46 protein-coding genes are annotated in these 44333 nt (G+C 57.8%); 15 read left to right on the forward strand and 31 right to left on the reverse strand.

Annotated features, from left to right (window positions below; all coding sequences use genetic code 11):
- The first annotated feature begins 649 nt into the window (after positions 1–649).
- Complete coding sequence (locus LEPTO7104_RS40050) at positions 650–856, forward strand: hypothetical protein (RefSeq protein ID WP_196358105.1); 207 nt, start codon at positions 650–652, stop codon at positions 854–856.
- 30 nt (positions 857–886) lie between these two features.
- On the opposite strand, the gene LEPTO7104_RS0112015 is transcribed toward LEPTO7104_RS40050, so the two are convergent.
- The 3 genes from LEPTO7104_RS0112015 to LEPTO7104_RS0112025 form a co-directional block, all read right to left on the reverse strand.
- Positions 887–1897, reverse strand: coding sequence for a hypothetical protein (locus tag LEPTO7104_RS0112015; protein WP_155523609.1), 1011 nt, complete (start codon positions 1895–1897; stop codon positions 887–889).
- Positions 1898–2099: 202 nt separating this feature from the next.
- A complete protein-coding gene (locus tag LEPTO7104_RS0112020) occupies positions 2100–2711 on the reverse strand; it encodes a toll/interleukin-1 receptor domain-containing protein (RefSeq protein WP_017298825.1) in 612 nt (203 codons plus the stop codon).
- A 161-nt stretch (positions 2712–2872) separates the two neighbouring features.
- A complete protein-coding gene (locus tag LEPTO7104_RS0112025) occupies positions 2873–3277 on the reverse strand; it encodes a GNAT family N-acetyltransferase (RefSeq protein WP_017298826.1) in 405 nt (134 codons plus the stop codon).
- A gap of 295 nt (positions 3278–3572) precedes the next feature.
- Between LEPTO7104_RS0112025 and LEPTO7104_RS0112030 the strand changes: the two genes are divergently transcribed.
- Entirely contained in the window at positions 3573–4004 is a 432-nt protein-coding gene (locus tag LEPTO7104_RS0112030) for a pentapeptide repeat-containing protein (RefSeq protein ID WP_026072626.1), read from the forward strand.
- 69 nt (positions 4005–4073) lie between these two features.
- On the opposite strand, the gene modB is transcribed toward LEPTO7104_RS0112030, so the two are convergent.
- Positions 4074–6101 (reverse strand): molybdate ABC transporter permease subunit, encoded by a 2028-nt coding sequence (modB, locus tag LEPTO7104_RS0112035; protein ID WP_017298828.1) that lies wholly within the window; start codon positions 6099–6101, stop codon positions 4074–4076.
- Between the two features lie 121 nt (positions 6102–6222).
- Positions 6223–7029, reverse strand: a complete 807-nt coding sequence (modA, locus tag LEPTO7104_RS0112040; protein WP_017298829.1) for a molybdate ABC transporter substrate-binding protein — start codon at positions 7027–7029, stop codon at positions 6223–6225.
- A 573-nt stretch (positions 7030–7602) separates the two neighbouring features.
- On the opposite strand from modA, the gene LEPTO7104_RS0112045 reads away from it, so the two are divergent.
- Entirely contained in the window at positions 7603–7812 is a 210-nt protein-coding gene (locus tag LEPTO7104_RS0112045; protein ID WP_017298830.1) for a TOBE domain-containing protein, read from the forward strand.
- Here the strand turns inward: LEPTO7104_RS0112045 and LEPTO7104_RS0112050 are convergent.
- The 21 genes from LEPTO7104_RS0112050 to nifB all read right to left on the reverse strand — a co-directional run bounded on the left by LEPTO7104_RS0112050 (position 7809) and on the right by nifB (position 26320).
- Positions 7809–8459, reverse strand: coding sequence for a class I SAM-dependent methyltransferase (locus LEPTO7104_RS0112050; protein WP_017298831.1), 651 nt, complete (start codon positions 8457–8459; stop codon positions 7809–7811). The genes LEPTO7104_RS0112045 and LEPTO7104_RS0112050 overlap by 4 nt on opposite strands.
- 127 nt (positions 8460–8586) lie before the next feature.
- Positions 8587–9117, reverse strand: a complete 531-nt coding sequence (locus tag LEPTO7104_RS0112055) for a flavodoxin (RefSeq protein WP_017298832.1) — start codon at positions 9115–9117, stop codon at positions 8587–8589.
- A gap of 71 nt (positions 9118–9188) precedes the next feature.
- Positions 9189–9485, reverse strand: a complete 297-nt coding sequence (fdxB, locus tag LEPTO7104_RS0112060) for a ferredoxin III, nif-specific (RefSeq protein ID WP_017298833.1) — start codon at positions 9483–9485, stop codon at positions 9189–9191.
- A 161-nt stretch (positions 9486–9646) separates the two neighbouring features.
- Entirely contained in the window at positions 9647–9946 is a 300-nt protein-coding gene (locus tag LEPTO7104_RS0112070; protein ID WP_017298835.1) for a 2Fe-2S iron-sulfur cluster-binding protein, read from the reverse strand.
- 92 nt (positions 9947–10038) lie between these two features.
- The gene (locus tag LEPTO7104_RS0112075; RefSeq protein WP_017298836.1) at positions 10039–10407 is read right to left on the reverse strand and encodes a HesB/IscA family protein; all 369 of its coding nucleotides are present in this window, start codon (positions 10405–10407) and stop codon (positions 10039–10041) included.
- Between the two features lie 149 nt (positions 10408–10556).
- Complete coding sequence (locus LEPTO7104_RS0112080) at positions 10557–10826, reverse strand: hypothetical protein (RefSeq protein ID WP_017298837.1); 270 nt, start codon at positions 10824–10826, stop codon at positions 10557–10559.
- On the reverse strand, positions 10823–11635 hold the full coding sequence (locus tag LEPTO7104_RS0112085) for a HesA/MoeB/ThiF family protein (RefSeq protein WP_017298838.1): 813 nt from the start codon (positions 11633–11635) through the stop codon (positions 10823–10825). Before LEPTO7104_RS0112085 ends, LEPTO7104_RS0112080 begins: the two co-directional genes overlap by 4 nt.
- Before the next feature lie 162 nt (positions 11636–11797).
- On the reverse strand, positions 11798–12115 hold the full coding sequence (gene nifW, locus LEPTO7104_RS0112090) for a nitrogenase-stabilizing/protective protein NifW (RefSeq protein ID WP_017298839.1): 318 nt from the start codon (positions 12113–12115) through the stop codon (positions 11798–11800).
- Positions 12112–12333 carry a CCE_0567 family metalloprotein gene (locus LEPTO7104_RS0112095; protein WP_026072627.1) on the reverse strand — a complete coding sequence of 74 codons (222 nt, stop codon included), beginning with the start codon at positions 12331–12333 and terminating at the stop codon, positions 12112–12114. The genes nifW and LEPTO7104_RS0112095 overlap by 4 nt, the downstream gene beginning before the upstream one ends.
- Before the next feature lie 89 nt (positions 12334–12422).
- The gene (locus LEPTO7104_RS0112100) at positions 12423–12914 is read right to left on the reverse strand and encodes a NifX-associated nitrogen fixation protein (protein WP_017298841.1); all 492 of its coding nucleotides are present in this window, start codon (positions 12912–12914) and stop codon (positions 12423–12425) included.
- Entirely contained in the window at positions 12911–13348 is a 438-nt protein-coding gene (gene nifX, locus LEPTO7104_RS0112105; protein ID WP_017298842.1) for a nitrogen fixation protein NifX, read from the reverse strand. Before nifX ends, LEPTO7104_RS0112100 begins: the two co-directional genes overlap by 4 nt.
- 98 nt (positions 13349–13446) lie before the next feature.
- Positions 13447–16311: a bifunctional nitrogenase iron-molybdenum cofactor biosynthesis protein NifEN gene (locus tag LEPTO7104_RS38205; protein ID WP_017298843.1), complete on the reverse strand. Its 2865-nt coding sequence runs from the start codon at positions 16309–16311 to the stop codon at positions 13447–13449.
- Positions 16312–16470: 159 nt separating this feature from the next.
- Positions 16471–16797 (reverse strand): Mo-dependent nitrogenase C-terminal domain-containing protein, encoded by a 327-nt coding sequence (locus LEPTO7104_RS0112120; protein ID WP_017298845.1) that lies wholly within the window; start codon positions 16795–16797, stop codon positions 16471–16473.
- Positions 16798–16928: 131 nt separating this feature from the next.
- Positions 16929–17225 carry a nitrogen fixation protein NifZ gene (locus tag LEPTO7104_RS0112125; protein WP_017298846.1) on the reverse strand — a complete coding sequence of 99 codons (297 nt, stop codon included), beginning with the start codon at positions 17223–17225 and terminating at the stop codon, positions 16929–16931.
- A 115-nt stretch (positions 17226–17340) separates the two neighbouring features.
- Positions 17341–18915, reverse strand: coding sequence for a nitrogenase molybdenum-iron protein subunit beta (gene nifK, locus LEPTO7104_RS0112130; protein WP_017298847.1), 1575 nt, complete (start codon positions 18913–18915; stop codon positions 17341–17343).
- A gap of 142 nt (positions 18916–19057) precedes the next feature.
- Positions 19058–20503 carry a nitrogenase molybdenum-iron protein alpha chain gene (nifD, locus tag LEPTO7104_RS0112135; RefSeq protein WP_017298848.1) on the reverse strand — a complete coding sequence of 482 codons (1446 nt, stop codon included), beginning with the start codon at positions 20501–20503 and terminating at the stop codon, positions 19058–19060.
- A gap of 126 nt (positions 20504–20629) precedes the next feature.
- Positions 20630–21502, reverse strand: coding sequence for a nitrogenase iron protein (gene nifH, locus LEPTO7104_RS0112140; RefSeq protein WP_017298849.1), 873 nt, complete (start codon positions 21500–21502; stop codon positions 20630–20632).
- Between the two features lie 243 nt (positions 21503–21745).
- A complete protein-coding gene (nifU, locus tag LEPTO7104_RS0112145; protein ID WP_017298850.1) occupies positions 21746–22708 on the reverse strand; it encodes a Fe-S cluster assembly protein NifU in 963 nt (320 codons plus the stop codon).
- A 173-nt stretch (positions 22709–22881) separates the two neighbouring features.
- The gene (gene nifS, locus LEPTO7104_RS0112150) at positions 22882–24075 is read right to left on the reverse strand and encodes a cysteine desulfurase NifS (RefSeq protein WP_017298851.1); all 1194 of its coding nucleotides are present in this window, start codon (positions 24073–24075) and stop codon (positions 22882–22884) included.
- A 259-nt stretch (positions 24076–24334) separates the two neighbouring features.
- A complete protein-coding gene (locus LEPTO7104_RS0112155) occupies positions 24335–24730 on the reverse strand; it encodes a 4Fe-4S binding protein (RefSeq protein ID WP_017298852.1) in 396 nt (131 codons plus the stop codon).
- 111 nt (positions 24731–24841) lie between these two features.
- Positions 24842–26320, reverse strand: coding sequence for a nitrogenase cofactor biosynthesis protein NifB (nifB, locus tag LEPTO7104_RS0112160; protein ID WP_017298853.1), 1479 nt, complete (start codon positions 26318–26320; stop codon positions 24842–24844).
- Positions 26321–27758: 1438 nt separating this feature from the next.
- Between nifB and cysE the strand changes: the two genes are divergently transcribed.
- The 6 genes from cysE to LEPTO7104_RS36900 all read left to right on the forward strand — a co-directional run bounded on the left by cysE (position 27759) and on the right by LEPTO7104_RS36900 (position 32486).
- Complete coding sequence (cysE, locus tag LEPTO7104_RS0112170; RefSeq protein WP_017298855.1) at positions 27759–28490, forward strand: serine O-acetyltransferase; 732 nt, start codon at positions 27759–27761, stop codon at positions 28488–28490.
- A 199-nt stretch (positions 28491–28689) separates the two neighbouring features.
- Positions 28690–28854 (forward strand): hypothetical protein, encoded by a 165-nt coding sequence (locus LEPTO7104_RS40055; protein WP_155523611.1) that lies wholly within the window; start codon positions 28690–28692, stop codon positions 28852–28854.
- Positions 28855–28948: 94 nt separating this feature from the next.
- The gene (nifV, locus tag LEPTO7104_RS0112180; protein ID WP_017298857.1) at positions 28949–30088 is read left to right on the forward strand and encodes a homocitrate synthase; all 1140 of its coding nucleotides are present in this window, start codon (positions 28949–28951) and stop codon (positions 30086–30088) included.
- A 421-nt stretch (positions 30089–30509) separates the two neighbouring features.
- Complete coding sequence (locus LEPTO7104_RS0112185; protein WP_017298187.1) at positions 30510–31508, forward strand: IS110 family transposase; 999 nt, start codon at positions 30510–30512, stop codon at positions 31506–31508.
- 129 nt (positions 31509–31637) lie between these two features.
- A complete protein-coding gene (gene nifT, locus LEPTO7104_RS0112190; protein ID WP_017298858.1) occupies positions 31638–31841 on the forward strand; it encodes a putative nitrogen fixation protein NifT in 204 nt (67 codons plus the stop codon).
- A 264-nt stretch (positions 31842–32105) separates the two neighbouring features.
- Positions 32106–32486, forward strand: coding sequence for a hypothetical protein (locus LEPTO7104_RS36900; RefSeq protein WP_017298859.1), 381 nt, complete (start codon positions 32106–32108; stop codon positions 32484–32486).
- 15 nt (positions 32487–32501) lie between these two features.
- Here LEPTO7104_RS36900 and LEPTO7104_RS0112200 read toward each other — a convergent pair whose 3' ends face one another.
- Together LEPTO7104_RS0112200 and LEPTO7104_RS0112205 are read right to left on the reverse strand one after the other, a co-directional pair.
- Positions 32502–32849 carry a hypothetical protein gene (locus LEPTO7104_RS0112200; protein WP_017298860.1) on the reverse strand — a complete coding sequence of 116 codons (348 nt, stop codon included), beginning with the start codon at positions 32847–32849 and terminating at the stop codon, positions 32502–32504.
- A 23-nt stretch (positions 32850–32872) separates the two neighbouring features.
- Complete coding sequence (locus LEPTO7104_RS0112205) at positions 32873–33190, reverse strand: hypothetical protein (protein ID WP_017298861.1); 318 nt, start codon at positions 33188–33190, stop codon at positions 32873–32875.
- A 746-nt stretch (positions 33191–33936) separates the two neighbouring features.
- On the opposite strand from LEPTO7104_RS0112205, the gene LEPTO7104_RS0112210 reads away from it, so the two are divergent.
- Positions 33937–35532, forward strand: a complete 1596-nt coding sequence (locus tag LEPTO7104_RS0112210) for a helix-turn-helix domain-containing protein (protein ID WP_017298862.1) — start codon at positions 33937–33939, stop codon at positions 35530–35532.
- 354 nt (positions 35533–35886) lie between these two features.
- On the forward strand, positions 35887–36531 hold the full coding sequence (locus tag LEPTO7104_RS33620; RefSeq protein ID WP_040696579.1) for an HAD hydrolase-like protein: 645 nt from the start codon (positions 35887–35889) through the stop codon (positions 36529–36531).
- A 13-nt stretch (positions 36532–36544) separates the two neighbouring features.
- Here the strand turns inward: LEPTO7104_RS33620 and LEPTO7104_RS0112220 are convergent, their stop codons facing one another.
- Together LEPTO7104_RS0112220 and LEPTO7104_RS0112225 are read right to left on the reverse strand one after the other, a co-directional pair.
- Positions 36545–38377 carry a mechanosensitive ion channel family protein gene (locus tag LEPTO7104_RS0112220; RefSeq protein WP_017298864.1) on the reverse strand — a complete coding sequence of 611 codons (1833 nt, stop codon included), beginning with the start codon at positions 38375–38377 and terminating at the stop codon, positions 36545–36547.
- Between the two features lie 194 nt (positions 38378–38571).
- Positions 38572–39705, reverse strand: coding sequence for a TPM domain-containing protein (locus tag LEPTO7104_RS0112225; RefSeq protein ID WP_017298865.1), 1134 nt, complete (start codon positions 39703–39705; stop codon positions 38572–38574).
- 254 nt (positions 39706–39959) lie between these two features.
- Between LEPTO7104_RS0112225 and LEPTO7104_RS0112230 the strand changes: the two genes are divergently transcribed.
- From LEPTO7104_RS0112230 to LEPTO7104_RS0112245, 4 genes are all read left to right on the forward strand, one after another.
- On the forward strand, positions 39960–41051 hold the full coding sequence (locus LEPTO7104_RS0112230; protein WP_017298866.1) for a hypothetical protein: 1092 nt from the start codon (positions 39960–39962) through the stop codon (positions 41049–41051).
- Between the two features lie 161 nt (positions 41052–41212).
- A complete protein-coding gene (gene arfB, locus LEPTO7104_RS0112235; RefSeq protein WP_017298867.1) occupies positions 41213–41626 on the forward strand; it encodes an alternative ribosome rescue aminoacyl-tRNA hydrolase ArfB in 414 nt (137 codons plus the stop codon).
- 206 nt (positions 41627–41832) lie between these two features.
- Positions 41833–42450 carry a DUF3177 family protein gene (locus tag LEPTO7104_RS0112240; RefSeq protein ID WP_017298868.1) on the forward strand — a complete coding sequence of 206 codons (618 nt, stop codon included), beginning with the start codon at positions 41833–41835 and terminating at the stop codon, positions 42448–42450.
- 96 nt (positions 42451–42546) lie between these two features.
- Positions 42547–42840, forward strand: coding sequence for a DUF7734 family protein (locus tag LEPTO7104_RS0112245; protein ID WP_017298869.1), 294 nt, complete (start codon positions 42547–42549; stop codon positions 42838–42840).
- A gap of 50 nt (positions 42841–42890) precedes the next feature.
- Here LEPTO7104_RS0112245 and glmU read toward each other — a convergent pair whose 3' ends face one another.
- Positions 42891–44264 (reverse strand): bifunctional UDP-N-acetylglucosamine diphosphorylase/glucosamine-1-phosphate N-acetyltransferase GlmU, encoded by a 1374-nt coding sequence (glmU, locus tag LEPTO7104_RS0112250; RefSeq protein WP_017298870.1) that lies wholly within the window; start codon positions 44262–44264, stop codon positions 42891–42893.
- Positions 44265–44333 lie beyond the last annotated feature (69 nt).

Below are 44333 nucleotides of genomic sequence, written 5' to 3' on the forward strand. Positions count from 1 at the left end.
GTCAACACTTAGATCTTCATTGGATGCCTTGAATCTGTAATCGTACTTAGCCAGGGCCTTGCCAAAGAATAGGTTCAAATGTACCATTATTTTATAGTTCAATTGAACTATAGGGTGTGTCGCCATATTTCCCTTTACTTCATCTCCTATCACAAGGAAAAGTGCATTATGACCCCCTATACAAGATTTAAAGATGCTTCAGAGGATAATCAGGGCCGCGGCTGTAGTACCGATTCTTCGGTTACTAAGGCAAAAGAGTCATACGATCGACGAGCCGAGGATGCTGAAGCTACTTTACGAGACAAGCAAGCTAGCGAGCGAGCGTCTTACAGAAATGCTTGATCTTCTAAGAAGTTAGCTAGTGACTCACGGTTCGCTTATTTTTTCTTAGTGTTCCATGAGTTAACCAAACACTATATGTATAGCCCAAAGGTATGTTTGCCAGTTACCTCAATTAGGTGATTAAAGATCCACAAGGTGTGCGTTTAGCAATACCCTTGATTAAGGGCTAACAACCATATTCCACCATAATCTGAAAAGTCGTTTCAAAACGAGCGAACCGAGAGTTTTAAATAGTCTGGTTAAAGATTCAATAAAGATAGTCGATAAGGCTATAAAAGTGTCCTGATTTATTATTTTTATTGTGTATATGGAATCGGCAGTTAGTTTTGGAGCCGATACCATGTCCTTTGATGATTGTCTTGACAAGGCTAGAGAGCTCAAAAGGCAAGGATGCAATAATGAGGATATACTACAAATATTGATGCAGTACTGTAAGGCTGCTAGCGAAGCTGAGCGTGCATTAAAGGAACTGCAGGCAGAAGAACGCAGAAGATTTAATTCCAACGAGTTTTAGCTTACCTTTCTATGAGCAAGAATGATCGTACTATTCTTGCTCATAGAAAGGCAGCTGAGAAATCAAATAATCAATGCAATCACTTGCGAGTTTTCTGCTAGCGGCATCAAAACGTCCAGACATATCTCTATCAATAGCATCCTTGATTAAGGAAAATGCTGCCGCATAAACTCGGTGATCAAAAACCAAAGGAATTTCAGGAGAATCCAATATATCATGCCTTCCCCATTTCAGGCAATGAGAAATTTGCTCTAAAAACTGATATATGGAAAAGCAAAAATAACTAACCTTCTCAGGATTTGTGCTGCTTTCAATGTCTGGGAAAGCCTTCAACGCCTCGCGGCCAAAGCGCTTTGCTAAAGCCTTTCGAGTTCTGTCAATCCAAACGGCAATTCCGGCTGACTCTTCGAGGTCTTGAATGAAATCTTCAAGAATTTTTAACTCGCTTTGCTTGCATCTTCTTTCCTGAACAAGCTTCTCTATAGCGCTAGGATTTAGCAATTTTTCGCTCTCAATCCTAAGGCTTTCAATCTTCTTGACTAGATTTTCTTTGCCCTCTTCTAAAAGACTTTTTGCAGCGGAGTGAAGCTTATCTAATCTGTAGTTGAAATCATTTAAAGAATGGATTTCCTGTTTTAATATTGTAAATGCATTCTGCTGGGTGGTGCTCAAATATCCTTTTTTGTCGAAATTTTCTATTAGTCTTAAGTCAGAATTAACTTGCTTGATTTGTTCGGAATCCACCTTTAGGATTTCTAGTGGTCGCCTCTCTAGATGCCTGAATATCGCACCACCTGATAAATCATTGGCACTCTTAATTGCAGACACCAGCATGTCAATAGAATTTTGGTCTAAATTATGGTTGATAATATCCCCGATATGGATTTCGGAAGCCTGTCCTACGGTAACGCCATATTTTCCAAGCTGGATAGCTGCGTTATGAGGGTTTTCAATCAAATCACATCTAAGCTTCTGAATAGTCTCCTCATCTAAACTACTATCTAAATAATTGGAGTCATCATAGGATTCTGAACTTTTCATGCTGCACCACTGAAGCATTACAGAAGTACGGATATAGTCAACGCCGAACTTCTATTATCATTTTGCTTTTAAGCAGGGAACTTGAGGATTATCCTAATCCTTATTTTTGATTACCTGTAATCAAATTTTCGCAGACAGGTTGGTTGTCAATGAAAACAAATTAAGCTCTGGCAGGATTTTGTGCGCCGCAACAGCTAGGCAGTCAGTCATTATAGTTATCACCAATACGAATATTTTTGGCTTTATCAATCTTGGTATTATTTTTTCCAAATTGATAAGTTACGTTGTTACTTGATCCCGCTATGTTGCCATCCCCCGAGATCAAAATGCTTCTTTCTGAATTGCCGCCGACTGAAATACTTCGATCACTATTTTCTTTGTTTTGCTGAGGATTCTCAAAGGGTTCCCGATTGCTTCCATCATTAGCTAGAACTGAGTTCAAATCCCGAATGAGAGAGATGATACCCATAACGTAATCTTGCTCTGTAGTCAAATTCCTGTAGTGCAACTGCTTGAGTTCTGCTGGAACTTCACAGGGTGAAATTAGCAGAGGAATTATAAGCTTTTCGAGTGTTAGAGCAGTCTCCCATTCCCATTCCACATATTCAGACACCACGGCAGCAGGAGTTAGTAAAACTACCACTGCGTCTACGGCGCGCAGCGCTGCTCGAAGCTGTGTCTTTAAAACCTTGCCACCTTCCATGGCTTCAATGTCGCGCCAAATCTGAAATCCTGCTTGTTCTAGCTCTGTTTTCAGGCGGGCGGCAGCGGCTTGACCGTCTTTGAGCGCATAAGACAGAAAAATGGTACCCATAGGGACTAGCCTATAGAAAGATCATTGGTTCGTTCTACTTATTCCAAGATCTCAGGGAAAACACGGGTTAACGTTAAAGTAACACGTAACCTAAGCAAAGGTTGCTCAGGTCAGGATTTTTTGATCTTTAGTCAAAAAGTTACAGTGGTTCTGGCTTTTCTTCAGCGCGATCGCACCATCAGCAGTTGATTGGACTGGGTAAAGCCGTACTTTTCGTAGAAAGGCTGCATTTCGGGTGTGCAAAAAAGCTGAATGCACTCCACCTCAGCAAGCTGAGGATGGGTGGTGATGTGCTCAATGAGTTTGGCGCCTAGTCCCTGGCCGCGATAGTCTGCCGCCACAATCACATCGAACACGATCGCCCGGTACACCCAATCCGTCAGCACCCGGCAAAAGGCCGCTAGCCGCTGCGCCTCGTCATTCCACAGGCCAAAGAGCAGGTCGCTGTTGCTCAGCAGAGTGGGCACATCGTCCAGGGCACGTTCTTTGCTCCACCACTCCTGCAAGTACATCTGGTGAAGCTGCTCCACCTGAGTTGGGGTGAGCTGATGAATAAGGGTAAGCATAGGTAGATATCGTTTCTTTAACAGTACGGTTATCCTGACCCAAAGGCTAAATCAAAAGGCTACGATCGGGGTATAGCCGAGCAAAAGACCTATCTTACTGCCGATGGCAAGGGTCAGGGCTATCGATACAGTTTATGCATAGCTACATTGCAGCCCCGTCACTTAGCTGGTGAAGCACGCGAGATTTGGGGGCAATTGGCTACTACCGCCAGCAACGGCTCAGGGGCAATGGCTCTCTGCGGCCCACTTTTGAGCATTGTCCTGGCACTGATCATCTATACCGGAGGATACCTCCATGAAACGCACTTTGCTCGCTGGAGCGGCAGTTGCTATTCCTTTAATTTTTACTATGCCTGTCCAGGCCGAAAACCCGGCCCATGTGCAGCAGCTGCTAGAAACTAATCTCTGCCAGGGCTGCGATCTCTCTGGCGCAGACCTGGCTCAGGCCCACCTGATTGGGGCCGACCTGCGCGACTCCAATTTGCAGGGCACCAACCTTGCAGAGGCCAATTTAGAGGGGGCCGACCTCAGCCGCGCCGACCTCACCGGGGCCAACCTCAGCCGCGCTTTTTTGACCAATGCGCTGCTGCAAGATGCCACCCTCGACTGGGCCAACCTGACCGACGCCCGCGTCTACTTTGCCGACGTCACCGGGGCATCGCTACTGAACGCTGATCTAACCGGAGCCGAAATTGTCGGCACTCCCATCAGCATTGGTGGAGATTAGCCTGGGGCTATAGCTGCGACTGGTTTCCTTTCAGGCCTTTTAGGATTGATCTCTCCCAAGCCAACAGCCCTAAGCCAGCAGCATTAGCCGCTCTGGCGGTAGCACGACCGACCAGGGCAGAGGCATAGTCTTTAGAACAGTCCACTTGTCCTTAAAAACTTCTACCTGCACCTCGTAGTCGCCCGGGTGGCCGGGGGGATTGTGCAGCTTGAGGAATAGAGTCATGCGGTGAGGGGTTTCGCTGGTCATGGCTAGCCAGCAGGGAAATGTGTTCGGCAGGGCTGTGCCGCAGGCAGAGGGCGATTCAGCCATGAGAGCACCCGGAGATAGGGGGATGGCGCTGTGGTCTGGCGACAGCTCATGTCTGCGATCCAGCGAACTGGGGTGATTGGCTTTTGGGCGACCTTGCGGCTGGTTTGGGGCTGAAGGGATGAAGGTGTCTTCGCGGCCAAGGGCTTCTAAAAAGCCAAACTGGTGCGCGCGCATGCCGATATGGGTCAGGGCAGGGGGAATAGGATCGCTCACCTGCAGGGTGCAACCCCAATCCAGGGCATGGATGGTAGATGCATTGACGGCTACTGCCCGTGAAATATTTTTACAGCCAGTGAGTTTAGCGGCACTGACGGTTTGGGGATATTCCAGCACCCGATGCTTGGTGTCGCAGGTGCTGATGCGTCCCTGATCCATGACCAGAAGATGGCTGCAAACCCGATAGGCTTCTTCGATATTGTGGGTCACCAGGAGGGTGACGCCGGGATATTGCTCCAGCCACAGCCGCAGGTCTCGCTCGATGAGGTAGCGCAGGTGGGTATCGAGGGCCGAGAACGGCTCATCCAGCAGCAGCACCTCGGGCTGGCTGGCCAGCACCCGCGCCATGGCCACCCGCTGCTGCTGGCCACCGGAAAGCTGGCTGGGGTAGCGATGCTCTAACCCTTCAAGCTGCACGGCCCCTAGCTGGGCCTCAACAATCTGCCGCTGCCGCTGGGCCGAAAGGTTGGGGGGCAGGCCAAAGGCAATATTTTCGGCCACCGTGAGGTGGGGGAACAGGGCATAGTTTTGGAACAGAACGCCGACGCTGCGATCGCGGCAGGGCAAGTTAACTCCCGTTTCTGAGTCAAACAGCACGCGCCCGTTCAGCACAATCCGCCCGGTGTCGGGCATTTCTGTGCCCGCAATGCACCGCAAAATCAGGCTCTTGCCCGCCCCGGAGGCCCCGAGCAGGCCCAGGGGCTGGCGATCGCTGCAAAAAGATACGTCGAGGGTGAAGCCAGGCAGGCGTTTGGTGAGGGTGACTGAGAGGTGGGGGGAGGTGGGCAGGGGAGATGGAGGAGATGGGGAAAATGGGGGAGTGGGGAAGGTTCTTTGGCGGGCGGCGGTACCAGTGTGCTTGGCCTGGCTGGCGTTCTGGCTGCGCGTCTGGCTGGATTTTCTGTCTCTGTTGCTCTGTCGCCCTCGCTGCCAGCGGTTTAACCAGACCAGCCCCCCTAAAGTAATCGCCAGAATAACGCCGGTCCAGGCGGCGGCTTCCCAAAAGGCTCCGGCCTCGACGGCAAAGTAGATGGCCATGGGAATGGTCTGGGTTTTGCCGGGAATATTGCCGGCCAGCATCAAGGTGGCACCAAATTCGCCCAGGGCGCGGGCAAAGGCAAGGGTGGTGCCGGCCAGCACGCCCGGCAGGGCCAGGGGTAGGGTAATACGCCAGAACAGCCGCAGTTCAGAGGCGCCCAGGGTGCGGGCCGCAGCTTGCAGGTTGTCGTCTATTTGCTCCAGCGACCCCAGCACGGTTTTGTACATCAGCGGAAAGGCAACAACCGTGGCGGTGAGAACGGCGGCGTACCAGGTGAAGACAACGCTGCCCCCGGCGGCCTCCAGCAGGGCACCAATGGGGCCATGTTTGCCCACCAGCAGCAGCAGCAAAAACCCCAGCACCGTGGGCGGCAGCACCAGGGGGGCCAGGAAGCACCCGTCTAGCAGCGATTGCCAGCGCCCCCGATAGTGGTGCATAAACTCGGCGGCGGCCAGGCCCAGGCCAACGGTGAGCAAGGTGGCAATGACGGCAATGCGCAGGGAGATCCAGAGCGGGGAGAGATCGAGCATGGCATGGGTATTGATGGTGGAGCAGAGGTGGGGGAAGAGGGCAAAAGATGGGTCTGAAGTCTGTCTCGCACGTCGCCGCATCCCCCCGACGCCGCGTCTACCGCCTTCACTCTAGAGCTAACTAAGACTGCGCCTGGCCAAAGCCGAACTCTGCAAAGGTCTTTTGGGCCTCATCTCCGGCCAGAAAGTCAATCAGGGTTTGGGCCGCCTCTGGATGGGGGCTGGCCTTTACCACCGCAATGGGATACACAATTGGCTGGTGAGAGCCAGCGGGGACAGTGGTCAGCACCTTGACGCGATCGGACAGGGCGGCGTCGGTGGCGTAGACCATGCCCAGTTCGGCGCTGCCGCTTTCGACGGCGCTCAGCACGCTGCGGACGTTGCTGCCGAAGACGAACTTGGGCCGCAGGGTTTCCAGCAGGTCCAGTTTGGTGAGCACTTGCTCGGCGTACTGCCCGGCGGGCACACTGCGAAACTCACCCACGGCAAAGTGGGTAACGGCGGCATCCTTGAGCTGGGCGATGTCGGTAATGTCTAAGGTTGAAGCTTTGGGGGCAATCAGCACCAGGCTGTTGGTCACCAAGTTTCGCCGCGAGTCAGGCACAATTAACCCCTTGTCGGCCAGGGCATCCATCTGCTTGGCGGCGGCGGAGAAGAACAGGTCCGCCGGGGCACCCTGCTCAATCTGCTGCTGTAGGGTGCCAGAAGAGCCAAAGTTGTAGTCCACGGCAATATTGGGATGGGCCTCGCGGAACTGGGGGGCGATCGCCTCCAGCACATCCTGCAAACTGGCGGCGGCGGACAGGGTAAGGGTAACGGTCTGGTCGGAACTCGGCCTGGAATTTAAGGGTGCTCCAGCACAGCTAATGGTCAGAAAACAGGCGATCAGCCCGCTGAGGAAAGGAATTAAGAAGCGGCGGCGTTTCATGGTGCTAAACCCAAGGGAGATAAATTGAGCAAAAAGGAGATGGCATTCTAGTCGGGGCGGCCAATGCAAAGATAATCCGGGGAAGCGCAGAGCGGTTTGCCAACGCCGGGGTTTTCCTTCGGCTTCACCGTGACGTTAGTCACCCCCTGGTTGCCTGCGGCTATCTAATAGGATATTTGGCGAAAGCCCAATCTAGCTAAGTCCGGGGATTTACACCCTCCAGCCAGGCATTAGAGCAGATTCGCCGACAAAAACTTTTTAGCCTAGAGAAATGGGCGTTTATAAGCATTCACACTCTCTACAGTTATTGGACCAGACCAGAATCGAAAAAGCTGTATTAATTGAAACAATTAACGGGCAGAAAAGGTTTTTTACGCACAGAACTAATGGCGGCTTGGTAAGCATAAGAAATTCAAAATCAAATTCGTGAATCATCTTCAGATTTCGCCTCTGCCAGGTATATACTATTATTGTTCAATAGCCTGAAGCGAATCAGTTTCATGGCATTGAATTAGAGCAACCAAATGCCCAACTCATTTAAAACTAAAACCAAATCTAAAACTGGAGTTTTGCATGAAAATTAGCGCAAGAAATACCTTAAAAGGCACCGTTAAATCGGTCACGATGGGGGCCGTCAATGCAGAAATTGTCATTGAGGTAGCTGCTGGGTTAAGTATTACTTCAATTATTACCAAGGCCTCTGCAGAGCAGCTGGGCCTGGCCGTGGGAAGTGAAGCCTATGCCGTCATCAAAGCCTCCGATGTATTGATGGCGGTAGACTAGCGCCTGCGGGCCACAATATTGAACAAGTGCCAGTGTTTTTCTTCTCCCAGGGCGGTTCTGCCCGGATGCTCTTCTTCATCCAAAAGCTCAACTTCAAAGGGATGAAGAAGGGCCTCAACCTGCTGACGGGTGTGGTGGGTGACATCGGTATAGGCAGCCCAGGAATCGCGATCGCCAAACAAATGCCCGCAAAACCGACCGCCGGGCTTTAGCGCCACAGTAATTTCTTCCCACAGGTCAGCAAAGTGGTTGGGAAGGCAAAAGGGCAGGCTAAAGCTGGCGTTGATCAGGTCAACGTCTGGCGGCAAAACAATATTTTCAAAGGCCTGCACCCGCGTTTCCAGATAGCGGCGGTTGATGTCTTGCCGCTGGCGCAGCCGCGCGATCGCCTCAGGCTCTCCATCAATGACCAGCACGCGCCAGTTGCGGCGAAGGAGCTCAACGGTGTCGCGCCCGTCACCGCAGCCCAGGTCAACGGCATTTCTAATCGCCAGCGGCCCCTTTTCCTGGGATGATTCTGCCTCGAAGCGATCGAGCGCATTGAGCAACGTTTCGCGGGGAGGTCGGCCTTCTACGGCCCTATAATAGTCAGACCATCGACGCTGAAAAGAGCACCCATCGGCAGCAGTTGAGGGCGAAAAATGCATAGGCCAACGCTTCAAAAAATCACACATGATTAGGTTACGAGGTCGCCCTCGCGTTGAACAATTGCGTAGAGACACCGTTAAGCTATGCCCCTACAGCGACGCCGCTATGCGGCTACAGCATCATGACCTAGGCCGTTAGCGCCGGGAAATCGGCCTTCAAAAGCTCTAGCCAGTCGGCAATACGCCGATCGGTTTTGTCGCTCTCGTTCACCTCATCCAGGGGCAGTCCTACAAATTTGCCGTCTCGAATAGAGGTAGACTTTTCAAAAGAATAGTCTGCGGCAGAAACGGCTCCCACGACCTTGGCCCCCAGCGCCTTAAACTGGTCGTGCAAAATCCCCAGGGCGCCTACAAAGTGCTTGCTGTGTCCTTCGCAGTCACCGGGGCCAAAAATCGCAATGGTTTTGCCAGAAAAGTCGGGCTTTTCTACTTCCATATCAAAGAGGGGTTCGCGCCAGGAATTTTGCACTTCCCCAGCTCCCCAGGTAGAGCATCCCAGGATCAGGTAGTCGTATTTCAGCAGGTCTTCAGCATCATCAAAGTCGTCTTCCATGTTGTACAAATCGCAGACATCTGCACCGATAGCCCGCTGAATTTTCTCGGCAAGTTCTTCAGTGGTGCCGGATGTGCTGCCGTAGAAGAGTCCGATTTTAGTCATGGGTAGGCTCCTTGCATAGGAAAAGGGAGAGGTGAATGCATGAAGAATGTCAGTCGCGCCCGGGTTCGCCGTCAGGCAAGGGCGGGCTCGTAGGTGTGGCACGCCTTGGGGCAGACGCGATCGCAGGCCTGGCAGCCGATGCAGTTCTCGGCTTTGACGATGGCCATCACCTTGCGTTCGACTTCGTCGTCATCGTCGTCTTCATCAACAATGGCGCCCTCGTCGTTGAGGGCAATGAGCGCCATAACGCCTCGACCGCAAGCCTTAAAGCAGCGGCCACAGCCCAGGCAGGTGGCCCAGTTAATAGTTTTGAGAAATTGGGGCGTCCAGGGGTCGCCGCCCAGGGTAAGGCCAGTTAGAAAAGCCATAGAGTTAGTCCTTTTGCGCAGGCAGGCATAAAAGAGTAAAAAAGAGGGCACAAGCGGGGTCGTAGGCTGGGTGAAATGCAGAGGCCCAGCGGCCAGAAAGCTTTGCTGGAGCGAAGCTTGCACTTTGCCCAGCCCACAGATTTTGCCGCGCCCATCGCCCCCTAGACCAGGTAGGCTTCCATGTGGGTTTTGATGGTGCAGTCGGAGCGGGGGTAGGTGGAACACAGCACAATAAAACCCTTAGCGATCTGGTCGTCATCTAAAAAGGACTGATCGCTTTGATCAATTTCCCCTTCGACTAGCTTGCCGACGCAGCTAGAGCAGGCCCCAGATCGGCAGGAAAAGGGCAGTTCAATATCGTTTTCTTCGGCGGCATCGATGATGTAGGTGTCGTCATCCACGGGAATGGTGACGTCGAGGTTGCGCTTTTTGTTGATCAGGCGGACTTGGAAGGTGGTCATGGGGGGTCTCCTTGGTGGGGAAGGGTTTTGGGCAGGGAGTGCGTGGGAGCGGGGGGGCGTGGGAGCGGGGGGGCGTGGGAGCGGGGGGCTCTTTATGTGCAGGGCACCCCTGATGGCGTACAGTCTCCTGCGGCCTGGAATGACTTACCGCAGCCGCAGGTGTCGGTGGCGTTGGGGTTGGTGAACTTGAAGCCGCTTTCCAGCAGGCTGTCGATGTAGTCCACCACAATGCCGTTGAGCAGGGGGGCGCTTTTGGGGTCAATAAAGACTCTCAGGCTGCCAGACTCGACAATTTCGTCATCGGGCTGGGGAGCGTTGGCGATTTTAATGTCGTACTCGTAGCCGTTGCAGCCGCCGTCTTTAACGGCCAGGCGTACGCCCCGCTCGGGGGTGTAGTCGGGGGTGCTGCGGAGGAAGGTGCGGAGGCGGAGTTCAGCGAGTTCGGTGAGGGTGACGGTCATGGTGGTTAGGGGGGGTAGGGGGTGGATGGGTGGATGGGTGGATGGGGGAGATGGGAGAGAGGCTGTAGGGTGGGTTAGGCCAGAGTTAAATCAGGTAGTTGTCAAATCCATCAGGCGTTGGCCGTAACCCACCGGGGAGCATTTCGCCTTCAGGGAGGGTTTCGGCACTGGTGGCGCAGCAAACAAAACTTGGGGCAGCTGGGTTTGAGGACGCGATCGCTCGGCAGGCAACTTGGATAAACGATCAGCGCCGTGAGAACGACCATTTTCAGGGCCATAGGGGCGGCCACCAGACCGGCCAGAACGCAAACTAGGGCCAGCGTGAAGCCAAACAGACGATTGAAGTCATCGGTGTGGCGTTGGCCATAGCGCCAGAGGGCAAAGGCCAGGGCTATCCAGGTCAGGGCCAGCCAGGTCATAGGGCACCGCAGAGCTCGGCGGTGGGAAAGGGGAGGTCGATCAGGCGATCGGACAGCGGGTGCTGCGAGATGGAGCCACATACAGCACAGTGGGGGTCGTGGTAGGGGCGGCGCTTGGCAAATTCGGCCTGGGCCAAATCCATGGTCAGCAGCTGCCCCAATAGCGGCTCGCCCAATCCGGTAATTAGCTTGATTGCCTCCAGGGCGGCCAGGCAGGCCAGGGTGCCAGAGACGGCCCCCAGTACCCCAAAACCCCAGCGATCCCAATCGGGCTTTTCTGGGAAAATGCAGCTGAGGCAGGGGGTGCGCCCCGGCACGATGGTGGTGAGGTAGGCTTCCATGCCGTTCATGGCGGCCTCGACCATGGGCTTGCCCCAGCGCACGCAGGCGGCGTTGAGCAGGTCGCGCTCGTTGAAGTCAAAGGCGCAGTCGAGGGCAATATCGGCCCGCTGCACCAGGGCATCGATGTTGTCGGCGGTGACGTATTCGCACACCGCTTCAACCTCGATGTCGGGGTTGAGGGCTTGCAGGGTTGCCTGGGCCTTGAACACCCTGGGTTTACCGACCCAGTCATCGGTCATCAGCACCTGGCGGTTGAGGTCATCTCGCTGGAGGTTGCCGCCGCGCACCAGGATCAGTTTGCCGACCCCAGCAACGGCCAGATACAGGGCGGCAGTGCCCCCCAGCCCACCCACCCCGGTGACCAGGGCCGTGGTGTTTTTGAGCTTGAGCTGACCCGTTTCACCTAAACCGGGCAGCATGATTTGGCGACGGTAGCGATCGATTTCGGTGGGCGTTAGCTGAGCCACGGCATCCTCACAAGATAGTTGGGCGTTGGCAGCATCCCCTCCTGGGAGGGGTGCCCGCAGGGCGGGGTGGGCTGGTCTAGCGCAAAGAGCAATTTTCGAAGCCGGGTGGGTTTTACCTGGATCGGTTGACCCACCCCTGCCCCTCCCAGGAGGGGATTAGGATCACTCCACCTCAATGTCGGAGAGCAGAACGACGTTTTTGGGCTTGTCTTGGAAGACTTTGAACAGCTTTTGTTCAACGGAGCTAGAGGTGACAAACAGGTCGTAGGCATTGCGCAGTTCACGGCTGTAGGCCGCCAGCACTTCGGCTTCGCTCTGGCTTTTATCAACCGCCTGCACCAGCTGAGAGAACTTGCGCAGAATGTGCAGGCGGTTGATATTTACAACCTGGGGGTCGTAGCTGAGGCCAAAGAATTCGAGATACTCTTCGGCATCTTTGAGCTGGTTGAACTGGGCTAGGGATAGAGTTGCGGTCGTCATTGGGCGGCCTCCAGGGTTTTGAGTTGTTGTTTCAGGTCACGGAGCTGGATGTAGATGTCGTAGGTTTTAGCGGCGGCTTCGGGCAGCTGGTCCAGGTCGTGGGGAAGGCCTTCGGCAATGTCGTGAAGGTCCATCTTCATTTGACCGGCTTTGCTGTTGAGCTTTTTGATCTGCTGCTTGAGCGCTTCGATGTCGGGGGGTGTGGTGATTGTGGTCATAGGCGAATGGGGAGCAGGGGAGAGGGGGAGCAGGGGAGGGGGGGAGCAGGGGGGCAGGGGGACAGGGGAAATTTTGAAGTCAAACATCTCTACACATCAGCGACGTCGGGAAATCGCTGCGCCAGTTCGATGCCTTTTTGCACTAGCTTTTCGCCGTCTTCGTTGAGTTTTTCGAGGGAGGCAAAGCCGAAGCGCTGGGCATCGCGCAGGGTTTTGGAGACGAGCAGGAGGCGACCGGAGAAGATTAAGGCCCAGCCAAAGCCTTCGTGGCTGAGGTCGATGACGACCTGAGACAACAGGCCCGATTCTTCTTCGATGCGGTAGGCGATCGCCCGATAAAATGCCATAATCCGGCTTTGGGTAATCGGGTCGACGTCGCCATCGACAGAAATTTCACGCTTTTGGGCTTTACTGAGCACGTAGGGCTTGAGCAGCAGCTCATCGGCCCAGTTGCGGTAGGTGCCGTAGGGGTCGTTGGCGCGAATCTGCTGCACGATCGCCTTCAGAAACGGCGCATTGTCGATGATGAGGGCGTTTTCAAAGGTATTTTGCAGGGCGGGGGCGGCTTGAGCGGGGCTCATACGAGTAATTCCTCTTCGATGGTTTCTAGTTCGTCGTCAAAGCTGCTATCTGGCTGAGGGGGCTGGCTCTTTTGCAGGGCCTTACGCAACCAGGGGGGCGGGCTGCCGTTGAGGGTCTGCACCAGCCGGGTCAGCACATCTCGAATCTCGTCGGCCTCGGTCTGGGCCTTGATCGGGGTCACGTTTTTGCGAATCAGCCGGGCGGCGGCACTGCCCCCAATCGCCGAAACGTAGACAATGGTGCAGTCTTCCAGGGCTTTGACCTTGGGCTCTAGCTTGTCTTCGTTGCCGTCTTCCTTGAGATCACCAGCGAATTCCAGGGTTTCTAAAAAGCGGTAGCCTTTGGTGTCAACGTCGTAGACATCGATACGCTTAGACCAGCCAAAGTGAGCGTTGATGTGTTTGGAATCTCTGGTGGTGAATGCAACTTTCATGGGTAGTCTCCTTTTGTAAGTGCAAGGGGGGCCAATGGGCCAGGGAGCAGGGGAGTGTAGAAGTCAGAGCAACGTCTCGAAGAGTGGAAGCAGAGACATTAATCGCCCCCCCTCTCCTCATCTCCCCATCCCCCCATCTCTTCCTGCCGCCAGCTATGCACCAGCGCGTGGGCCTTCTCTTCGTCGGCCGCCATAAACAGGTTGCCGATGTCGAACAGCAGCTGGGTGGTGCCGTCGTAGCCCACGGTGCAGCGGCGACCGTTGCCGAGGCGATCGAACACCGGAAAGCCCAGGCGGTAGAGGGGAATGTCTAGCTTTTTCGCCAGGGCTTTGAGGTTGGAGTTGCCAATCAGCAGGTCGGCCCCCTGGGCGAGTTCGGCGAAGTCCTCCAGGTCGCCGAGGGTAACGGTGTCAATGGGCAGGTCTTTCAGCAGCTGGGATTTGGTGGTGGTGACGGCGGCGTGGACCTCGGCCCCGGTGGTTTTGAGCCACCAGGCGATCGCATAGAGCAGATCCGGCTCCAGGGCCAGGGCCACCCGCTTGCGGCCAAAGAAAAAGTGGGTATCTAGAATGGCATCCTGAAGCTGCTGGCGCTGGTGCTGATATTTTTCGGGCACGGGCTGGCCGCTGATCACGGCGAGCTGATGCACAAAGCGATCGACCTCGGCTAGCCCGGTGAGGCTGTTAAACACGGCAAACTCAGTGCCGAAACGCTGCTGCAAAATCTCGGCGGCGGTGGTCATGGTGTGGCCGATCGCCAGGGTAAAGCTGGAATGGTGCAGCGATCGCAGTTCATCTACGCTCGTGCCGCCGCTGGTCACGGCGCTGTAGTCGTCGGCCAGGTGGCCATCCAGCGAGGCCGACAGGTCGGGCAGCACCACCGGCTTGAGGTTAAAGGCGCGGACCATGTCCTTCACCGCCTGCACATCGGCCGGTGCCAGGGATGGCCCCGCCAGCACCGTCACCTGAAACCGCGCGGTAGGAGCTGGGTGAGGATAGAACGGGTCAGCCTCCAGGGAATCAAGATCCAGATCATTCAGGTCATTTGCAGAGCCGATGGGAATATCTCGCACCAGGGCTTCCACGGCGGCGGCGTAGCCGTCCTGGAGCGCGCCTTTGAAATCGGGGGTGGAGGCGAAGGCGATCGGCAGGTTGGCCAACTCGGGTTGACGCTGGCGCAGGGTGCGCAAAATGCCTTCCATGTCGTCGCCGCGGGTTTCGGTCAGGCCCGTGGTGCAGAGGCCGATGATCTCGGGCTTGGCCTTCTCCAGCAGCGTCAGCATCGCTGTTTCAACGTTGTCTTCACCGCCCAGGATCGTCGTCACCTCGGTCATGGCAGTGGTGGAGAGGGGAATGGCTTCGCGGAAGTGGCGCACCAGCATCACCTTGGCGAAGGCGGTGCAGCCCTGGGAACCGTGGAACAGCGGCATAATGCCCTTGATGCCCAGGTAGGCGAGGGCGGCACCGAGGGGCTGGCTTTGTTTGAGGGGGTTGACGGCGATGGCCTTGCGGCGAGAGAGAACCTTTGTGGGAGCTGGGGGGCCAGGGGGCAGGGAGGCGGTTGGGGCTGTTTGTTCCCCTGCTCCTTCGCTCCTCTGCTCCCACGGCGCAACCTGCCGCACCTGCTGCCAAATCGGGCTATGCAGCGCTTCATCCAGCTCTTTCGCCATCTCGATCATGCCGAGGTAGCCGGCGTAGGGGTGGTGGCGCTCCTGGTTGATGTCGAGGAAGGGGATGCGGGCTTTGAGGGCGGTGTACTGGTTGCGGCCCCCGGCGATCAGCATGTCGGCGTTGGTTTTGGCGATTACTTTCAGCAGCTCCTGGGCGTTGCCTTTTTGCAGCATGATGCCGTCTTTGCCCAGCAGGGTTTTGATCCGGGCTTTGTCTTCTTCGGTGCTCTTTTTGGTGCTGGTGGCCACGACTTCGATGCCCAGGTCATTGGCGGCGGAGATGATTGACCAGCTCTTGACTCCGCCCGTGTAGAGCACCACCCGCTTGCCCTGGAGGCGCTGGCGGTAGGGGGCCAGCTGGGCCTGGAGGGTGGCGGTCTCTTGGGCAATCAGGGCTTCGACCCGGGCCATCAGGCTCCCATCGGCAAAGTGGGAGGCGATCGCCCGCAGCAGATTGTTCATATCCTCCACGCCGTAGATCGACGCTTCGATGTAGGGAATGCCGTAGCGCTCCTGCATCTTGTGGGCCATGTTGATCAGCGCCTTGGAGCAGATCATCACGTTGAGCCTGGCGCGGTGGGCGTAGGTGATCTCCCGGTAGCGGGCATCGCCGGTAATCTTGGCCAGCACCCGAATGCCCAGCTTCTCCAGCAGCGGCGTTACGCCCCACATTTCCCCGGCGATGTTGTACTCGCCGATCAGGTTGATGTCATAGGGGGTGGTGTAGTCGGGCTCGCCCGTGCCGACGACGTACTCCAGCAGAGCCTCGCCGCCGATGCGGTTGCCCAGGTTTTTGCTGCCCACAAAGCCGGGGGAACTGACCGGAATGACGGGAATCTCGAATTTCTCGCTGGCGGCTCTGCACACCACCTCCAGATCGTCGCCAATCAGCGCCGTGACGCAGGTGAGGTAGACGAACACGGCGGCGGGGCTGTAGCGCTCCTTGACTTCGTGGATCGCCTTGTAGAGCTTCTTTTCTCCGCCAAAGATAATGTCGTTTTCGCTCAGGTCGGTGGTGAACCCCATTTTGTAGATCATCGGTCCCGACGAAAGGCTGCCCCGGCTGCCCCAGGAGTTGCCCGCACAGGCGATCGGGCCGTGCACCAGGTGGGCCACATCGGTGATCGGCACCAGAGCAATGCTGGCTCCGTCGAAGGCGCATCCTCCCTGGGCCGCACCGGGCTGGGCCTGCTGCTGGCAGGCTTTGTTTTTGCCCTTCTCGCCTTTTTTGTGATTGTGCTCACAGCCCGGCTGGGTTAGGAGTTCGTTGATTTTGCCAGAGGTCATTTTCATGGCGATGTGGGGAGGGAGGGGGCAGGGGAGCGGAGGGGCGTGGGGGCGTGGATGGGTGGGGGCGTGGATGGGTGGGCGGGTGGATGGGTGGGCGGGTGGATGGGGAGATGAGGGAGAAACGGTAGGGTGCATTCGCGAAGCAATGCACCATTTCCGAGGTCAGCAGATGTAGCGAGTCACGTCCTCGCCGCAGTCGTCGGCCAGGTGGCTCAGCGACCGAAACCGCAGACCCACCAGCTCGTTGTAAACCGGGTTGAGTTCGCACAGGGCGGGGATTTGCACCGTGCGGCCCAAGAGAGAAATGTCGCGCTCAAAGGGGCAGCAGCAGGGGATGACGCGGCAGAGCAGGTGGGCAAGGCGGCGATCGCTCACCTCAATCTGATCGATCCAGCGCCGCAGGGGATTCCAGATATCGGAGCCAGTCTGCTGCCGAGGGACAGGTAGCGAGTGAATATGCGGATGGGAGGAGTCGGTGAGGAGTGCCATGGGTCGGCCTCAAATTTCAGGATGTCGGGGCTGTTGAGATGGGGATGCTTTCTGCGTTATGAGCCTGGTGCATCGCTGTGCGGATGCACCCTACGGGTTGGGGGAGCGGGATTGAACAATCCAAAATCGCCTCACCAGTCTTCTTGCTCAATTAGGGGTTTGTAGTCTTCGTCGATTAGCTCCAGCTCGCGGCTCAGGCAGCCGACCACAAAATTGCTTTCGAGAAAATGGACTGAGTAAATGTAGGCCCGCTGCAGGTAAGTGCCAATGCCGACGACGTAGCCAATATCGCCCTTCTTAGCCAGGTGGAAGCCGATGTCTTTGCCGGGAAAGGTGCCATCGTTGCGGAGCACTTTGCGGGTGCGAACGCGGCTGCCCATATCGAATAGGGGGGGACTGTCGAGTTCAATCTCTTCAGAGAGTTTCATGGCGAGAGGAAAAGTGAAGGGTGAAGAGCGGAATGCTGGGGGGCTGGGGAGAAGGGGGGCTGGGGAGAAGGCAGACTTGCTCCCTCGCTCCCCTTCTCCCTCGCTTCCTTTCCTCCTAGCGGATCAGGTCAAAGGAGATGTCCGTCTTGGCGGGCACGATGGTCTTGCGATCGAGTTCATCCAGAATGGTGTTAATAATCCAGTTGAACTGATTGATCGCGCCCTGGTAGCCCAGGGTGGGGTAGCGGTGCATGTGGTGGCGATCGAAGATCGGGTAGCCGATTCGCACCAGGGGAGTGTGGGTGTCGCGCCACAGGTACTTGCCGTAGGAGTTGCCGATCAGCAGATCGACGGGCTCGGTGAACATCAGCGATCGCAGATGCCACAGATCCTTTTTGCCCCAGATGGTGGCCGCCTGGCCGTAGGGGCTGTTGGTCAGCACTTCGCGCAGCTCGGCCTCAAAGTCGGCGTTGCTGTTGGTGACCACGATGTGGACGGGCTCGGCTCCCATTTCCAGCAAGAACTGGGTAATGCCAAACACGTGGTCGGGGTCGCCGTAGAGGGCAATGCGCTTGCCGTGAATCCAGGCCTGGGAGTCGGTCAGAGCATCTACGGCGCGGCCCCGCTCGGCTTGCAGTTCCTGGGGAATGGCTTTGCCGGTGATGGCGGAAAGGGCCATCAAAAACTCGTCGGTGCCCTTGATGCCAAAGGGGCGGAAGTTGTAGGTCTTTTGGCCCCACTCCTTGGCGATGTACTCCTGGGTTTTGGGGGTGGTGTACTTCTGCAAGAAAATGCTGCCTTCGGCATTGATCGAGTCGGCGGCTTCCTCCAGGGTGGTGAGGCCGTTATACATCTTGAATTCGCCCGTGTTGGGAGAGTCAAAGGTGTCGGAGTTGTCCGACAGGATGGTGTAGTCGATGCCGAACAGGCCCAAAATCCGCTTCAGCTCGCGGATATTGCCCACGTAGGGGTCAAAGCCCAGGTTGAAGTTGAACTTGCCGTTGGTGGTGGCGGCCTTTTTGCCTTCGGTCAGCGTCTTGAGGATGCTGATCAGCATGTTGTCGTAGCCGGTAATGTGGGAGCCGACAAAACTGGGGGTGTGAGCGGCAGGAACCGGCAATTCCTGCGGAATCAGCGCTTCGTTCTTGGCGGTTTGAATAAACGCACCAATGTCATCGCCAATTACCTCGGCCATGCAGGTGGTGCAGAGGGCAATCATCTTGGGCTTGTATAGCTCGTAGGCGTTTTCCAGGCCCTGCTTCAGGTTGCTGAGGCCGCCAAACACCGCCGCATCTTCCGTCATCGAAGAAGACACCGCCTGGAAGGGCTCTTTGTAGTTGCGGGTCAGGTGGGTGCGGAAGTAGGCGACGCAGCCCTGGGACCCGTGGCTGTAGGGCAGAGTGCCCTCAAAGCCCGAGGCCACAAACAGCGAACCGAGCGGCTGGCAGGCCTTGGCCGGGTTAATGGTGAGGGCTTCGCGGGCGAAGTTCTTTTCCCGGTAGTCCCAGCCTTTGGTCCATTCAGCGGTCTCGGCCACTACATCGCGATCGTGGGCACCTTCAAACTGGCGCTTGTACTCAAATAGGGCCTGGTACTGGTCTGTGTGGAACAGGTCAAAGTGGTCTTGAATCTTTTGGGGATTCTCCGCCCCACAGGGGGTCGGGATGGTGTTTTCGTCGTTCTGAGTCATGACTGTCTCCTTGGGAGAGGATGAGGGGTAGGGTTTGAGTAGAGGGTGGAGGGCGGCGGGGCTGGGGGGCTGGGGGGCGACAGGGCTGGGGGATGCACTACCCTTGCTCCCTCTCTCCCTAGCTCCCCCTCTCCCGTGCTTTCTAGCTATTCCACGGTGCGTTGACCAAGCCCCAGGTGGGGTTATTCACGGCCATGTCCATGTCGCGGGCGAAGACTTCAAAGCCTTCGTAGCCGTGGTAGGGGCCGGAGTAATCCCAGGAGTGCATCTGGCGGAAGGGCAGGGCCATTTTCTGGAAGACGTACTTCTCTTTGATGCCAGCGGCGATCAGGTCTGGCTTCAGCTGCTTGGCCAGTTCTTCAAACTCAAAACCGCTGACGTCGTCGTAGATGACGGTGCCTTCGTCGACATACTCGGCGGTGCGCTTGTAGTCGTCGCCGTGGCCGAACTCGTAGCCGGTGCCGATCACCTTCATACCCAGGTCTTCGAAGGCGGGAATGACGTGGCGGGGGCGCAGACCGCCGACCATCATCATCACTTGCTTGCCCTCCAGGCGGGAGCGATATTTCTCGACGATCGCATCCATGCGGGGCTGGAAGCTGGCGATTACCGCTTCTGCTTTGGCCTGAATGGTCTCGTCAAACTGGGCCGCAATCTTGCGCAGCGACTTGGCGATCTGGGTGGGGCCAAAGAAGTTGTACTCTAGCCAGCCAATACCGTACTTCTCTTCCATGAAGCGGCAGATGTAGTTCATGGAGCGGTAGCAGTGGATCAGGTTAAGCTTGGCCAGGGGGGTCATCACCACTTCGTTGAAGGTGCCATCGCCAGAGAACTGGCAGATGACGCGGAGGCCGATCGCCTCCAGCAGCATGCGGCTGGGCCAGGCGTCGCCGCCGATGTTGTAGTCGCCGATGATGTTGACATCGTAGGGGCCGGGCTCGTAGCCTTCGGGCAGCTGGCGGTACTCATCGGCCTTGGGCAGCACCCAGTCGCGCACGGTGTCGTTGGCGATGTGGTGACCGAGGGATTGAGACACGCCCCGGAAGCCTTCGCAGCGCACGGGCACCACGGGCTTGCCGTATTCCTTGGCTTTCTTCTTGGCGACGGCTTCAATGTCGTCGCCAATCAGACCCACCGGACATTCCGACTCAATCGTGGTGCCTTTGCTGAGGGGGAAAAGCACTTCCAGTTCGTCGATCAGCTTGTCGAGTTTTTTGTCGCCGCCAAAGACAATGTCGCGCTCCTGGAAGTCGGAGGTGAACTGCATGGTGCCAAAGGTGTCGACCCCGGTGGTGCCGATGTAGTAGTTGCGGCGGCCCGACCAGGAGTAGTAGCCGCAGCCGACGGGGCCGTGGCTGATGTGGATCATGTCTTTGACCGGGCCCCAGACTACACCCTTGGCCCCTGCATAGGCACAGCCACGGGTGGTCATTACGCCGGGAACAGACTTTTTGTTGGATTTGACACCGCAGTCGGAAGCGCCTTCTTCGGTCACATTCAGGTGCTTGGAGCGGCTCTTTTTAGCTTTGTCGGGGTACGCCTCCAGGACCTCCTGGACGAGCGCTTTTCTGTCTTCTACGGTAGTCATGGTGCCCTCTTGGGTAGGGTGGATGGGGGGATGGAGAGATGGGGAGATGGGGAGAGACCGGGTTTCTGCTGGGTTAGGCGATCGCCTAGGGTAATGACCTAGAAACCCGGTTTTGAGCGCGAGGGGTTAGACGGCAACTACGGCTTTATCCGCAGCCAGGGCCTTCTCGTACTCTTCGTCACCATTCAGCAGGCCGAACTCAACCAGCAGATCTTCCAGTTCGTCCATGGAGATGGGCGTGGGAATGACCAGGTTCTTGTTGTCTTCGATCTTGCGGGCCAGGGTGCGATATTCCTCGGCCTGCTTGCTGTCGGGGGCGTACTCAATCACCGTCATGCGGCGCAGTTCGGCGTGCTGCACGATGTTGTCGCGGGGCACGTAGTGGATCATCTGAGTGCCCAGACGGGCGGCCAGGGTTTCGATCAGGTCGATTTCCCGGTCTACGTTGCGGCTGTTGCAGATCAGGCCGCCCAGGCGCACCCCGCCGGAGTGGGCGTACTTGAGAATGCCTCGGGCGATGTTGTTGGCCGCGTACATGGCCATCATTTCGCCGGAGCAGACGATGTAGATTTCCTGGGCTTTGCCCTCCCGAATGGGCATGGCAAACCCGCCGCAAACCACGTCTCCCAGCACGTCGTAGGAGACGAAATCGAGGTCTTCGTAGGCGCCTTCTTCTTCCAGGAAGTTGATGGCGGTGATGATGCCCCGACCGGCGCAGCCCACCCCGGGCTCTGGGCCGCCCGACTCAACGCACTTGACGTTTTTGTAGCCGGTGAGCAGCACTTCTTCGAGTTCCAGGTCTTCGACTGCGCCGCGCTCGGCGGCCAGGTGCAGAATGGTGGTTTGGGCTTTGCTGTGCAGCATCAGACGAGTGGAGTCGGCCTTGGGGTCACAGCCGACGATCATGATCCGGTTGCGATCGGCCATCCCGGCGATGGTGTTCTGGGAGGTGGTCGATTTGCCGATGCCGCCTTTTCCGTAAAATGCAATTTGTCGCATGGGTGGATTTCTCCGTGGTGTATAGGGTTTTGAGCTGAACAAGGGTGAGAGGAAACCAGAATTCAGGAGTCACGAGACAGGTGTGGGTGTTGAACTCTGGAAGGCTTTTGGGTCAAGGCTGCGGGGCAGGGCGGGGGCGATCGCCCGAAATGGAGGGGGTTGGGGGGAGTCATGGGATTGGGGGCGTGGGGGCGTGGGGGCATGGGGGCGTGGGGGCGTGATCTTGCTTACTCCATCACCCCGTCACCCCCCGACCTCTTGAACAACGAGTGTCGGCAAAACCAAATCCTTCAATTTCGCCTCGATCGCATACTTGAGCGTGGCGTTGCTGCTGGCGCAGGAGCCGCAGGCCCCCTGGAGCTTGACCAGCACGCGATCGCCCTCGACATCGTGGAGCTGCACATCGCCGCCGTCGGCGATCAGCAGGGGGCGAATTTCGCTGTCTAGCACCTGCTGAATCAGAGTGATCTTTTGAATGTTGGTGAGGATGGGTAGAGGCAGGGGGGCGACGGCGCTAGGGAGCGGAGGGGCAGCGGTCACAACCTGCTCCCCTGCTCCCCTGCTCCCCTGCTCCTCCGCGATCGCAGTTTTTACCGCCACTGCCGCCACCGCCAGTTCCTGCTGCACCTCGGCGATCAGGTCTTCAATATCGGCCAGGCAAGAGCTACAGCCGCCGCCTGCCTTCACATAGTTGGTCACCTGCTCCACGGTGGTCAGGTGGTTGTCGCGAATGACGCGCTTGATGCGGGGCTCGGTGACGCCGTAGCACTTGCAGATCAAGGTGCCTTCGTCGTCGTCATCGTGGTCAGCCACGGCAATGCCGCGATACTTGTAGATGGCGGCTTCCAGCGCCTCCTGCCCCATCACCGAGCAGTGCATTTTGGCCTCGGGCAGGCCACCCAAAAAGTCGGCAATGTCATGGTTGGTGATCTGCAGCGCCTGATCCAGGGTTTTGCCCTTGATGATTTCGGTCAGGGCCGACGAAGATGCGATCGCGCTGGTGCAGCCAAAGGTCTGAAACCGGGCATCCAGAATTTTCTCCTGGTCTTCTTTAATCTTTAGGTGCAGCCGCAGGGCGTCGCCGCAGGCAATGCTGCCCACTTCGCCAAACACCACGGCCACACCGGGTTCTGCTGCGGGCTCGATCGTGCCCTGGTTAACGGGGTTGTAGAACAGGTCGAGGACTTTATCGGTGTATTCCCACATGGCGGTTTCGGGGGGTGAGGGATAGGGGCGAGGGAGTGGATGGGTGGATGGGTGTAGGGGTGTAGGGGTGTAGGGGTGTAGGGGTGGATGGGTGTAGGGGTGGATGGGTGTAGGGGTGGATGGGTGTAGGGGTGGATGGGTGTAGTAGGGCGAACAGCGTTCGCCCTACGTGGTTAATGGGCTAAAGCAACATCCCGTTCCTGCAACCAGTCAGCCTGGTCATTGTTAAAGGGCGACAGAGCGCGCAGGCGATCGACGATGCCCGGCATGACGCTGAGCACTTCGCGCACGTCGGCTTCGGTGGTGTACCGCGACAGGCTGAAGCGAATAGAGCCGTGCAGGATGGTGTAGGGCAGGCCCATGGCGGTCAGCACATGGGAGGGGTCCAGCGATCCCGAGGTGCAGGCGGAGCCGGAGGAGGCGCAGATGCCGTGCTTGTTGAGCATGAACAAAATGGCTTCCCCTTCGATGTATTTGAAGCCGATGTTGACGGTGTTGGGCAGGCGGGTGGTGCCGCCGCCGTTGACCGATGTATCGGGGATGGTGGCGAGAATGCCGTACTCCAGCATGTCGCGCAGCTCGGCCTCGCGTTTGACATTGCCTAGGTGGCTCTGGGCCAGTTCGGCGGCTTTGCCCAGGGCGACAATGCCCGGCACGTTGTGGGTACCGGCCCGGCGACCGCGCTCCTGGTGGCCGCCCAGCAAAAAGGGCCGGAAGCGGAAGCCCTTGCGCACGTAGAGGGCACCGACTCCCTTGGGGGCGTGGAGCTTGTGGCCCGACAGGGTGAGCAGGTCGATCGCGCTGGTGCTCAGGTCGATGGGTACTTTACCCACCGCCTGCACCGCGTCGACGTGGAAGCTAGCGCCGTATTCCTTTGCGATCGCCCCCACCTGCTCCACCGGAAAGATCACCCCGGTTTCGTTGTTGGCGTACATGGTGGTGACCAGGGCGGTGCCGCCCGTCATCGCCGCTTCTAGCTCCATCAGGTCGAGCTGGCCGCGCCCGTCCACCGACAGATAGGTGACGCGGTAGCCCTTCTTCTCCAGCAGCTTGCACACGCTGAGAATGGCCGGGTGCTCCACCGCCGTGGTGACGATGTGGCGCTTCTCAGGCTGGGCGGCCAGGGCGGCCTGAATCGCGGTGTTGTTGCCCTCGCTGCCGCAGCTGTTGAAGATAATTTCGGTGTCTTCAGCACCCAGCAGCGCCGCCACTTGTTCCCGGGCATCCTGTATCGCCGCCCCTACCTGGCCGCCAAAGCTGTGCATCGACGAGGGGTTGCCGTATAGCTCGCTCAAGTAGGGCAGCATCGCGTCCAGAACTGCGGGGTCAATCCGAGTCGTGGCGTTGTTGTCGAGATAAATGACCATTGATCGTCTCCGCGTTTGGGGGGAAGGGGATGGGGGAGCAGGGGAGTGGGGGAGATGGGGAGTGGGTGGGTGGGAGGGTGGATAGGTGGGAGGGTGGATGAGGGAGATGGGGGAGGTGGGGGAGAAGCTGCAGGGTGGGTTAGGCCAGAGTTAAATTAGGCGAGTGTCAAGAAAATTAAGTATTGGCCGTAACCCACCGGGGAGCATTTCGCCTACAGGGAAGGGAAGCAGCTTTAGAGTCCAAAATCCAAAACTCTCCCTAGCTCCCCTGCCCGCCGGCGCAAACTTCGGGGTTGTACTGGGCTTGCAGGCTCTTGAGACTTTGGGAGTAAGCATCAAACCACCGCCGCCAGTAGCTCGACTGAGGGGAAGCCTTGAGCCGCTCTAACAGGCTGGTATAGGTGGCAAACCAGGAATCCCAGTAGTCCGCCGTGGCGTCTGAGTTGGTGGTCAGGGCACCGGCGGTCAGCGGCACACAGCCCTCGTTGGTGGGGCACACCGCCCAGCACTGGGGCACGCCATGGGAACCTTTGCACTGGGTGCAGCGGTTCACGGCAATCCAAAACGCTGTGCCGTTGGTTTGAATGGCTCCGGTGGGGCAGGCCGAGAGGCAGCGCTGACAACTAATACAGTTACGGGTGATGGTGTAAGACATAGCCGGGTTCCTCGTTATTAGGGTGTCCAGGCAGGGGAGCAGCGGAGCGATGGAGCAGGGGGGTAGAACAGCTTCATAGGAAATTAGAAAGTGCCCTAGCCCCTCCGTGCCCTAAGCCGTCAACACATGCTCGTCGTAGAAATGGCGGGCCACGGTCTCGATCACGTCGTAGGCTTCTACCACCGTCAGGCCTGCTTTTTGCAGTTCCTTTTGGGGGCAGGGGCCAACTTTCGCCGCCAGAATGGCTCTGCAATCGGCGATGGTGCGAATGATGCCCTCCAGCGCCGCCTCTTCGCCGTAGCCGCCCTGGCAGTAGTCGGCGACCTTGCGGTGGCCAATGAACTTGGCTTCCGTGGCATCCACTTCGTAAATCATGAATTCCTTGGCGTGACCGAAGTGCTGGTTCACCAGCCCGCCGCCCTTGGTAGCCACCGCAACGAGCACCTTGGGAGAATCTGGAACAGCATGGATGCCGGAAACAGCGGCCTGTTTCTTCTCCGCCACCGCAGCCCGAGTCTGCTCAATGCTGAGATGAACGGCCTGGCGGGTTTCCAGGCTGTAGTCCGCCGACATTTCCATGAACTTCTCTTTGGTGAATTCCTGGCTGCGGTCTTCGCCTAAGAGGCCCACGGCGTCAGCGCGGCACTGGCGGCAGTGGCGCATCAGCTTCATATTGCCGGAGCACTTGTCTTGAACAGCTTTCAGCTCCCTGGGGTTGGGGCCGCGCTGGCCGTTCAAGCCAAAGTAGGTGCCGTGCTCCGGGGCCGAGATCAGGGGCATGATGTTGTGCAGAAACGCCCCCCGCTCTCGGATTGCAGCGTTCACTTCCGGCATGTGCTCATCGTTGACGCCGGGAATGAGAACCGAATTGACTTTGCAGAGAATGTCGGCTTCTTGCAGGGCCTGCAAGCCTTCCATCTGCCGCTCGTGAAGAATTTTGACCCCTTCAATGCCCCGGTAGCGCTTGCGGCGGTAGTGCACCCAGGGGTAGATTTTTTCGCCAATTTTAGGGTCCACCATATTGAGGGTGATGGTGACGTGATCGACGTTGAGGGCTTTGATGCGATCGACATAATCGGGCAGCATCAGCCCGTTGGTCGACAGGCAGAGTTTGATATCGGGGGCCTGCTCGGCAATTAGCTCAAAGGTGCGGAAGGTTTTCTCGGGGTTGGCCAGGGGGTCACCGGGGCCAGCAATGCCCAGCACCGTCATTTGGGGAATTTTGCCCGCTACAACAAGGACTTTGTGGGCGGCTTCCTCGGGGGTGAGCAGTTCGCTGACCACGCCGGGACGGCTTTCGTTGGCGCAGTCGTACTTGCGGTTGCAGTAGTTGCACTGGATGTTGCATGCGGGGGCTACGGCAACGTGCATGCGGGCGTAGTGGTGGTGGGCCTCTTCGCTGTAGCAGGGGTGCTTTTCGATGCGGGCCTGCATGGCTTCGCTGAGTCCCGTAGCCGCATCGTTTTTGGTGCTACAGCCACAGTCACCGCCAGACTTTTTCACCTTAACTTGGGTTTTGGTCAGGGTAATGTCCAGCTCGGGCGTCGCAGCAGGCGCGGAAGCAAGGGCAGTGAATGGCGGTGGCGTCATGGGTTTGGGGGGGTAAAGGGCAAAGCTTCAAGCAGCGGGGGAAGGGTTAAGCAACTGGACAAACCAACTCAGACCATTTGAAGAAGAACTGAATTTTGCCTTGGGATTTATTCACCACACCTGCCCAAATTAGAAAGAGCGGCGCTGCATTGTCTGCATCAAACCTGTAAGCCCAGGTGGAGGGGTTCTAAGTCTGCCTACTGGGCAGAAGAACTGATTTTTTGATGACTGCAACGCAACGCCGAAGGGTTTGGAGAGTGTGGTTAAACAATCCGATAAACCGAACCGTGGCAAGCTCCAGCGCAATTTTTAGGTATACAGGTGGGGAATGCGTCCGTTGCTCTTCGGAAGAATATAGGGACGATCCAATCAGCAGATAGGCCTGAAATCGCTCTGGAGCTGAGCAGGCTGCGATCGAAAAGACAAATCATCGCTGGTTTAATCTCTGCCCGACCCAAAGGTGTAGTCTTTCCTGTTGGAAATACATTTTGGAAGCTGGGCTTGAGATCGGTTTGCTCTAGCTGAGCCAAAGCTGATGACGTGCTTTCCGAACAACCTCAAAGATTCGGCGCTCGGCGTTGAAAGAGTTATAGCAACCCTTCTCAAAAAGCCTGGAGTCGGTGCGGAGATAGGGTTTATTGAATGATTAGCGGTGTACTCAAAGGCCAAAACCCTTGAAAACCAAGACTCTATTTTTTTTTACAGGATAGGGGGGCTAGCCTTTTCAAGGCCAGCGGCTGGTATTTACTCACCCCTGCCCGGTGCTTCTGGCTTTACCCTAATGACTTACCAGGCAAAGCATTGGTGCTTTTGAAACAGCGTTTTGAGTACAATTTCTTGAGTACTCAAATTAGGCCACTTTGATAATTTTGATACAAAAGAGAATAGGTCATTTAGGGCTTAAAAAAATATTCTGTATCGGATTTTTCACTTTTATTTTTCAAAGGTTGCAAACGCTACGGTTTTTTGTTAAGTATTGCAAATAGATAGGATTGGGGGTGAAATGGTGCTGATTTTAGAGTCGCCAGGTCGTTGCTTTGCCCAATTTTGCCTTTGTTAAGGATTGCTGAATCAAACAGGGTTTGTTTTGCAAAATCGGCTACACTTTCTTTGTGAGAGTATGGATCTGAGGCTAAACCTCCTGGGGCCTGAGTACAGGCAGCTCTGTTTTCTCAGGATCGGCAAAATGGCCTCATGTGCTGCGCTGACAGGGCTTTTCCCTGAGTACATATTGCTCGTACCCAGGGGCCGAAATGACTGTACCTATGCCGCAAAATACCTGTACCCCATCCCTAAAGTATTTTTTAACCCTTGAAAACTCGTCATTTTAAGGGTTGAGTACAGGGCTAATAGTTCTAGTAATTCGGATTTGAACTCGGCGATCGCCTGGTTCAAATCCCTATTGCTATAAGCAGGGAAACGCAGCCCCCACGGTGCCATGTCCCTATCCCTGCTTAGGTTTTCTGTTCAACGCTGGCTGCCCTCCTTTGAGGTTCTGGGCCAGCGGCTGCCGCTGATTGAAGATTTTGCCATTATCTTTAAGCGCGATCCGGCGGCCCGCAACTGGCTAGAGGTGCTGTGCTGCTATCCGGGTTTACACGCGATCGCCGCCCACCGCCTGGCCCACTGGCTCCACAACCGCGATGTAGCCTTCTTGCCCCGGTTTATCTCGCACCTGTCACGGCTGTTTACCGGCATTGAAATTCACCCCGGCGCCCGCCTGGGCAAGGGTGTCTTCATTGACCACGGCATGGGGGTGGTGATTGGAGAAACCGCCATCGTCGGCGATTACACTCTGGTTTACCAGGGGGTAACCCTGGGCGGCACCGGCAAAGAAACCGGCAAGCGCCACCCCACCGTAGGCAGTCGGGTGGTCATTGGCACCGGCGCAAAAATCCTCGGCAACATCCAGGTTGGTGACTTTGCCCGCATCGGTGCAGGCTCGGTTGTATTGAAGGATGTACCGGCCAATTGCACCGCCGTCGGCATTCCCAGCCGCAATGTGTGCCGCTGCAATACCACATTGGCCCCTCTGGACCACAATCAGCTGCCCGATGCCGATGCCCAATCCCTGCGCCTGGTGATAGATCGCATTGAAGCCCTGGAAGCGCAAGTTAAAGCCCTATCTCGCCCATCCCCTGCATGCCTGGAGCGTTCTTCCCATGCATAAGTCTGCCTCTGTCTCTCCACCCTGGGAGCGCCTTGTCTCCGCACCGCACGAGGGTCGAAGCCCTGCCCTGTGGGGCGATCGCCCGTCAACCTGGCAGCACACTTGAAAAGCCAAAAATTCCCTGTATCGGCCCCACGGGAAGCCCCCCGCGAGTCGATATCAACTCCGCTTTTGTCTCTTTCTTTAAGGAACTACCCCCATGCTTTCTACCTTGACCATCGTTGGCTTCATCTTTTCTCTGGCCTGGGTACAGCAAATTTTCTTGAATCGAATTATTGCCTCCGATCAGGCCTATCTCAAAGAACTGGCGGCCAAGCAGCACGAAGCAAGAATCCAGGCTCTCCTCCACCGCTCCCCTTCCTAGCCATCTCCTCCACGCCCCCACGCCTCCACGCCCCCACGCCCCCTCTCCCCCTCTCCCCCTCTCCCCCACGCCCCCCACCCCCCCAAAATCCGCCATGACACCCCCACCCTCGATCTACATCAACGACACCACCCTGCGCGACGGCGAACAGGCGGCCGGTGTGGCCTTTGGACTAGACGAAAAAGTTGCGATCGCTAAGTTTCTCGACGCCATTGGTGTGCAAGAACTTGAGGTTGGCATTCCCGCCATGGGGCAAGATGAAGCCAGAGCCATTCGCGCGATCGCTGACCTCGGCCTCAACGCCCATCTGCTGGGCTGGAACCGCGCCGTCCTAGCCGATATTCAGGCCTCCATCCACTGCGGTCTGAAGCGCGTCCACATTTCCATTCCCGTATCCGACATGCAGATCCAGGTGAAATTTCAGGGTCGCTGGGCCAAAATGCTGGAGCACCTGCGAGATGCGATCAACTTTGCCCGCGACCACGGCTTGGAGGTCAGCGTCGGGGGCGAAGACAGCTCCCGTGCCGACGAAACCTTTCTCATCGATGCCGCCCAGTTTGCCCAGGAATGGGGAGCCTTTCGGTTTCGCTTCTGCGACACCGTAGGCATCCTCGACCCCTTCACTACCTTTGAAAAAGTGCAAAGACTGGTCAATTCCCTCCAAATTCCCGTCGAAATGCACACCCACAACGACCTGGGCCTGGCTACCGCCAACGCTCTGGCTGGCATTCGCGCTGGCGCCGCCTCCGTCAACACCACGGTCAACGGGCTGGGAGAGCGGGCCGGAAACGCGGCGCTGGAGGAAGTCGTCATGACCCTGAAGCAGATCTACGGCATCAAAACCGGCGTGCAGACCCAGCACTTTCTAGAACTGTCTCGCTTTGTCGCCAAGGCCGTAAACTGCCCGGTGCCCCCCTGGAAAGCCATCGTCGGCGAAAATACCTTCGCCCACGAATCGGGCATTCACGCCCACGGCATTCTGCAAAATCCCAGCACCTACGAACCCTTTGACCCCAAAGAAGTCGGCAGTCAGCGCCGCCTGGTCGTCGGTAAGCACTCTGGGCGGAGCCTGCTCAACACAGTTCTCCAGAACTACGGCATCCAGCTCGACGCCGATCGCAGTCAATCGCTCTTGAATGCCGTGCGCGATCGCTCCACCCAGCTCAAGCGCAGCCTTACCCCCGACGAACTGCTGACCCTCACCGCCGACGCAGCGATCGCCATGCAATGTTGAGAAGTGGGTACAGCTTCTCCAATACCGCGCAACGCCCTCCAACAGGTTTACCGCCCATCCCTAAATTTTCAACCCCCAACCCAATAAACCTACAACCTAACCCACCCTTTAACTCTCCCCCACGCCCTCCGGCGGGTTACGGCCCATCCCCAACTTTTCCAGCCCGTAGCCCAAGGAACCTACGGCCTAACCCACCCTTGTATGTAAGGTTTGGCCCAAAATAGACCTAGGAGTGACTCTGGACGCACCCTAAAGCCCTTTGGAGCTTGCTATGTAGAACAAGAGCCTCCCCCTTTCATTGACCTAGATTGCCGCCAGCAGACTGGACAGTATATTAGGGAGTCCTGAGATTCCCAAGCTGGATAACAAGGATAGCGCTGAGAGCGATCTGCCCCCTTGCCGTCATCAGGAGTATCGAACCATGACTCAAAACCTGATTCCCGTTGGCATTGATGTGAGCAAAGCCACCTTACATGTGGCGATTCTATTTCCAGAGCGTGCCAAACCCCAGTATCAGACCTTTGATAACACCGAAGTGGGTTATGCCGCCTTGCAGGCGTGGTTAATCGAGGCCGGGGTGAAGACGGCCCATGTATGCCTAGAGGCGACCAGTATATATGGCCATGGTGTAGCGACAGCGCTCCACCAGCAGGGCTACCGGGTCAGCATTGTCAACCCGGTGCGGATTCACGGCTACGCCAAAAGCCAACTCAAGCGCACCAAAGCTGATCGCCCTGATGCTACGCTGATTGCCCAGTTCTGCCGTGACCTCAAGCCCAGTGCCTGGCAACCGTCATCAGCGGACATCCAAACGCTACAAGAGTACACCCGCCGTCTCGATGCCCTCACCCACATGCTGACCCAGGAGAAGAACCGCTTGGCCATCAGTTCCGACGCGCTAAAGTCTGATATTCAAGCCCACATCACCTTCCTCGAAGCCCAGGTCAAGGCGTTAAAAAAGCAGCTGCGCAGTCATATCCAGAGCCATGAGCACTTGCAGGCCCAGGCGGACTTGCTGGTCTCCATCGTGGGCATCGGCCCCGATACCGCCGCCCGGCTGCTGGCTGAAATCGGCGATATTCATGCCTTTACCTCCGCTCGTCAGCTCGCTGCCTATGCGGGGTTAACGCCCCAAGAACATACCTCTGGCACATCAGTGCAGGGCAAAACCCGACTCTGCAAGATTGGCAATGCCCGCATGCGAAAAGCGCTGTATTTCCCGGCCATCGCCTTCCTGCGCCATGCCCGAGAACTTCACCCTTGGTGTGAGCGCCTAACGGCGGCGGGCAAAACCAAAATGGCGATTATCGGCGCTGCTATGCACAAGCTCATTCGTATCGTCTACGGCGTGTTGTCCTCAGGTCAACTCTACGATCCTGAAAAGCTGAAACCCCAAAAATCGGCCTTGGCTGTCCCTTGACGATCTCGGGCCAACACAGTATCTACAGCTCTCCCCATCTCCCCCATCTCCCCATCCGCCCCCCCACGCCCCACGCCCCACGCCCCCACGCCCCCACGCCCCACACCCCCATCCCCCAAGGAACCACCCATGAAAGTCATGCTCCACAGCGGCGAAAACGGCACCCTGATGGTTTACGTTCCCAAAAAAGACCTGGAAGAACATGTGGTCAGCCAAAACCGTGACGGCGACACCACCTTTGTCACCCTCGAAAACGGCTGGGAACTGTCCATTGACGGACTTGCCGAACCGCTGAAACTGCCCCAGACCGTCAACGCCAAACGGTTGAATTGAGCCCCAACAAAAACGCCATTCAGCCTTCAAAATCCCCTACCCCGCCGGAGCAAAATGCCCTCCTGCGGCCCACAACCAAAACCCAGCCAGCCGAACACCCCCCCCACCTCCCCCATCTCCCCCATCTCCCCCACCTCCCCACGCATCCACGCATCCACGCATCCACGCTCCACGCCCCATCTCCCCCATGCCCCCACGCATCCACGCCCTACGCCCCCTCACCCCCACCCCCACCATGCCAAACCCCACCCCCTCCCCCCCTGCATGTTCAACCTAGAAGGCACCCTTCTCGGTTTCATTGGCGGCAACTCGAGCAGGCCCAAGGCCATCGTGCTCGGCGTTGAAGACGAGCAAATCGCCATCACCCTGCCGAAGGAACTGCGCCCTTTCATTACTCGCTCGGTCAGCGCAGGCGATCGCCTGCGCTGCATTGGCTCCACCCAGGTTGATTTTCAAGCCGGAGTGATCAGGCTCAAGTCGCATCAGGTCTTTGTTTTGCCCCCTGTGGAGCAGGAATCTCCCCCCGTCTCCGCCGTACCCGCCCAACCCAGGGCCAGCTCCCCCGGCCAGCGTTTAGCGAGGGTGCCGCGCCTCGCGGACACTCCCTTCTACGTCCGGGTGAGCCGAAATAAAGGCCGAAAATAGGATTTGGTACTGGCTTTAAAGCACGCCCTGTTCATTGACGCGCACGTCCAGCGGCGCGCCGGTGCTCGACGGCGAGTAAACCCGAATTTTGGCCTGGGGGCTAAACCTGGCCAAAAAATGCGCGATCGCCGTCAGGCGGCTGAGCACGCGCCAGTTTCGCAGCGCGTCGGGGCAGTAAATTACGAGCATCGGCACGTTGGCCAGACTTATGGACCAGCGACACTCCATCAGCAGCGACTGAAGCGAGCCTTCGCAGGCTTCAAAAAAATACCGGCTGGTGGACAGCTCTAGCTGGCGGCGCAAAACAGCATCCGCATCCGACAGAGCGTCAGGCGGCAAATCTTCCGGTGGCAGGGGCAGCATGGGTATTCGAAACGGTAAGGGGGTCAAAGGGTGTTGCCCGCCCGCTCCACGGCAACGGCGCGGGCAATAGGGTCGGGGAATTCTTGCAAATCGGCGTCTTCCCCGGCGGGCATAGGCGATACAAAGGTGTAGCAGGGGTCGCACTGGCCGATGTCAAACACCTGGAGCACCCATTTGTCGGGCAGACCTTCGACCCCAATTTCTACCGCGTACCACTCGCTGCCGGTCTCGCGGGTCGAGAGAACCGAGAAGAAGTCCTGGTCCTCTTCAGGAATCTCCAGGTCTGCCATGAGAAATGTCATTGCCAGCGATCCGGCATCGGTCGTTGTTAGCGTCAGCATGGGAGCATCTCCTTATTGATCAGCGGATGCGGCGATCGCCCCCGGCAGCGATCGCCCAAGGTCAGGCCCAAAGCCCGGCAGGCTGCGGGGCAGAGCCGCAGGCCACTTTAAATACAGCTATAAACCGCCGTAGCGGGCCGTGGAGCCGCTGGCTTTGCCCAGCAGAGAAATAGGTCAAATTAATGGAGAAAGACACCGGGCAAGCCAAAACGAAGGGCCTAAACCATCGGCCTGGGCGATCGCTCTTAGCCTGCGATCGCCGCAGAAATCTGGTTGATAAAGCTTGCACACTCTCTACCCTCCATTACCGGAGATTCGCCCCAAACATTCCGTATAAGCCGACACAAAAACCCCTAAAAAACGGCAAGGAGATTGTCTCTTTGTGTTTCAAAAAAGCGCCGCGCCAACGGGGCAGGTCGCCGCTCTGCGTAACAGAATATGTGCGAAAATTAAAGCTATGTAAAAAATCGTTTTGAGTTCGAAATAGTATGGTGGTTTCATGGGTTTCCAAGCCTAATTTTCGTAATTTCGCCAACCTTTTTCGGGCCTGAAAAGTGCCAACTGAACCCTATGCCGAAAACTATGAAATAAACCTTAAATAGTGTCGAGTGACATAAAAGAGCGTTCCCTTACTTGTTATTCCTTAAATCCAGCGGGCAGAAGCCTTCACACTGACGATTTTGGAGCGCCCTGGCGGCCTGCTCCACTGCACCCCAAAGCAAGTAAACTGTCGTTTTCTGCGGTCTATGGTTTACACCATCAAAGACGGTTGCATCCTGTGTGATAGCTGTCGACCTCAGTGCCCCCACGGGGCCATCAAGTCAGACGTCAATCAATCCGGCTACTGGATTGATCCGACCCTTTGCGACGGCTGCCAGGAGATGGAAGTGCCCCAGTGCGTTGAGGTGTGCAGCGTCGGTTCGCTAGCGCCGCTACAGCCTAAAAAAGGGCGCTGCAAGAGCAGTCTGCTGCCAGCGGCCATTCCCGATATTTTTCTAAATGGCAAGACCAACCCGTTTGCGTCATCCATGGTGGTTTGGGAAGCCTGCAATATTCTGGCTCAGCGCCAAACCCTGCCCTGGCAGACCGACGCCAGCGGCCATCGGTTTTATCAGCGCCCGGTGCACCGGGGCCGGGGAAAAATGCGGTTTCATTTGGCCGCCAGCCCTGAGGCCGCTGCCGCCCAACCTATCCCCCCCACCCCAGGGGAGTTCGACCCCAAACACCTCGACCTGCGAGCCGCCTGCGTCCACCTCATTTTTGCCGCCTACATCACCACCGTCGATTGCCCCTGGGAGACCCCCTTTGTGCTGAATGACCAGCACATCGAGCAGTACCTCGGCCTGGACAAGCGCAAAGATCTGACCAAACTTGAAAAGCTCACGCTGATCAAAGATTTAGTCCACCAGTGCTGCCAAATCTTGGTAACGATAGACTGGCCCCGCCAGGGCAAGGTACCAGCTTTCAGGCTAGATTCGCACCCAATTTGGCATTTGGAAGATACCCAGTACTATTTTGCTAAAGACAGTGAGGGGGCGCGCCACCTGATCGGTCTGAGCTTTACGGTGAGGGCAGGCCTGTGGGCCAGGCAGTTTCTCAACCAGCGAGACTACCGACGCCATACCGCGTTCTACCAGTACGGAACCTTACCCCAGTCGCTACTCTTAGAAGTCATGGGCAACTGGCAGCAGCACGAAGGCGCCGTGCGGCTGTTGCTGTGGTTTTTGTTTAAGCTGCGCCTGGGCAGCGATCAGCGCATAACCGTGAAAACCCTGCTGCGGATTGCCTATGGCGAACAGCGGGTACACGAAGCCACCACCGTGCGAGGAGCCCACAAGCGCCTGCTCAAAAGCTTCGAGAGCGATCTGGAAACCATTTACTACTACGGTCTCAAACCCGAGTTCGATCCAGAGACCTATCCCTCCGATATTCAGCCTCTCTGGGCCAGAGTCGCCGACATTCCCAACGATGCCGAGGCCGCCCTGGAATTCTGGGCCGAGGATGCCAATCAGGCCCTCAGCCTGACCGACAAAGCCCCCCGCGATAAGTGGCAGCGGCTGCTGAATGCCCGCTTGCTGGGGTTTGAGCTATCTGAGGAATGGCAGCGGACGGCAAAAGGCAAGATCACCAAGCAGCGGCAGCGCCGCCCCCAGGGAAGGCCGTCGCCAGGGCAGCTTTCGGGGCAGGATATCCGCACGGCCCGACAGCAGCAAAACGTCAGTCAACGGGCCCTAGCCGAACGGCTGGGCAAAAGCCAAAGCTGGATTCGCGATATAGAAAAGGGCCGCTTTAGCGTCAGCGCGGAGGATCAGGTTTTGCTTCGGCAGGCCCTCAACCTCTAGGTAAGGCGGCGCTACGCGATCGCTCAGGGCCGCCTCAATTGGTTGAGATCGCGGGGCAGAGATTCTCTGCGGGGGTGCATATTATTCTAGGATTTAGTAAGTAACCCAGGTACAGCTCGGGAGCTGGCGTTTTCTCCCAGGCAAAACTCTCCGGCTAAACTCGAATCAGGTTTGACGTCCTCAATGCCAGGTCTTTGGATGGATGAATCGAGGCAGGGGCTTGAGCGGAGCGGATAGATTGAGCCCAAAGCGAGGGAGTTTTGCACAGCCCTCATGCTTGCACAGCAATTGACTCGTCTGGTGTTTTTTGGGCGTTTTTTCCGGCATTTTTTTGGCGTTTTTGGTAAGTCCACTTTGACCACGTTTTTGTTTGACTTTGACGGTACCTTGGCAGACAGTTTGTCAACCATTGTGGAGATTACGAATCGATTAGCGCCAGAGTTTGGCTACCGTCCGACGCCCCCGGCGGAGGTTGAGGCCCTCAAGGGCCTCAGCGCCCGGCAGTTAATTCGGTATTCGGGCATTCCCGTGCTCAAAATTCCTGCGCTGCTGCGCCGCCTGAGGATAGAGCTACAGGCCCACAGCGACCAAATTGCCCCCTGTGTGGGCATACCAGCGGCCATTCGGCATCTGCACGCCCAGAACTATTCGCTGGCGGTAATCACGTCCAATACCCCTGCCATGGTCCATCAGTTTCTGGCCGCCCACGGCCTGGACAATTGCTTCATCAGCGTCGATGGCGGCGGCACGCTGTTTGGCAAGGGCAGGCTAATTGCCAAATGGCTGGACTGCCATCAGATCATGCCAGAAAAGACGGTCTATGTGGGCGACGAGGTGCGCGATATTCAGGCGGCTCGATTTGCGGGTATTCGTCCTATTTCGGTCACCTGGGGATTCAACAGCCGCGAGGCTCTGGCGGCGGCCCAGCCCGACTGGCTGGTGGATCACCCCGATACGCTGGGCGCGATCGCCGCTTCCCTATCCCGCCCAGAAGCCTGATGGATGCCTCTGGCTAACTCTCCTGATTAGATCGCTCTCTGGAATGGCCATTGACCTCGACAGCAGACGCCTCCAGGGCATAGGTCTGGCGAGGGGTACCAATCTCAATGTCGTTTTTCTCCAGCGCCTCGCGCACCCGAAACCGAAACTCTCGGCCCACCGCCCACTGCTGGGCCGGGGCGGTCTGAATCCAGGTGGTGATGGTCATGCCGCGGTGGGATACGCTGTCGATGCCCAGCACATCGGGAGCGACCAGCATTTTGTCTTGCCACTGGGGGTCGTCGTAGAGGCCCTGGGCCACCTCCCGCAGCACCCTGAGCGCCTTGGCCGGGTCGGTGTGGTAGGCCACATCAATGCTAAAGTTCACCCGCGACCAGGATCGCGTCAGGTTCTTCACCTGGACAATGGCGCTGTTGGGCAGAGTGACCAGTTCGCCGTCGCCGCTGCGCAGCTGGGTCACCCGCAGGTTGAGGTTTTCCACCAGCCCGGTGGTATCGCCCAGGTCGATCACATCGCCGATGGCGTACTGGTCTTCGGCCAAAATCAAAAAGCCATTCACCAGATCTTTGACCAGACTCTGGGAGCCAAAGGAAATCGCCAGGCCGAGCAGCCCGCCAATCGCCAGCACCGACCCGGTGGGAATGCCCAATCGGCCCAGGGCCGCCAGCAGCCCGGTGGTGGCAATCAGCACGGTGGCCAGACCCTTGGCCGCCCCGGCAATGGTGGAGATGCGCAGCTTGCGGCGCTGGGCGTCGCCCATATCAATCAGGCTGCTGAAGTCGTGGCTTTGCCAGGTGGCCTTGAAGCGATCGATGGTGCGGCGGCTGAGGCGAATGGCCAGCCCGGTAAAGAACCACACGGCCAAAAGTTCCAGGGGCTTGCTGAGCACATAGCCGCTGATGGCGGACAGGCCCGGCAGCTGGTTGGCCAGCTTAAATACGCCGATGTACCACATCAGCACAAGCAGCCAAAAGAGCAGCCACTGCAAAAAACTCCACAGGCCAAGCCGCCGGTCCAGGTTGAGGGTGTGCTTTAACCCCTCTAAAAAATGGGTTCGCTGCTGGATCAGGCGTTCTGTATCGGCCTGTTTTGGCACAGTCTGCTGCGGGTCAATCAAGGCCTCCTGGGCGGGGGCGGGGTCTAGATCGCGCTTGTGCTGGCGCAGAACCCGCTGCCGATGGCCAATGCCACGCTTGAGCAGGGCGACGGCGAGGGTCGCTACCACCATCCAGCACAGGGCGCGAAGGGATTGGCCAAGCGTGCTGACAATGGCGTCGCTGGAATACTGCTTGATGCCTTTGCGAATTTCGGTGTTGAGAATATCGCGCCATTCGGCGGCCAGGGCGTCGATGGGTTTGCCGTTGAAGTCGGCATCCTTTGCCGTTACCGAAACCAGGGTCAGCGGGCGGGGGTATTTATCATCCCGCACGTCGATGACGGTGACATTGTTGAGCCGCGCCACGGCTACCACCAGCGTCTTGAGATCCATGGTGCGGTAGGTAATAGCCAGGTTCAGGCGATCTTCAATTTGCTTGGCCCGCTGCTCTACGGGGGTGCCCGCCGCCGCTTTGCTGCGATCGTAGACCGTGGGAGAGGCGATGGTAAACAGGGTGCTGTTGTCTAGGGGCGATCGCACCGGGGCGGCCTCCAGATCGCCAAACCGAACCACGTCTTTGGGCAGGGCACTGCCATCCCGCTGGCCAAATCCATCGGGCAGGGAAAACTGGGCCGGGCTGGGTTGGGCTAGGGCCAGGGTGATGCCGCAGGCGAGCAGCAGGGCCAAGCCCAGGGCGAACCATCGCTTCAGGAACCGCAGACGGGAATGGAGAGAGGGTTTGTAGGTCATAGGCTGGAGGCCTGTAGCGTCGATACAGCTCGCATCACCACCCGCCTTCAAGCCCAAAATGGTCCTCAAAGAGGCCCAAAAGAGCCGAGATCACAGAGCTGCGATCTGCGGTGGGAGGGGCGTGCTTTGCACAGTGTAACGACTGCGGCCAAGCCGGTTTTTTAGAAGTCGCTGCCCCTGATTTTGGGCCTGGCTTACCAGCTGCCCGACGCCCCACCGCCCGAGGAGTGGCCGCCGCCGCCGCCAGAGCTGCTACTGCTGCTGCTGCTGCTGCTGGAGCTAGGGGGTTCGAGCCTGGGCAGGGTGCGGGTGTATTGGTGGGTGCGATCGCAAAACTTGCACACCTCGCTAATCTCAGCGGTGCCGGTGCTGTGATAAGTGGGTTGAACCACGGTGCGGCTGGTTGCCGACATGGTTTTGTGGCCGCAGCCGGGGCAATTCTGATAGCCCGAGGCCAAGTAGCTGTAGTCGAAAATAGCGTGGTGGCCGCAGCTGCGGCAGAGCCAAACGTCGTAGTCCACCGACTTGATCGCCTCTTCGGTGCGCTGGCCCGCGTTGAGGTACTGATCGTCGGCCTGCTCATCGAGGCGCTCCATGGCGCTCTGGCACTGGGGGCAGTGGCGCTTGTGGTAGCGTCGCCAGCGCCCCAGGGCAAACAGGCCCGAGCAGGCCCCCACGCCGCCCGCCGCCAGGCCGCCCCCGATCGCCACTCTGGGCGAAACCCAATCGAGCGGCAAATAGGCCAGCACCGGGTTGATCGACGGCGGCTGGGCGGGGTCAAAGTTTTGGGTAATCTCATTGACTCCGATCAAAATGCCCTGGGCCATGGCCCCCTGCTTGAACTTGGGCAGCATCGCGTCGTCAATGATGGCCTGGGCCACCCGGTCGTAGCTGCGATCGTAGCCGCTGCCCAGCTCGATGCGCACCTTGCGATCGCCGGGGGCAACCAGCAGCAAAATGCCGTCGTTGCGAGCGGCATCGCCAATGCCCCAGGTGTTAAACAGGCCGGTGGCAAAGGGTTGGATGGCGGTGTCGCCGGTCGGGTAGTCCTGAATGGAGTGAACGGTGAGCAGCACTGCGTGCACCCCCGTCTGGCTGCGAAACTGCGCCAGCTGGGCCTTGACCTGGGCCGCCTCGGTGTCAGTCAAGACCGCGCCGTAGTCGTTGACGTAGGGGTCTTGGAAGGACGGATAGCCCCCCTGGGCCACCAGGCCGCTCGACAGGCTCAGCATCAGGGCGATCGCGCCCAGCGCCCCCAGCAGCCAATGGCGACATCGGCCCAGCCCAGCTTTGCGGCGGTGGCGGGCGGTGGCAGAGTTGACAGACATGATTCCAGGCTCCTCAGCGAGGGACTGGGCTAAGCGTTCCCCATCGGATGCTGCGGCTTTACCTGGGCGCGATCGCCGCCCCCGTGCTGCTTCCCCCTACGGCCTTCCGTGACTGAGATCATCGCCGCCCCTGACCCACCGCACCCAACCCCGCTGGGAATCGGCAACCATCCCCCTGTAGATCTTTTTAGATAGATCTCTTTGGACAGAAACTCTCTTTAGACCGCCCCCCTTTGCCGCTAGCCCCCCACCCCATGACCCAATCCCTCAGCTGCCAAATTCCTCAGCCTGCCCCACAGCCCCAGTCCGCCCCGCTGCCCAGGTCCACTGCTGCAAAGACTCCCTCCTGGTGGCTGGGCATGGGCATTGTCCTGGGCAGCCTGGCGAGCTACTGCATCACCTATAGCGTCACCCAAAAGAGTACCGAACAGTGGTTTGCGGTACCCTTCGACACCGCCCAGCCATCGGCTCAGCCCCAGCCAAATGGCTTCGCTCTACCCCAGGCCGCCTATGCCAGGCCGTCAGACGCCTCCGCCACCCAGCCCTCAAATGCCATTGACACCATAGAAGCAGCCATCCTCGACAAAAAAGCCTACTTCGACACCGAAGCGGAGGCCTACCAGGGGCGGATGACGGCCCTAGAGACCAACCAGACAGAAATTCTGCGCGTTTCTAAAGCCCTAGGGGAGCAGCTGGCCAAGGCCCAACCCGCCTCAGACAATGCCAATCCAGAGCTGGCTGATGCCGTTCAGCAGCTCAGCACCCTGACCGCCCAAAACCTGGAGCTGCGAACGGTCGATGAAACGCCCCTCTCCTTGCGCAAGCAATCCTACGAGCAAATTCGTCTGCTAGAGCAGCTTGAGACCACCAAGCGGGGTGCCAAAAAGCACGCCAAACTGGCGCTACACTTCTACAGCCAGGGCAAAGCGGCGGTCATGGTATCGCTGGTGCTGGGCATTGCCGCAGGCTCCCTGGGCGTTTTGATTAGCCGCGAGGGCTGGGACAAATCGGACAATCGATTTATCTATTCGTTTGCGCTGCTATCGACCATGGCGCTGTTTTTTAACCAGCTGCCTCGAGTGCTGCAAAGCGAAGTCAACTTTCAAAACAACCGGGATATTTACCTGGGCTACCTGACCCTGAGCAACACCATTCACACCTACGTCGCCACCGAGAAAGGGGTGGGCGTCGATCCCGAAGCGCCCGATCGCTTTGAAGATCTGCAAACCAATCGGTTCATTCACTCGGTCGATGCCAAACTGGCCGAACTCAACCAGCTCAGAATCGGCATTGATGCGACTCAGCGGGTCGATATTTCCAACGTGCTCAATATCCCGGCGCGATAGCCCGATGCGGCCTGATGCGGCCTGATGCGGCCCGAAGCGATAGCTTCATGGCCTGCACCTGCGGCGTGAAATCAGTCGGCTGGGCGATCGCGCCTATGCCTTTGGCTCAGTTTTTTTAAGCTGGAGATGGGGCTATGGTGTAGGTAAACGCGCCCGATGCCATGCTGCAAATTACCCCACGCACCGCCATTCCCCTCAGCGACATCGAGCTGAGCGCCGTTCGCTCCCAGGGGGCGGGGGGCCAAAACGTGAACAAAGTCGCCACGGCCATTCACCTGCGCTTCGACATCCACGCCTCGTCGCTGTCGCCCCTCTACAAAGAGCGCCTGCTGGCCCTCAGCGACAGCCGCATCACCCAGGACGGCGTCATTATTATCAAAGCCCAGCAGCATCGCACCCAGGAGCAAAACAAAGAAGACGCCCTCCAGCGCCTCAAGACTTTGATTCAAAGCGTCACCGTTACCCCCAAAAAGCGCAAACCCACCAGGCCTTCCAAAAGCGCCCAGCGCAAGCGGCTCGACAGCAAAGCCAAGCGCAGCCAGATCAAAGCCCAGCGCGGCAACCTGCGCGACTAAGGGCACGCCCCACGACGGGGCCGCCACAGCCTGGGCTTGAAAACAGGTGCCCAAAGAAGTCGGGTCGGGTCAAATGCTACGCTATAGGCTGGTTTGGCAAGATGCCAGGCTCAATAGCTGCTGCTCTCATCCCCAATCGCTGTCAACCGAGCCACTGGATGCCATTGGTTTGGCCCCACAGCGGACGGCGACCTGAGAGCCAACCCATGGACTGTATCGCGATCGCCCCTATGCTAGAACCCTCGCTGCTGCGCGCCCTTGTGTGGACTGACTACCGCCTCGCCGTTTTGTTTACGGTGCTGGTGCCCCTGGTGCTGCTGATCTGGGCCTTTGTGCAAAAAAACGAGGCCATTCAGCACCTGCTGACGATCTACTGGAAGGTGGCCAGCCTGCTGATGATTACCGTCTATCTGATGATTGGCGGCTTTAGCATTAGCTTTGTGGCCGGGCTAATGGCGCGGGTGCTGATTCCGGTATCGCTGTGGTTTTGGGTCGATCTCAACGAAGAAATTCGCGAGCAGCCCGGCTCCGCGCTCAAGCTCATCTTTAGCGCCTGGCGCTGGGCGATCACCCTCTACAACATCATTGGCGGCGCAATTTTGCTGGGCTTTGTGCCCTGCGCTTTCTCGGGGGCGAGGTTTGGGGCCGCCGACTGCCAGGTTTGGCTAGAGCCACCGCTGCTGTACAAGGAGTACTTCCACGCTGGCTACACCAACGGCTTTTTGGGTTTCTTTGGCATTTTGGGCCTGGTGCTTTATATGGCCTCACTGGCCTGGTTTGTGTTCGTGCGCTTGGGTAAGCAGGGGCGTCAGGCGATTAACTAGGCAGTAGGGTAGGGGGGCGTGAGGCGTTGGGGCGTAGGGGCGTTGGAGCGTTGGAGCGTTGGGGCGTTGGGCGTGGGGGCGTGGGGGAATATCACGATGACTTTTGGTTTTCGGCTAGAGCAATACACCCTGAAGTACCCTCAACTGGTGCTGCGGATCGCGGCTGTCATTGACGGTGAGGAAGACGAGGTGCTGATTTTTCGCGGCTTCTCCAGTTCGCTGATGCACCCCACCGCCGCCGACCCGGAGGTGCCAGTGCTGCCCGAAACGGCAGACATTAAGGCGATTGACATCATGGCTGGCCCCTACAACCCCGCTGCGCCCCAGTATCTGCATCGCGGGCTGTCCTGGGCCGACATGATTCCCCTGTTGGAAGAGGCTGGAGTTTAACGGCTTTAGCGAGGGTGGGCAAGCTGCACGTTGCCTACCCCATCACCCATCTACTCCTCCCCCCTCTCCTCCCGCAGGTGCTTGGGCTGCCAGTTTTCGTGATTTTTTTGGGGCGCGCGGGAAACCACCAGGCAGTTGTCGGGGGCGTCTTTGCGCACCACCGAGCCAGCGGCGATGGTAACATCGCTGCCGATGGTGACGGGGGCGACGAGAACGCTGTTGGAGCCGGTTTTGGTGCGATCGCCAATCACGGTCGGGTGCTTCTTAAACCCATCGTAGTTGGCCGTAATCGTGCCTGCCCCCACGTTGACCTGGTTGCCCAGGGTGGCGTCGCCCAGGTACGACAGGTGGGCGACATTGGTGCCCGCGCCCAGGGTCGATTTTTTGATTTCCACAAAGTTACCGATGCGGCAGCCGTCGCCCACCACCGCCGTGCCGCGCAGGTGAGCGTAGGGGCCAACTCTAGCGCCACTGCCTACAGTACTGTCGCTCACCACCGAAAAGGCCACCGTGGCATGAGCGCCAATCTGGCTGTTCTCGATCAGGCTGCCGGGGCCAAGGCGGCTGCCCGTGCCCACGACGGTTTTGCCTCGCAGATGGGTTTGGGGTTCGATCACCACATCGGGTTCGAGCTGTACGGTGGTGTCAATGGTGGTGCTGTCGGGGTCAATCAGGGTGACGCCAGCGGCCATCCAGTGGTCCTTAATTCGGTCTTGGAGAATGGCGTAGGCCTCGGCCAGCTGCTTGCGGCTGTTGATGCCGAAAATTTCCTGACCATCGGCCACATCCACGGCCATGGCCGGGCTGAGGTCTTTGACCACGTCGGTGAGGTAGTACTCCTGCTGGTCGTTGTCGGCGCTGAGGTGGGGCAGCACCGCCATCAGCTTGGCCCAGTTAAAGCAGTAAACCCCGGCATTGATGCGGGGATTTTGGCGCTGGGCGGGGCTACAGTCGCGGTGCTCGACGATTTCGGTAATCAAATTTTGGTCGGTGCAGAAGACCCGACCGTAGCCGGTGGGGTCGGTAAACTGAGCGGTGAGCAGGGTGGCAGCGTTGCCATTGTCCCGATGGGTGTGGACCAGATTTTGAATCGTCTCGGCGCGCAGCAGCGGCACATCGCCATTGAGCACCAGCAGGTCGCCGTCAAAGCCTTCTAGATAGGGAATGACCTGCTGTACGGCATGGCCGGTGCCAAGCTGCTCTTTTTGCTCCACAAAGGTGAGGCCAGGGATGTGGGCCAGGGCGGCTTTGACCTGATCTTGGCCAAACCCGACCACAATCAGCGTGTGGCTGGGGTTTAGCGCCGCCAGTCCGTCGATCACCCGCTCTACCATCGATTTACCCCCCACCGAGTGCAGCACCTTGGGCAGGCTCGACTTCATGCGGGTGCCGCGCCCAGCGGCAAGAATGGCGACAGCAACCATGGGCGGGAAATTCCTTTGCGGGTAGTGGTCGAAGGGAGTATATCGCGGTTTGGGGAGGGGTGGGGAGGG

This window comes from Nodosilinea nodulosa PCC 7104, from assembly GCF_000309385.1.
Lineage (GTDB): Bacteria > Cyanobacteriota > Cyanobacteriia > Phormidesmidales > Phormidesmidaceae > Nodosilinea > Nodosilinea nodulosa.

Coding starts and splice junctions, on each gene's coding strand:
- LEPTO7104_RS0112075 (WP_017298836.1), bottom strand. CDS start 10,407: ATGACCGTCACCCTCACCGAACTCGCTGAACTCCGCCTCCGCACCTTC.
- LEPTO7104_RS0112200 (WP_017298860.1), bottom strand. CDS start 32,849: ATGCTGCCCCTGCCACCGGAAGATTTGCCGCCTGACGCTCTGTCGGAT.
- LEPTO7104_RS0112030 (WP_026072626.1), top strand. CDS start 3,573: ATGAAACGCACTTTGCTCGCTGGAGCGGCAGTTGCTATTCCTTTAATT.
- LEPTO7104_RS0112210 (WP_017298862.1), top strand. CDS start 33,937: ATGGTTTACACCATCAAAGACGGTTGCATCCTGTGTGATAGCTGTCGA.
- LEPTO7104_RS0112100 (WP_017298841.1), bottom strand. CDS start 12,914: ATGAGCCCCGCTCAAGCCGCCCCCGCCCTGCAAAATACCTTTGAAAAC.
- modA (WP_017298829.1), bottom strand. CDS start 7,029: ATGAAACGCCGCCGCTTCTTAATTCCTTTCCTCAGCGGGCTGATCGCC.
- LEPTO7104_RS36900 (WP_017298859.1), top strand. CDS start 32,106: ATGTTCAACCTAGAAGGCACCCTTCTCGGTTTCATTGGCGGCAACTCG.
- LEPTO7104_RS0112120 (WP_017298845.1), bottom strand. CDS start 16,797: ATGGCACTCCTCACCGACTCCTCCCATCCGCATATTCACTCGCTACCT.
- LEPTO7104_RS0112080 (WP_017298837.1), bottom strand. CDS start 10,826: ATGACCTGGCTGGCCCTGACCTGGATAGCCCTGGCCTTTGCCCTCTGG.
- LEPTO7104_RS0112125 (WP_017298846.1), bottom strand. CDS start 17,225: ATGAAACTCTCTGAAGAGATTGAACTCGACAGTCCCCCCCTATTCGAT.
- LEPTO7104_RS0112070 (WP_017298835.1), bottom strand. CDS start 9,946: ATGACCACCTTCCAAGTCCGCCTGATCAACAAAAAGCGCAACCTCGAC.
- LEPTO7104_RS0112225 (WP_017298865.1), bottom strand. CDS start 39,705: ATGTCTGTCAACTCTGCCACCGCCCGCCACCGCCGCAAAGCTGGGCTG.
- LEPTO7104_RS0112240 (WP_017298868.1), top strand. CDS start 41,833: ATGGACTGTATCGCGATCGCCCCTATGCTAGAACCCTCGCTGCTGCGC.
- nifW (WP_017298839.1), bottom strand. CDS start 12,115: ATGACGACCGCAACTCTATCCCTAGCCCAGTTCAACCAGCTCAAAGAT.
- nifV (WP_017298857.1), top strand. CDS start 28,949: ATGACACCCCCACCCTCGATCTACATCAACGACACCACCCTGCGCGAC.
- LEPTO7104_RS0112205 (WP_017298861.1), bottom strand. CDS start 33,190: ATGCTGACGCTAACAACGACCGATGCCGGATCGCTGGCAATGACATTT.
- LEPTO7104_RS0112050 (WP_017298831.1), bottom strand. CDS start 8,459: ATGCATTTTTCGCCCTCAACTGCTGCCGATGGGTGCTCTTTTCAGCGT.
- glmU (WP_017298870.1), bottom strand. CDS start 44,264: ATGGTTGCTGTCGCCATTCTTGCCGCTGGGCGCGGCACCCGCATGAAG.
- nifH (WP_017298849.1), bottom strand. CDS start 21,502: ATGCGACAAATTGCATTTTACGGAAAAGGCGGCATCGGCAAATCGACC.
- LEPTO7104_RS0112025 (WP_017298826.1), bottom strand. CDS start 3,277: ATGCTTACCCTTATTCATCAGCTCACCCCAACTCAGGTGGAGCAGCTT.
- LEPTO7104_RS0112015 (WP_155523609.1), bottom strand. CDS start 1,897: ATGAAAAGTTCAGAATCCTATGATGACTCCAATTATTTAGATAGTAGT.
- nifT (WP_017298858.1), top strand. CDS start 31,638: ATGAAAGTCATGCTCCACAGCGGCGAAAACGGCACCCTGATGGTTTAC.
- LEPTO7104_RS0112220 (WP_017298864.1), bottom strand. CDS start 38,377: ATGACCTACAAACCCTCTCTCCATTCCCGTCTGCGGTTCCTGAAGCGA.
- LEPTO7104_RS0112095 (WP_026072627.1), bottom strand. CDS start 12,333: ATGACCACAATCACCACACCCCCCGACATCGAAGCGCTCAAGCAGCAG.
- nifX (WP_017298842.1), bottom strand. CDS start 13,348: ATGAAAGTTGCATTCACCACCAGAGATTCCAAACACATCAACGCTCAC.
- LEPTO7104_RS40055 (WP_155523611.1), top strand. CDS start 28,690: ATGCTTTCTACCTTGACCATCGTTGGCTTCATCTTTTCTCTGGCCTGG.
- cysE (WP_017298855.1), top strand. CDS start 27,759: ATGTCCCTATCCCTGCTTAGGTTTTCTGTTCAACGCTGGCTGCCCTCC.
- LEPTO7104_RS0112055 (WP_017298832.1), bottom strand. CDS start 9,117: ATGACTAAAATCGGACTCTTCTACGGCAGCACATCCGGCACCACTGAA.
- fdxB (WP_017298833.1), bottom strand. CDS start 9,485: ATGGCTTTTCTAACTGGCCTTACCCTGGGCGGCGACCCCTGGACGCCC.
- LEPTO7104_RS0112230 (WP_017298866.1), top strand. CDS start 39,960: ATGACCCAATCCCTCAGCTGCCAAATTCCTCAGCCTGCCCCACAGCCC.
- LEPTO7104_RS0112245 (WP_017298869.1), top strand. CDS start 42,547: ATGACTTTTGGTTTTCGGCTAGAGCAATACACCCTGAAGTACCCTCAA.
- LEPTO7104_RS0112020 (WP_017298825.1), bottom strand. CDS start 2,711: ATGGGTACCATTTTTCTGTCTTATGCGCTCAAAGACGGTCAAGCCGCT.
- LEPTO7104_RS0112185 (WP_017298187.1), top strand. CDS start 30,510: ATGACTCAAAACCTGATTCCCGTTGGCATTGATGTGAGCAAAGCCACC.
- LEPTO7104_RS0112155 (WP_017298852.1), bottom strand. CDS start 24,730: ATGTCTTACACCATCACCCGTAACTGTATTAGTTGTCAGCGCTGCCTC.
- nifS (WP_017298851.1), bottom strand. CDS start 24,075: ATGGTCATTTATCTCGACAACAACGCCACGACTCGGATTGACCCCGCA.
- nifD (WP_017298848.1), bottom strand. CDS start 20,503: ATGACTACCGTAGAAGACAGAAAAGCGCTCGTCCAGGAGGTCCTGGAG.
- LEPTO7104_RS0112045 (WP_017298830.1), top strand. CDS start 7,603: ATGAAAATTAGCGCAAGAAATACCTTAAAAGGCACCGTTAAATCGGTC.
- nifU (WP_017298850.1), bottom strand. CDS start 22,708: ATGTGGGAATACACCGATAAAGTCCTCGACCTGTTCTACAACCCCGTT.
- modB (WP_017298828.1), bottom strand. CDS start 6,101: ATGCTCGATCTCTCCCCGCTCTGGATCTCCCTGCGCATTGCCGTCATT.
- nifB (WP_017298853.1), bottom strand. CDS start 26,320: ATGACGCCACCGCCATTCACTGCCCTTGCTTCCGCGCCTGCTGCGACG.
- arfB (WP_017298867.1), top strand. CDS start 41,213: ATGCTGCAAATTACCCCACGCACCGCCATTCCCCTCAGCGACATCGAG.
- LEPTO7104_RS40050 (WP_196358105.1), top strand. CDS start 650: ATGGAATCGGCAGTTAGTTTTGGAGCCGATACCATGTCCTTTGATGAT.
- LEPTO7104_RS38205 (WP_017298843.1), bottom strand. CDS start 16,311: ATGAAAATGACCTCTGGCAAAATCAACGAACTCCTAACCCAGCCGGGC.
- nifK (WP_017298847.1), bottom strand. CDS start 18,915: ATGACTCAGAACGACGAAAACACCATCCCGACCCCCTGTGGGGCGGAG.